Here is a 57,671-nt window from a genome sequence, read left to right on the forward strand (position 1 = left end):
ACCACCAATAAGCCACCAAATAATGCTAACAGTGGTAAACGTTCACCTGCGATACGTCCAAATACACCAGCCCAGACAGGTTCTCCAGCATAGATAATTGCCGCACGTGTTGGATCAACCATTTTTTGTGCCCAGTTCATGACGAATTGAATCAATGCACTCGCGAGACCTAGCCCGACAGCCACTAGAAATAGTGGCCATGAAAAGCTTGGAATCGTATGCTCACCAACGAGAGGCATACTCGCAAAACAGAGTAATGAGGCAACTGTAAGTTGGATGATAGTCACGCGCCTTAAATTTACTTTACCTGCAAAATAGCCAATCAAAATGATTTCCATGGCAATCACAACTGCACAAATCAGTGTAAGAACTTGTCCATAATTTAGGCTAATACTTGAAAATCCATTTCCTGTCAGCAACACCAAACCTGTAAATGCTAATCCTGTTCCAATCCATGTCATCAGTGAAGGGCGTTTCTGAAAAATAGCCCACATCAAAATAGGAACAAGTGGGACATAAAGCGCTGTTAGGAAAGCAGACTCGCTACTTAAAATAGTTTGCAGTCCAATGGTTTGAGTGCCATAGCCAATTGCAATCATCACACCAATCGCTGTCCCAGCAAACGTTTCTTTGAGCGTTAAGCCGCTCAAGGATTTTACTGAAATCAGAAAAATAACCAGTGCTGCGACAGCAAATCGACAGCCGACAAAAAACATCGGCGTACTAAAATTTAGTGCATATTGAATCGCTAAAAATGTTCCACCCCAAATCATCGTGATAAAGATCAGGGCGAATTGAGCCGCTTTGGGCGATTGTGACAAATTCGTCAAAGTAAAAATTCCGAATACAGGATGTGTGCAATATACTGCACATATTGCATTGGTTTTTAATGTTGTGCAATATATTGCACATTGTTTTTTATGATTGAATTGAATGAGCCAATCAGAAGCCATCTTGCAATATGTCGGCGAAAATATACGTTTCTTCCGTGACCAATCGCAGCTCAGTCAACAAGAGTTAGCTGATCGGGCAGGGCTGAGCCGGCGAACCATTGCCTCACTTGAAACGGGACAGGTCAATATTAGTTTAGCGAAACTAGATGCTATCGCGAATGCTTTAGGAGTCGACTTTAAACGTCTGGTCAGTGCGCCTGAGTTTGCAGATTCGGCAGTTGTTAACACGATTGCGTGGCAGGGGGAGCAGCTTGAAAGTCAGGCAGTTTTGCATGCTGCTGTTCCTGCACATGCACAGGTTGAATTGTGGACATGGAGTTTGGCAGAAGGAGAAACATATGTGGCCGAACCTGATCAACAAGGTTGGCAAGAATTAATCTATGTGATCGAGGGTGAGCTCAGTCTGGAATTAGAATCATGTACACAAGTGATTAGTGCTGGATCATCCATTTTATTTGAAAGCTCGACAGATTATCGTTATTGCAATCAAGGCAACGGTACGCTGAAATTTGTTCGTAATGTCATTTATTAGTATTAAAAAAAGAGCCAAATTTTTGAATTTGGCTCTTTCAGATTGATCGTTAATTGATATTAGATCGTTTCAAAATGATGTTTGCTATGCGTACCATATTTATCAATCATGATTGAGCTAGCTTCATTCAAACCACGAACGGTCACATTGGCACCATTTCTTTGAAATTTATTGACCACAGAATCTAGCATGGCAACGGAGGTAACATCCCAGATGTGAGAGTGTGTCAGGTCAATAATCACATCATTAACAGGTTCTTGAAAATCGAAGCTCTGCATGAATTTTTCTGATGAACTAAAGAAAATCTGCCCTTTAAGATCGTAAACGCGGACATCACCTTCAAAATAATGCTCGATATGAATATCATTTTCTAATTTATTAGCAAGGAATAACGCTGAAAGTAACACACCTGTCAGCACACCTAAGGCAAGGTTATGGGTGGCAACTACCACGGCAACGGTCGCGAGCATCACTATATTACTGCTCTTAGGATTGGCTTTAAATGTGGTTAAAGATTTCCATTCAAAGGTACTGATCGAAACCATGATCATCACCGCAACCAATGCCGCCATTGGAATGACTTTTAACCAGTCACTAATAAACACGACCAAAATGAGTAAGAATATACCTGCACAGAAGGTTGAAAGACGTGCACGACCACCTGATTTTACATTGATGATCGATTGACCAATCATGGCACAACCTGCCATCCCTCCCATGAAACCTGACGCGATATTGGCAATGCCTTGACCTTTACATTCTTGGAATTTATCACTGGGTGTATCTGTCATTTCATCAATGATCGTTGCGGTCATCATTGATTCAAGTAAACCCACAGCAGCCAAAGCAATCGAATAAGGCAAAATGATTTGGAGTGTTTCTAGGTTAAGCGGAATATCGGGTAGTAAAAAGATCGGTAAAGTATCTGGTAACGAGCCCATATCACCGACAGTACGAATATCAATTCCGAAATAAATAGCAACGAGCGTGACAGCAATGATGCAGACCAATGGTGAAGGTAAAAAGCTGCCAATTTTAGGAATCAATGGAAATAGATAAATAATCGCTAAACCTAAACCAACCAGTGCATAAACATGCCATGTGACATTGACTAGTTCGGGCAGCTGCGCCATAAAAATCAAAATCGCGAGCGCATTGACGAAACCAATCACCACAGATTTAGAAACAAAGCGCATGAGTTTGGCGAGTTTGAGATAACCTGCCAAAATCTGAATGAAGCCCGTTAAAATCGTTGCAGCCAGTAGATACTGTAAGCCGTGTTCTTTCACTAGCGTGGCCATCACTAGTGCCATCGCGCCAGTTGCCGCCGAAATCATAGCAGGTCGTCCACCGACAAATGAGATTACGACTGCGATACAGAAGGATGCATACAAGCCGACTTTAGGGTCAACACCTGCAATAATAGAGAATGCGATTGCCTCAGGAATGAGTGCTAAACCGACAACCAGCCCTGCCAAAATATCCGCACGGATATTGGAAAACCATTGTTCTCGAACATTGGATAACATAGAAATAGCCTATTTTTTCTTTGAAAATTAAAGGCTAGTGATGTGATATAAAAACACAAGACTACACCACATCACTAGACAGTGATGAGTTACTTACAGATGGGATATGTAAAAACTAAGGTGGCGTAAGTGTCATTATGGGATGGAACTTTGAGATGAGAGTTTGGATAAGGATAACATTTAAGCAGAAAAAGCTCTAGTCATCATTTCAATCACTAGAGCGAATGCAGAGAATTACAATGATTGTTGGTCTAACAATAATTGAGCTTCACGAAGGTTAAGTGTACCTTCGTAGATTGCGCGACCTGTGATCGCACCTAAAATACCTTTTTGACCTTTTAAGTTACGAACATCATCAAGGTTGGTCACACCGCCAGAAGCAATCACGGGAAGACCTGAATAAGCAGCTAGATTTACAGTTTGCTCAACATTTACACCTTGCATCATGCCATCACGCGCAATATCAGTGTAAACAATGCTAGATACGCCAGCATCAGCAAAACGTTTAGCAAGATCAGTTGCTTTTACATCAGTGACATTTGCCCAGCCATCAGTTGCAACCATACCATTGATTGCATCGATACCGACAATGATGTGACCCGCAAAACGTTTACATGCTTCTTCAACAAATTCAGGTTCTTTGACTGCTTTTGTGCCAATAATTACGAATGACACGCCAGCATCTAAATAGTGCTCAATCGTTTCAAGTGAACGGATACCACCGCCAATTTGAATTGGTAACTCAGGCTGAGCACGTGCAATTGCTTCAACGACAGGTTTATGAATCGGCGTACCAGCGAAAGCACCATTTAAGTCAACTAAGTGTAAGCGACGAGCGCCTTCATCAACCCAATGTTGTGCAGTTGCAACAGGATCATCAGAGAAAACAGTATCGTCTTCCATACGGCCTTGCTTTAAACGAACACATTTACCATCTTTCAGGTCAATCGCAGGGATGATTAGCATGCTTTCGCTCCTTGCATCATCATAAATTTAAATTGGCTACATATTATCAAAATATTGATCAATCGCTAAGCCTTGGATACTGAACCTTCAAGTATTCTCACGACTTTTTGTTGTAATTGAGAAGGGAGGAGTTGATGTTGATACAAATATTTAAAAACCATGAGTGCAGCATAGGCATCTGCGGCAGCATAGTTGATCTGTTGAGGACTGAGTTGTTTCACCGACCAATTGGAGGTGCTGACTTTTTTACTTTTGGTTAAATAGCGTTGAAACAGGACAGCAATTGCTGTTTGTATTCCAACTTGGGAAGTATAACCAAAACTTGAGAAGCTTTTTGATAGATTAATATGGGACTTGAGTTCAATGCCTTTAATCCGAAAACTCGCACTATCATTTTTTAAACCAAAGCCAACTTTGAGCTGTTGTTCATTTTCTAAAATCGGTTTTAAGAAGTTGAGAATGTCAGGGTTAACTTGAAACAGATATGCTTTGTCTGAGGTTGCAAGTTGTACGAGGTGTGGTCCAGTCGATTTCTCACCGACTTTGAATGTGGGTTTAGATTCAGTATCGAAGCCAAACACTTGAATGGAGTAGAGTTCATCTTGAATGCTGAGACATTGTGCAAGCGTTTGAATGACTAAAATATTGTGAGTATCTAAATTTTGAAATGCAGGAAAAGTTCTTATTTCTTCTTTGCTTAAAAGTGTTGGCTTTTGCTGCATTTCCATTGGATTCAACTCAAATCTATTAGATGAGCTTAAACGTTTTTCTTGAAATGAAAAAGCCAAGTTAGAAAACTTGGCTTTGAAATAAATATTCTATTTATGCATTTTATTCAGCATATCTATTCATTTGTTCCATTTGGATCTGTTGGCTTTTTTGAATATAGTTTTGATACGCAGGAATAGCAGTTGCTGCGATCGCTAAGATACTGAGTGGGAAAATGACGATATATATCCACCCTAAAACCTTTTCCCAACCTTGAGTAATACGTGGTGAGCCGTAGTTATTTTCAGTTTCATCGCCTTTTGCACAACTTAAATAGATAAAAAAGAATAAATTTATGAGTGGCAATAATGCTAACAATGACAGCCAACCTGTTTGATTTCGATCATGTAGACGACGAATCGAGAAAATGAAACTGAAATAGATCATTGCAATATAAACAATGACAAAGAGTCCACCGAATACATATAACGATGAGCCTGTTGATGAACTGCTAAAAGCAGGGACAAGAAGTGCTGCGATAATACCTAAAATGAATACGAAGACCACGAGTAACATATTCCAGCCTAAATAAGATAGTCGGCCAAAACGTCCACTTGCACTAAAACCCGAATCATTTGTTTGAAGATGAGATGACATGTTATTTTCCTGTTGTCACTGATTTTTAAAATTAATTTTTTAAAAGATAAATTGTTTGGTTTTCATTCAAAGCGTTTGCATAATAAGCAAAAAATAATTGTAAATAAATAGAAATGCGCATGAAAAAAATTAGGCCAATATCAATTGACCTAATTTTGAATATTTAAAACAGCTGAAAACGAATTAAATTTTCCATTCCACAAAGTTTTTCAATAACTGTAAACCTGCTGTGTGGCTTTTCTCAGGATGGAATTGTGTCGCGAACAGATTATCTTTATGAATCGCGGTACAAAAGTTTAAGCCATAATCACAAGTTGCTGCAGTGACTGTCGCATCTTTGGGTTCTACATAGTAGCTATGAACGAAATAGAAACGTGCATCTTGTTCAATGTTGTTCCACATTGGATGGTTTGGATCAAGTTGATGCACTTGGTTCCATCCCATGTGTGGCACTTTTAGGTTTGGAATTGCTGGGAAATGTTTAACAACACCATCAAAAATACCTAATGCTTGTACACCACCATTCTCTTCAGAGCTTTGTAGGAGCGCTTGCATACCCACACAAATGGCTAAAACGGGTTTGTTGAAAGCGGCTTTGCGAACAACTTCATCAATTCCTGCTTCATGCATCCCTTGCATACAGTCACGCATGGCGCCAACACCAGGGAATACAATTTTATCTGCTTTTTCAATGAGTTTTGGGTCGTTGGTCACGTCAACTGTTGCACCCACATGCTCTAAAGCTTTTGCTGCTGAGTGTAAGTTGCCCATGCCATAATCAAGTAAAGCAATACGAGTCATTACAGGCTACCTTTGGTCGAAGCAATCATACCCTCTGCACGAGGATCAACTTCACACGCCATACGTAATGCACGTGCTAAAGCTTTGAAAACACTTTCGATCTGATGGTGGCTATTTTTTCCTTTCAGGTTATCAATATGTAATGTCATCAGTGCATGATTGACAAAACCTTGGAAAAATTCTGAGAATAAATCGACATCAAAGGTTCCGATGCGTGCACGAGTGAATGGAATATCCATAAACAAGCCCGGGCGACCAGACAAATCGACTACAACACGAGAAAGTGCTTCATCGAGAGGTGCATAAAAATGACCATAACGACGTAAGCCTTTTTTATCACCTAAAGCTTGCGCAAAGGCTTGTCCCAAGGTGATTCCACAGTCTTCTACGGTGTGATGATCATCGATTTCGAGATCACCATCGCAATGAATGTCGATATCAAATAGACCATGGCGCTTGATTTGATCAATCATATGGTCTAAAAATGGAACTCCAGTGTTGAGTGTGCCTTGACCAGTACCATCGAGATTGAGACGAACTCGAATTTTTGTTTCGTTGGTATTTCTTACCACTTCACTGATACGTTGCGTCATGGACACGTTCCTCAAAAAACGTCAAAAATGATTGAATTAAAAACCAATAGTTTCGCTGTGACGAAAAAGTGACAGCATCATAGTTTGCTCAGGAGGGTTAATCAATGCCTATTACCGTACATGCTTACAGTTCACTAGAAAATCTAGGGATTCGTACCCAGCTAGAGCGACTTTATGACACCAGCCCAGAGTTTGGTGATGGGCAAGATGCGATGGAGCAACTTGAACAAGATCTACAGCAATATACCACAGTTTATACCGCTGAATTTAACACCAAAATTATAGGTGCAATCTGGGTCACAGGACAAGGCGAAAGCCGTGTTTTGGAATATATAGTTGTGCACCCTGCCAATCGTGGCCGGGGTGTGGCGGAACGCTTAGTTGAAGAGGTTTGCCGTATGGAAGAGGAGCAAGGGGTAAAACAATTCGAACCGGGTTGTGGTGCAATCCATCGCTGTTTATCGCATATTGGTCGAATCTGAAAATATGATTTTCACCTAGACTCTGGAGCAAAATTAAACACTTAATAGAAAAATCCACAAATTTGCTTGACGGATTTTGACAAACATTGTTTAATACGCCCACTTTGGCGCGATAGCTCAGTCGGTAGAGCAACGGATTGAAAATCCGTGTGTCCCCAGTTCGATCCTGGGTCACGCCACCATAGATTTGTATTTTCAATCCCTGATCCCATCAGGGATTTTTTTTACCCAAAATATTTTGCGTGAAAAATGGGCAATTAAATCAAAAGCTCAGGATAATTGTTGACTATTGAGCTGAGATACGGCTTAATACACGCCATTGGCGCGATAGCTCAGTCGGTAGAGCAACGGATTGAAAATCCGTGTGTCCCCAGTTCGATCCTGGGTCACGCCACCATATTCAAAAAGCCTCAAACATCTGTTTGGGGCTTTTTTTATACTTCAAAATAGACCTATTCATTATTGTTACGCTATTGCTCTCGTTAAGTGCCTATTAATAGCTTATGAATAAAAAGAATATGTACTTCAATTTTACTTAGTTATATGAATAAAAGAAAAACAATATACTTTGATATATATTATTTTTAATGCAGATAAATTATGCAAAAGTCTCTCGGGGTTGTTTTACCAATTGTTATTTTATCTACGCTATCTCAGCATAGTTTCGCAACTACAGGCTATTTCATGCATGGCTATGGGGTAAAGGCGCAGGGTAACGCAGGAGCCTCTATAGCGGCATTTAACGATGCTTTAACGATTGCGAGTAACCCATCAGGTCTAGCATGGTTAGACAGTCGCGTGGATGTTGGTGCAACCTTATTTAACCCGAAGCGCTCTAGCGAGATTGTAGGAAATCTAGCGGGTGCGAATGGACAATATAGTGCGAATGGTCGTGAATACTTTGTTTTACCTGAAATTGCGATTAATAAGAAGGTAAATGACAGTGTTGCTCTAGGTCTGGCAGTTTATGGGAATGGCGGGATGAATACTTCATATCGGAATAATCCTTATGCTGCTTTTGGTAATACAGGTGAAGCAGGTGTGGATTTAACACAGATCTTTGTTTCTCCATCTGTAGCTTGGCGGTACAGCGAAAATCAGTCTATCGGTGTTGCAACGAATTTTCTCTACCAGCGTTTTGAAGCGAAAGGCATTTCCGGTTTTGCACCATTTTCTACAGATGGTGAGCATTTAAGTAATCAAGGCAAAGATTCATCGACAGGAATCGGTGTTCGCGTGGGTTGGAGCGCTAAGTTAAATGACGTAGTGACTGTCGGTGCAAATTACTCATCAAAAATTAAAGCAGACAAGTTTGATCAGTATCGTGGCTTATTTGCTCAAGCAGGCAGTTTTGATGTTCCTGAAAGTTATGGTGTAGGGGTTAGTGTAAAAGCCAGCCCTGCACTCACACTGCTAGCGGACGTGCAGCGTATCAACTATTCGGATGTGGATTCTGTCGGCAACGTCTTTAGTTTTGATTCATTAATGGCGGGCAATGCTTTTGGTTCTGAAAAGGGGCAGGGTTTCGGTTGGAAAGATATTAATGTTTATAAAGTGGGTGCAAGTTATCAATTGAATCCACAACTTACTCTACGTGCAGGATATAGCCATAATTATCAGCCTATTTCTGAAAGTCAGACTTTTTTAAATATTTTGGCACCTGGTGTCATTAAAGATCACGTCAGTGTTGGAGCAACATGGAATATTGATCGAGCACAAGAGCTGAGTGTTGCTTATACTTATGGTTTAAAAGAAACCGTTAAAGGGAATCAATCGATTCCAACAGCATTTGGTGGTGGAGAAGCCAATATTGAGATGGATCAGCAAATTTGGGGGCTTTCATATGGTGTGAAGTTTTAACAATAAAAAAGCTGAATCATAAAGATTCAGCTTTTTTCACATCAGAAAATTCTGTGTATTTATGCAGTCTTTGCAAGTGAGTCAGCAACAAGCATTTGACCTGTTTCTTCAAAGTTTGCATGCCATGACAATGCTTCACGTAAAATGTGAGGCGTATGTCCACCACGTTCACAAGCACGCTCAAAGTAGTCATTTAACGCACCTTGATAAAGTGGATGTACACAATTATCAATAATGACACGAGCACGCTCACGAGGCGCTAAACCGCGTAAATCAGCAAGACCGACTTCAGTTACTAAAATATCAACATCATGTTCGTTGTGGTCAACGTGGCTGACCATTGGAACGATTGATGAAATGTCACCACCTTTGGCAATTGATTTAGTCACGAAAATTGCTAAATGCGCATTACGAGCAAAATCACCTGAACCACCAATACCATTCATCATCTTCGTGCCACACACATGCGTTGAGTTCACGTTGCCGTAGATATCAAACTCAAGGGCAGTGTTGATACCGATGATTCCTAAACGACGAACAAGTTCAGGGTGATTGGAAATTTCTTGAGGGCGTAACACCAATTTGTCTTTGTATTTTTCGAGATTTCCGAAAACACGTTCGCCACATTGTGCTGATAACGTAATAGAACTACCAGAGGCAAACTTCATTTTACCTGCATCAATTAATTCAAAAGTACAGTCTTGAAGTACTTCAGAATACATGACTAGATCTTCAAAATTAGAATCTTTTAGACCTGTTAATACGGCATTGGCAATCGAACCAATACCTGCTTGTAAAGGACCTAAGTTTTTCGCCAAACGACCTGCAGCAACTTCTTTTTCAAAGAAAGCAATGAGGTGATTTGCGATACCTTGAGTCTCAGCATCAGGTGCAGTCACAGTCGATGGCGAGTCCGCTGTGTCGTTAAACACGATACCAACGATTTTCGCCGGATCAATTTGAATTGCAGTTGAACCAATACGATCATCAACTTTTGTCAAAGGTACAGGCGTACGTGTTGGACGGTAAGTTGGGATGTAAATATCATGCAAACCTTCGAAGTTTTCACTTAAAGAAGTATTGATTTCTACAATCACTTTTTCAGCGAAGATCGCGAAGCTCGCAGAGTTCCCTACAGATGTTGTTGGAACAATATGACCTTCTTCTGTGATTGCAACAGCCTCAATCACGGCTACATCAGGACGCTTGAGCTGCTGGTTACGCATTTGCTCAACAGTTTCAGACAAATGTTGGTCAATGAACATCACTTCGCCATTGTTAATTGCACGACGTAAAGTGTTGTCAACTTGGAATGGCATACGACGCGCAAGAACACCTGCTTCAGTCAGTTGTTTGTCTAAGTCGTTTCCAAGGCTAGCGCCCGTAATTAACGTGATTTTTAACGGATTTTTTTTAGCTTGTTCAACCAGTGCTTGAGGGACTGCTTTTGCTTCCCCTGCACGAGTAAAGCCACTCATACCAACCGTCATATCATTTTCAATAAAGCGAGCTGCCTGCTCAGCACTCATCACTTTGTCGTGAAGAGATGCAAGGCGAATACGACTTAAAGACATCATCCATTCTCAATATTGCTTTTTCATTAGATATGGATTTTAGCGCTAAAAGTGCAAAAGTGAATTGGACTACTGCTAAGGTCTAATATGTGAAATAGAAGATGATTTTTGACTAGAAATAAGTGGCATTTTTAATGAGCAAAAATCAGTTTAAAAATGCCCTGTAAGTGTTTGTTTAATCTTGCCAATCGTATTGCTCGGGTTTTCTTCAGGCTCTTGAGTTGAGATTGGAAGAGAGATGACCACTTCTAAACCGCCTTGCTCACGATTACGAATATTGATTTGTCCTTGGTGAATATCCACGATGCGTTTTACGATCGCTAAGCCTAAACCGCTTCCTTGGACTGTTCGTGCAGAATTGCCTCGAACAAAGGGTTGCATCAGCTCTTCAACTTGATCAGGTGGAATACCCTCACCATGATCGGCCACAGTAATTAAAATATGTTCATCAACATAACTTGCGGACAGTTCAATTGGTTCAGCACCATAACGCTTGGCATTGTTAATCAAATTGGCAATTAAGCGTTTTAGAGACAAGCTACGTGCAGGAATAATCGGTAATTCTTGCATCTCAAAGCGAATGTCGAGCGGCTTAAACTGGATTACTAATTCTTGTAATAAGGTATTGATATTGGTATCGGTTAATTCCTCATCCGAACCATCCCGCATGTATGAAATGAATTGGTTCAGAATCGCATCCATATCATCGACATCGTATACCAAGCCTTCACGTAGAAACTCATCTGGGAGCATTTCCGCAGTTAATCGAATTCGAGTTAATGGTGTACGTAAATCATGAGAAATCCCTGCCAACATAATTTGGCGATCACGCTCTGTCTGTTCCAATGTATACACCATATGGTTAAACGCTTGGTTCACTTGACGGATTTCTAAAGGACCATGATTGGTATCGAGGTAAGGGGCTTTACCTGTTTTACTATAATTGTTGGCTGCATTCTGTAATCGACGCAGTGGCCGATTCATTTGACGAACCAAAATTAAAATAATAATTGAAGATAAAATGGGTACACCAAATAGCCATGTTGCGATCAACTCAACACTATAGTTAGTGTAAGTTTTTAAGGGTTCTCGAACCCAATTGCCATTCATTTCTGGTGTTTGAATCCAGATACGAGGGATTGGTTTAAATTTGAAATAAACTGTCACATTGTCAGCATTATCAACACCAAGTTCTTTCGCCAATTTTTTTTCGATTTGGTTGGTAAATAACTCTGCTAAAAATTTATCTTCGACTTTTGGAAATTCTTTGGGATCAGTAATGTACTCAATCCCAATCCTATTTTTAAGCCACGTATCAACATCGACTTCTGTGTCACGATGCAAAATACGAATATCAGGATTGTTGACTAGTTCTAATTCAATCGCGAGGTAGCGAGCGTGTTGCTGTAATTCAGGTAAATAAAGTGTTCGCCAAAAGAACCACAAAGACATAAAGAGGCTGAAAAACACCATAAAGAGTACCAAAATCGTGGTACGCATTGCGGCGGAGCGTGGTTTGATTTTATCTAAAAAACGTTCCCACTTTGTTCGTGGTCTTTCAGAATACGAAACAAAATCTGTAAATGCTTGTGGATCAATTGGTTCAAGTTTCAAGGTTTAGATTCCTGATTTTATTCCGCGCCATCTGGAACAAAAACGTAACCTACACCCCAAACAGTTTGGATGTAACGCGCACGGGCAGGGTTATCTTCAATCAGACGACGTAAACGAGAAACTTGAACGTCAATTGAACGCTCCATTGCGCCCCATTCACGGCCACGTGCCAAGTTCATCAGTTTGTCGCGAGTTAATGGCTCACGTGGATGCTGCACAAGCGCTTTTAATACAGCAAATTCGCCCGTCGTAAGTGTAACCACTTGACCTTCACGGGTTAAAGTACGAGTAGAAAGGTCTAACGCCCAAGGACCAAAGCTGACCACTTCAACTTGTTGACTTGGTGCACCGGGTACTTCACGTACTTGGCGACGTAATACGGCACGAATACGCGCTAACAATTCATTTGGATTAAATGGTTTTGGCAAATAGTCATCTGCACCTGCCTCAAGACCCGCTATACGGTCAGAGTCACTACCACGTGCAGTTAGCATAATAATTGGGGTATCAATATTTGATTGACGCAAACGACGACAGATACTTAAACCATCTTCTACAGGGAGCATAAAGTCGAGGACGATCAGCGAGAACAACTCACGTTGTAATAAACGATCCATCTGTGTTGCATCATGAGCAGTTTTTACGACGAAACCTTTATCTTCTAGGAAACGTTGTAAAAGCGTACGCAAACGCACATCGTCATCGACCACTAAAATGCGTTCGACACGATCTGTCTCATGGTGTACGGTTTCCGTCGATTCAGCAGGTACAACTAAACTCATGATGTGCTCCTTTATCGTTTATTGTCATCGTCATTATGCAATGCTTGGGAGTATACGATTCATTGCACAGGTTTGGCTATGTTATAAAGCAACAAATATTGCCAATAAAATCAAGAGATAGATACCAAATATATACAGGTAAAATTATGACAAACAATCTATTTTTCAATATTTAGAGTAAAAAATGTCGATATTTTAGAAACATTCATCAATTTGCAAAAAATACTCGCCAAATATTCAAAAAAACAATGGTGGATTTTATAGCCGTGGACTTTATAATCAGTGCTTTTAGACTTAACCCTTGTGGAATCAATCACGATGACTGACTTAGTTCAGCAGTTGGCAAATGAACTTGCCGTACGTCCAAACCAAGTAGAAGCTGCTATTCGTTTAATTGATGAAGGCGCTAGTGTTCCTTTTATCGCACGTTACCGTAAAGAGGTCACGCAAGGCTTAGACGATACTCAATTACGTCAACTCGATACACGTTTAGCCTATTTACGTGATTTATACGAGCGTCGTGAGAAAGTGATCCAATCTTTAACAGAACAAGATAAATTAAGCGATGACTTACTGGCGCGTGTAAATGCAGCAGAAACTAAAAATGCATTAGAAGAAATTTACGCACCGTATCGTCCGAAACGTACGAGTAAATCATTTAAAGCAAAAGAAGCGGGCTTAGGTCCAATCGCTGAAAAGATAATTGCAGAACAAGTTGATCCAACAGAAGCTTTGGCTGGTTTTAGCCACGAAGATTATCCAGATGTTGAGAGTCAATTGGATGCAATACAACATATTTTGATCGATGATTGGGCACAAAATATTTCCTTAACGACTGAATTAAAACAAACTTTTGCAAAAACTGCTGTTCTAAAAAGTGCAGTTGCTTCTGATGAAAAGAAAGAAGTCGGCAAGAAGTTCCGTGATTATTTCGAATTCTCAGAAAATCTGAATAAAGTTCCTTCTCATCGCTTATTGGCAATGTTACGTGGTCGTCAAGAAAATGTACTTGGTTTAAAAGTAGATGGCGAAGATGAAGCTCCATTGGCTCGTATTGAAGTTGAATATAATCTTGAACAAATTCAACCACAAAGCCGCCAAGATTATTTAAAACAAACTGCAAAATTATTTTGGTTAGGTAAGATTCGTCCTCAGATTGAGCATTCATTGCTGACGGATAAGCGCTTGGCTGCGGAAGCTGAAGCAATGGATGTTTTTGCGGAAAATTTACGTCATTTATTACTTTCTGCACCTGCGGGTGGTCGTACAACCCTTGGTGTTGACCCTGGTATTCGTACTGGCGTGAAACTCGCAGTTGTTAATAATGCGGGTGATGTGTTGGCACATAGCACGATTTATCCATTTGCACCGAAAGAAGATAAAGAGGGTTCGATCGCAGAACTCGCGCGTTTATGCCGAGAGTTCCACGTGGAACTTATTGCGATTGGTAATGGTACTGCGAGTCGTGAAACTGAAGCCGTTGTTGCTGAAATGATGGCTGCGAATACGGATCTGCAATTGACGCGTGTAACTGTCAGCGAAGCAGGCGCATCGGTTTATTCGGCGAGTGAGCTTGCTGCGCAAGAGCTTCCTGATCTTGATGTATCGATTCGTGGTGCAGTTTCGATTGCACGTCGTTTACAAGATCCATTGGCTGAACTCGTTAAAATTGATCCAAAATCAATTGGTGTTGGTCAGTATCAACACGATGTGAACCAGACCGGTCTAGCAAAAACTTTGGATGCAGTGGTTGAAGACTGTGTGAATGCGGTCGGTGTGGATGTGAATACCGCTTCACCTGCGATTTTGGCTTATATTGCTGGTTTAAATAAATCAATCGCACAGCAGATCGTTGAATATCGTAAAGAAAATGGTCGTTTTGATAACCGTCAATCATTGAAGAAAGTGCCACGTTTAGGTGAGCGTACTTTTGAGCAATCGGCAGGTTTCTTACGTGTTCAAGATGGTTCTGAGCCATTAGATGCATCAGCTGTTCACCCTGAAAGTTATGGTCTGGTAGAAAAAATCGTTGCAGCGAAAGCAACTACGGTTAAAGACATTATTGGCAATACCGAGATTATTTGTCAGGTTAAAGCAGATGAGTTTGTTGATGACAAATTTGGTTTACCGACGATTCAAGACGTTTTAGCAGAATTGGAAAAACCAGGTCGTGATCCACGTCCAGAGTTCCGTACTGCGAAGTTCCGTGAAGACATTACTGAAGTTGCGCAATTGACTGAAGGTATGCAGCTTGAAGGTGTTGTGACCAATGTGACGAACTTTGGTGCATTCGTTGACGTGGGTGTACATCAAGATGGTCTTGTGCATATCTCTGAACTTGCAAACGAGTTTGTCTCTGATCCGCATAAAGTAGTAAAACCAGGTCAAATCGTACAAGTACGTGTGATGCAGGTTGATGTGGAACGTAACCGTGTGAACCTCAGTATGCGTGCTGAAGGCGCTGCTCCAGCAAAAGCACCGCGTCAGCAACGTCCACAACAAGATCGTACTGAGCGTAAACCACAAGGTCAACGTCCGCCACGTAAAGACGGTGATTTTAAGCGTCCACAAAATAACAAGCCAAAAACTGAAAAACCGCAAGAGCAAAAAATCGGTGGTTTAGGTGCCTTGTTATTACAAGCAGGGATCAAAGGTTCTAAGTAATTGAATTGAGTTCCTAAAAACCTTCCTTTGGGAAGGTTTTTTTATTCTTTATTGATGTTGAGTGATGAACGTAAAAGCGCTTCTTTGGACAATAAATGCGTTAAATTTTTATCATTGGTTGATGTTTTTAAATGGTTAATATCTAAAATAATCTGTTCTAAAAGCACTTGGTAGTCTGAAGGATTTAGCAGCTTTTCTGCAAGAGCAATCCCTTCCATTTGAACGTGATAATTTAAGCTAATTTTACGCAATAGGTTTAATGCGAAAGGCGGACATAACAATATATCGAGGAAAAACTGGAAAATTTTAGCCCAAGACAGTTGCAGTGATTTCCGTTTTAAAATAACAAAAAGTAATGATGAGATATTAAGAATATAGATCGTAATAATTGTGATTGCTAAAGGTAAATAACTTAATTTGAGTAGTAACAATAGAGGGAGTAAGACCAGTGTTAATAATGATATCAACATATTAGTCCATTGTAGTGGTCTCAATGTTTTGCTAATCAATAGAATAGAGTCGACATCTGTGGACTGATCTGATGGTATGGATTGTTTTATTTTCCAAGCACATTTGAATATCAATTGATGCGTGAAAAACATATTAGGAATAAATAAATACTTACTCAAAAAACTAAATGATTTAGGAACGTGTTGGAATTTAAAGCTTGAGCGAATACCCTTAGTCATATTGAATTCATTAAAAAAATATAGACGAGCAGAGTCATAAAGATAAAATCCATATAACCCGATAATGATCAGTATTTCTAAGGGTAAATGCATTTATGATTTATTTCGCTTGAATAAAGAGCTAATCCATCCACCTAAAGCAACCACACCCACAGCAACAAATTTCCATGCTGCTGCAAAAAAGGCTGCAATTGCTGCCCAGAAGCCTTTCTTAGTTGCTACAACGGCTGCACCACCCGCAATTAAAGCGGCTAAGCCATATTCTGCAACTTTATCACCCTCACGATATTCAGAATATTTCTCACCAAAGTTATATTCGAATCCTTTTAAACTTGATTTAAAGGCATCAATATTTTGAGTTAGTCCTTCTTCATCAGAAACGAGTGTGGCACTGGTTACACCTGTACGACCTAAGATACGAATGGTGTAATTGATTGCTTCTGAATTATTATCATCACGAATTTTCAATGCCCATTCTAAACGTTTAGTTTGATTGTCATAATGTGGCGGCACCGCCCAACCCACTGTGTAAAGTTTTGGAAAACCTAAACGCTCACGTTCTTTATTCGATGGCTCATCTGAGGCTTTAAGCTGTTCTAATAATGCATCTGCATCTATTTTTTCATCATCTTTTACATATCCAGCGGGATCAAAATCAAATGTTGCCCACCATGAATTATCTGGAGCAACAAGAATATTGGTGCTGCCACTGGTAAGATTGCCTGTTAATTCTAGAAATTTATCTGAGTTAACCGGATCTAAAAATCCTTCATCTTTGAGCGTATTTAATGTCGCGACATTGGCAACATTTTCTTTTTTAGGACCTAAATGCCAGTCTAGTTTTGACATTGGGTTTTCTTCAGCTTGTTGAGTTTGCATGTTATTCATAGTTGTTTCTTCTGTTGATGCTGAAGCAAATGAATAACTTGGCGCTGAAGCCACACCTAGCATAGACAGACTTAATGCAATTGCATAACTTAAAGAGGTTAATTTTTTCGGTTGTAACTGATTTAACATGAAATTCTCACAATATTTTAGCTATTCGTTTTATTACAATTTATTGAATAAATTATCAGCGGATTCTAAAATATTTTTATCTAAAATTAAAATAATTTTTTAATCATTTAAAATAAAAGCATTTATTTATATTGGAATGTAATAAATATTATTGTTTAAAAATATATTGATGGTTTAATAAATTTATTGGGAAAAATATAGCAGTATGATGAGCTTGGGGATGAGTTGAATGTACTGGATTTTGAAAAACAGCAATTTTATTCTATAAGTTTCATGCAATCGCGTTAACCTGCAATGATGCATATTAGCCTTAGGAGGTCGTGATGTCGCGTAGACCTCGAGAACAAGTGGATTATTTACACCTTGAAGAACTCGGTGGTTTAGAAATGTTGAAAGCTAGTTACTTTCAACAGGAGTTTTCTCGCCATGTTCATGAAGGTTTTTGTATTGGTGTCATTGAAGAGGGCGCACAACGCTTTTATCGAACGGGTGGCAATCATGTTGCACCACAAGGCGATATTATTTTGGTGAATGCCGATGAAATCCATACAGGATCTTCTGCAGTAGAAACGGGTTGGCGTTATCGAGCGATTTATCCAACGCCAGAAGTTTTCCAAGAACTAACACGAGATATCACCACGATTCATGGGACAGCACCGTGGTTTAGAGAAGCGGTCTTACATGATGAAGGTTTGGCACAACAGTTTCGTTTGCTGTTCGATCTGCTTGAACAGCCGAGTAATACTTTGCTCAAACAAACTTTATTTTTATCAACAATAGCATGGCTTGTTTCTAAATATAGCCAAGTACGTCCAACGGCTGTTGATCTGAGTAATGCGAAGCAACGTATATTAAGGATTAAAGAACTGATGGCAAGTATGCCTGAACAAGAATTTTCTTTGGCTGAACTTGCAGAAATGGCAAATCTCAGTCAGTGGCATTTTCTACGCCAGTTTAAAAAGCATGTTGGACTCTCACCCCATGCATGGTTAATCCAAGCGCGGTTACAGAAATCACAAAAGCTATTGAGGCAAGGACTAAATTTATCAGAGGTCTCGCAACAGTGTGGCTTTTCTGATCAAAGTCATTTTAGTCGTCATTTCCGTCAAACTTTCGGTATTACACCGGGCGGTTATATCGCCTACCTCAAATAAAACTAAAACAGCAATTTTATACAATTCGAATACGTCGAAATTTGGCATAGTCATGATCTGTTCGACGAGTAATTGTGATTTTGATGTTAACTGAAAGCATAGATGACACCCCAATGTCTGAATCCAAGGCATTTCTCAATGGTGTGATCAAAATTCTACCTCTGTGTTTTGCCGTTTTACCTTGGGGATTATTGGCGGGTTCAATGGCGATTCAAGCTGGGCTAACCACGCTGCAAGCAATCGGCATGTCGGCATTAGTTTTTGCAGGCGCAGCGCAATTGATGACGCTAGGTTTAGTGATGGTGGGTACACCTGCGTTGACGATTATTATTTCGGTATTTCTGATTACGACACAGCATTATTTATATGCGTTGTATTTACGAGATGATATTTCTAAGCAGCCTTTGAAGCATCGACTTATGCTTGGATTTTTACTCACAGATGAGTTATTTGCGGTCAGTATCAAAAAACAGCAACACTATATTTATTATTTATTGGGTGCAGGCATTTGTTTTTATCTATGTTGGGTACTATTCAGTATTTGTGGTGTGTTGCTTGCGGCATCCGTACCAAATTTAGATCAATATCATTTAGATTTTTCGATTGTTGCGACATTTATCGCAATCGTAGTTCCGTTTATTAAGAATCTCAATACGCTCGTTGGCGTGATGGTGTCTGTAGTACTTACGATTGTGTTTTTGAGTCTAGGAATTAAAAGTGCGGCAATTTTAGCGGGTGTCATTGGGATGCTGACCGCGACTTGTTTGCAGAATCTTCGGGAGCGTGCGGCATGAATTGGTTTCTTCTGATTATTCTAGCGCTCGTGGTATTTATGAATCGCTATATTTTGCTTGAACCGAATATTCCTTTACGTTTACCGAAGTGGTTTCAACAATCATTGCAATATTCAGCACCTTGTTTACTCACCGCAATTGCGACACCGATTGTCTTTATGGATGAGCAAGGCGTATTTCGTTCGACATTACTAAATCCTTATTTTCTTGCCACAGTCTTAACAATTGGAATTGCTTATACGGTACGACATACCTTAGCGACGATTATTCTCAGTTTGGCATGTTTTTACGCTTTGGTCTTTTGGTTGAATTAAAGAAACTTGGGTCATTAATGGCATGAACCCAAGCTTTAAATTTGCACCTCTTAGCGTGTGGTATAACCACCATTGGCAAAAATAGTTTGTCCTGTGATCCACCATCCATCTGTTACTAAGAAGCGAACCAATGGTTCAATATCTTCAATTTTAGTCAATCCGCCTAATGCAGATGCCGATTTGTGATAAGCCACCGCTTCAGGTGCTTCTTGCCCATAGAAGAACGGTGTATCCATTGGGCCTGGGGCAACAGCAGTGACTGAAATACCACGTTCACCAAACTCTTTAGATGCGGCACGAGTGTAGTGTTCGACTGGCGCTTTTAAACCCTCATAGGTTGAGTATAGTCCTGTGTAGGCCGCCAATAGACTGGTGACGATGGTACAAATTTTTCCATTTGGATTGAGATGTCGGCCTGCTGATTGGATAAAGAAATAGGCAATTTTATTGTTGATGTCATTCATTCCATCAAACTCTTGTTCAGTGGTATCTAAATATGGTTTTTTGAGTACACGTCCGACGGTATTAATCGCGATATCCACACCACCAAACTCTGCTTTAGCTCGTATAAAAAGTTGTTCGATATTTTGAATATTGGATAAATCAGCTTGAACCAAAATCGCTTTGATCCCGAATGCTTGAACTGCTTTTAATGTTTCCTCGGCATCTGCTTGGGTTGCAGTGCTATTGTAATGAATTAATAAGTTTGCACCTTGCTCAGCAAATTTACGTGAAATTAAACCACCTAAATTTTTTGCGCCGCCAGTGATTAGTACGGTTTTGCCTTTGAGATGATGTTGTGACATTTATTTTTCCTCATGATGTTATCTATGAAATGATGCTAAAGGAATTTATTTGTTTGAAATAGTTGTTAGTATTGAACTGATTGTGCAGAAAAGTTGAATAATAAAATGGATAAAATAGACCGTTTAAAAATCTTCTGTTTGGTGGCAGAGAAGCAATCGTTTGCACAAGCCGCGGTGCAATTAGGCTTACCACGTTCCAATGTGACCTATGCGATCCAAGCGCTAGAAAAGGAATATGAAGTGCTGTTGTTTTATCGCACGACTCGTAAGGTGGCTCTCACGCATGAGGGCAGTTTGTTTTATGACGAAGCAATGCGTTTGGTTGCACAATTAAAAGAGCTCAATCGTTTTAAAACGCAGGTACGCAGTCAGGAAGGTAAAATCAGCATTGGGATGCCGAAACGTTTAGCCACCCAAGTTTTGATTCCAAATTTAAAAGCGTTTTATCAACGTTATCCAAAAGTGAAAGTTCTGATTAATGGCAGTGATGATTTTTCCAATTTGATTGAACAACAACTTGATTGTGTTGTTCGAGTCGGGCAGGTACAGGATGAATATTTACTGATCAAGCCGATTTGTCAAACTGAAATTTGGACATTGGCTGCGCCGCAATATTTGACTGAGTTTGGCATTCCTAAAGATTTTGATGAGCTGCAACAGCATTTTGCCGTTGATTATCATGTTGCTAAGCATTATCGAGAGCTGAGCGAATTAGTATTTAAAAATCATCGCGTCAAAATGCCATATCGTTTATTGATTGAAAATACAGAAGCCTATATTCAAGCGGGTTTAGCAGGATTGGGCATTATCCAGATTCCAGCGTTTGATGCGAAAAATTATGTACAACAAGGTCGATTACAGCGCTTATTTGAACACGTTCCTAGCTCTGAATTACCTGTCAATATTTTGCTTACAGACCGTCAATATCGTCCAGAATATTTTCAGGACTTCATTGATTGGCTTAATGATCTGCTGAAAAGTGAGCTTGCTCTCCATTATTAGAATGATCCTTTAATATTTTGACAACTAAAGCGATTTACAGTAAAAACTAAAATTAGAGTAATTACTCTAATTTTATGGGTGATAAAAATGCACATTGGCAGACAAGCATGGATGGCACAGACTTTAGGTGACTTATCCTTAAAAGATCGGATGCGGCTATTGAGTCATAGCCTATTCCCTGTGCTCAAACAAAGTATAAAAATGTATGCTTTAGCAGGTCGAACTCAGTCAAATGCTCGGTTGGGGTTGAGCTTAGACGATCTACTTTTGCCTGATAGCAATGATGTAAAACACGCGATTGAAAAAATGCAATCTTGTAGCTCAATCGCCTTACAAAATCACTGTTTGCGCACATGGCACTACGCAGTAGCCTTTGCCAAGATGCATGATTTAAAACATGATCATGAGTTGTTGGCGGTGTCTTGTTTATTACATGATTTAGGGATGACCGAACAACATTATCAACATAATGATACTTGTCGTTGTTTTGCTGGGCAGGGCGCTTATGCTGCTAAGGATTGGTCCATTGAGCAAGGTTGGCAGATACCGCGTGTTGATCAGTTGTTTGATGCGATTAGTATGCACATGAATCCTTATGTGGCTGTTGATGATGGCGTTGAAGCACATTTACTCCAACAAGCAGCAAGTTGTGATGTGATTGGAAGCCGAGGTTTTGAATTTTCGCCCCAGTTTAGACAACAGTTATTTCAAAAATATCCACGTTTAGACTTTAATCAACACATGATCGAATTTACCCAGCATGAAGCATTTACACGTCCTCAGTCTCGTACAGCAATGGTCGTTCAGAGTGGCTTTAAGCATTTAGTCAATCTCAATCCATATCTGGAAAAAGCAGGACAATAAAAAAACCACCTTTGTCGAGCAAAAGTGGTTTGGATGAGGGCAGAATTTATTTAGTGATCATGTTCTAAATAAGCAGGTTTTTTCGGTAGCGCTAAACTACAGAAGAAACAGATGATGAGCATGATAATCACATAAACGAAGAAGGTATTTTCAATGCCTGCATCTTTAAATAACAAGGCAACGGAAGGTGCTGAACCGCCAAACAAGGCATTACCGACTGCATAAGAGAATCCGACCCCTAAGGCTCTGACATGAGGCGGGAACATCTCTGCTTTGACCAAGCCACTGATAGACGTGTAGAAACTTAGCAGCATCATTAAGAAGATCAGTAACAAGGCAATAATCACTGGTGAATCAACAAAACTGCGCATACCAATGACCATGACAGGATAGATAAAGATTGCGCTCAATAAGCTAAATGACAACATCGACGCACGACGACCAATTCGATCTGACAACATACCAAAGAATGGCTGAGCAATCATAAATACGAATAATGCCGCAGTCATGATAAAGCCAACGGTTTTACCTTCAATCCCGATATTGGTGAGATAAGTTTTAGAGTAGACCGTCACTACGTAAAAAGTCAGTGAACCTGCTGAGGTATAACCAACCACCAAGAGGAAAGTCTTCCAGTGTTGCTTTAACAACGCGACCAAACTACCTGATTCTTCACGTTCAGCATCTTCATGCGATAAGGTCTCTTCTAAGCGGCTTCGAGCAGCTAAAGAGAGTAGTGCTGCAATCCCCCCGATCACGAATGGAATACGCCAGCCACCATCATTCAGTTGCTGTTCCGTCATAAAGCCCAGCAAAATAACGCCTAGCAAGCTGGCAAGTAGCTGACCGCCTGAGAGTGTTACGTATTGGAACGAGGCAAAAAAACCACGTTGCCCTTTCAAACCGAGCTCACTCATGTAGGTTGCGACGGCACCATATTCACCGCCTACGGATAGACCTTGTAACAAACGAACCATGAGCAATAAGAATGGCGCAAGCATGCCGACTTGATCATAAGTTGGTAATGCCGCAAATAGAAATGAACTGAGTGCCATTAAGCAAATAGAGATCACCATAGACTTTTTGCGACCATGACGGTCGGCAATTCGTCCAAATAACCAACTTCCTATCGGACGCATAAAAAAGCTAGCGGCGAATACACCCCACACATAAATCGCTTTGGTGGTTGGCTCCATATCTGGTGCAGTCAGTGCATGAGTAAAATAGGCAGCAAAAACGGCATAAATATAAAAATCGAACCATTCCACTAAATTCCCTGATGCCGCACCCACAATGCCTTTGATGCGACTCGTTCTTTCTTCCTTGCTATATGTCTGACTCATATATGTATGTTCCTTTCTCGACTAAGCAAGATTCGATAACTGAATCTTTGCAGAGTGTTATATACAGCTAAAAAAGCATGAAAATGACACTATTTTGTATGCTTTTTATGACTGTATTTTTATATGATGATAATCAGGACATTTTTGAATAATTATTTAAAAAACATGAGGCTGGGCAGTAGGGTCAATATGGAAAAGTTAATTTTATGAAAAATAGTTAATTTAATTCAGGAATAGGACAATCCTGTCGTAACGGACAAGGCTCTCCTTGAGTAAATCGGCTCAGCATCAGTTTAATTTGATTAAGTTGAGCAATTTTTTCGTCAATCACATCGAGTTTCTCTTGGAAGATGTTGTGTACTTGATCTGCAGGAATTTCTTGTTGCGCCGTCATTGCTAAGATTTGCTTAATTTCATGGAGTGAGAAACCAAGGTTTTTTGCTGTACGAATTAACTGGACTTGCTGAAGTGTTTGTTCTGGATAATCTTTATAACCATTATTGCGGGTGATTGAATGAATCAACTGCATTTTTTCATAAAAGCGAATGGTATCTCGACTGAGGTTAGTTTGTTTTACAAGTTCACCAATCAACATTTCATCACCTTTTTTATTATTTGCTTAAAAAACATCTTGACCATTGAGTGTACTCCATCCTTTAGCCTATTCCTACATTGAATAAAATGAGTCATTCACAATGGAAAATAAAGATTTAAATAAGCAGCAGACACAAATTGCATTTGTTGCAGGTGCTACAGGTTTTATTGGGCGCTTTTTAATTGCTGAGTTATTGCAGCAAGGACATCAGGTTTTTGCATTATTACGTCAAAAAGCTAAACAACAAGCAGAGCTAGAGACATGGCTCATTCAACGAAAAGTTTCTTTAGATAAACTCACTTGCATTCAAGGCGATGTTACCCAACCAGACCTTGCAATATCCAAGTCTGATTGGCTGAAATTGAGTACTGTCAATACGCTTTACAATGGAAGTGCTTTATTTGCATGGAATCTCAGTATGCAACAAGCCCGCGCTGTGAATGTTGAAGGCGCTGTAAATTTACTGCGTTGTATGCAGCAACATTGTCAGTTACGACGTGTTGTTCATGTTTCAGGATTTATGCTGACTTTGGAGCAGCATTTACAGCAAATCGGGATAGATTCAGCATCACCTGAGCAAAGTAACTGGCAGCAGATTTATGCCCGCCAAGGCGCTTATGAAGCTTCGAAAATAGAGGCACATTATGCATGGATTTCACAAGCCAAGCAGTTGAACTTAGATTGGACGATTATTCATCCAGCAACGGTTGTTGGAGATGCAAGTACAGGCGAAATTCCTGCAAACCAACCGATGGCGCATATGGTCGATTTATTAAAACGTAAAAAAATGAGTGCCATTCCTGCGACACCACAACACTATTTACCACTTGTGACCATCGACTATCTTGTGCGAGTGATCAGTCATGCTGCTACTGAGCCAAGCTTAATACAGCGTGAACTCTTGGTTGCACATCAACAGCGATTTGTTCTTGCTGAAATGTTGAATATTATCGCCGCACAGGTGAAACAAAAAGCACCGACGCAATATGTACCATTGTCTGTACTGCGAATGATTTTAAGATGGAAATGGTTGGCGCAAAAATTAGAAATGTCCGCAGAAATGTTGGACTTTATCCGAACAGAACCGCTGAATACTTCACAGCTAATGCAACTCATCCAAAAGTGGGATATTCAAGAAACGGACTTAAGAAAAGCTTTGGAAAAAACCAGTCTTTGGGTTTATCAACAACCATAACCCGATGATAAAAGCGGCAAGTTGTGGATAAGTTTAAACTTATTCACATCGTCGGTTGTCATAGATTGGTGATCTTTTGTTCATGGGATTGTCATTTTTGCTTCTTAGCATGAAGGCTCTTTGGCAATGATGTTTGTAAACAATGAAAAAAACACCGCTCACTTTGGCTTTATTGGCTTCGATGGTTGTATTGACTGCATGTTCTGATGGGGATAATGGTCAAAATGGATTAAGCAGCTTGATTCAACAAACGCCTTTAGCGTTGGGTAATGATGATTGCTGGAGCGCTGGAACACGTATTGAAAGTGGTCTGGATAAAAACAAAAATGGTCAATTGGATGCCAATGAAATCGAGCAAAGTTCGGTACAGTGTGGTGCCAACTTATTTGTACAAGGCATTGCATTACCTTATGAAATTCTAGCGAGCTTTCAGCCCAATGGTACAACCATTGATAGCCCATTTTCCCTTCGTCAAGGTGGCTTTGGTTCTGACGTTGCGGCACATCCCACGAATAAAAAACAGTTTTATGCGATTACCGATCGTGGTCCAAATGCTGACTATGATGATGGTGTTCATGGGGCGGGTAAGATTTTCCCGCTTCCAGATTATGTTCCTAAAATTGGTTTGTTTGAGGCACAAGATGATGGTTCAGTCAAACTGATCAAAACGATTTTATTGAAAGATCGTAATGGAAAAAATATCACGGGCTTACCGAATACTGCTGCTCTCGGTGGCACTGGTGAAACTCCTTACGACATCAATGGTCATGTGATTACTGTTGATTCAAGCAAGCCTTATGATCCTGTGACGAATCCGATCAAGCTGGATGACTATGGTCTTGATAGTGAAGGTTTGGCTGCATTGAAAGATGGCACATTCTGGGTTAGTGATGAATATGGGCCTCATATTGTTCATTATGATGCTAACGGTAAAGAAATTGGCCGTATCAATCCTTTTGCGAAGGATGCCCGTAATACGCTTACCTTGCCGCAAGAGTTTAGTTATCGCCGTGCCAATCGTGGAATGGAAGGTCTAACGATTACACCTGACCAAAAAACATTGGTTGGGATTATGCAATCCACCATGAATCTGCCAACCAAGGCAGTCAATAAATCAACGCTGACCCGTATTGTGACGATCAACCTAGAGACGGGTAAGGTTGCTCAATATCTTTATCGCCAAGAAATTGCAGCAAACTCAAACTCAGCGATTGTCGCGATTAATGATCATGAGTTTTTGGTACTTGAGCGTGATGGTAACTTCCTCAAAGACGATCCGAATATCATGAAACATGTATATCGTATTGATCTGAAGGATGCCACCAATCTAGAAAATGTCGCGGCTCAAGGTGACTTACAGCAAGATCCAAAGTTAGGTTTGACCATCGCAGGCAAAACACTAGAACAGTATGTTTTGACTCAAGGGTGGGAGGGTTTACAAGCCTTAAATATTCAACCTGTCAGCAAAACCCTGGTGTTGGATATGGGCAAACGAGTGAGTTATGCACATGACAAAATGGAAGGCTTATGGTTGATTGATCATCAGCATCTTGGTGTGCTGAATGATGATGACATGGGACTTTGGAGAAATGATAACGGTTTAGAGCAAAAATATTTGGATAATGCGCGTATGCGTGTCGATACACCAACCTTATATGTCGTTGATAAGCTGAATTTGTTCAATCCATAACAAGACTTGAAGCCCAAAAGCAAAAAACTTTTGGGCTTTTTTAATTCACTTTTTTAAGAAGAACCAAGATGAAAATAAATAAACTGACCTTGATGACTTTACTCACTATTGTTGTGTTGCCATCGCTTAGCTACGCTTCACCTAAAGTGACTTCTCGCGAGTACAAATTATTATTAGATCCCAACAATTTTAGTTATGGTAATGAAGCAAGTAATGTAAATAGCTATTTTTCTCAGGCGAAAACAGCCATCGAAAATAAAATAAGCCGTAATGTCACAGGGAATATGAGTCTCGATACGCAACGTGAAGTCCGTTTTTATGATACTCAAGGAAGCTGCCCACTAAATAATATGGGCTATAGTTTTAGAGAGCGTATCGAAAATGGCGCGAAAGAAGTCACTTTGAAATATCGTGGTTATGATCACTACATTACTGATTTTGAAGATATGAGCAGTAGCGTGTCAGGTGCGAAAACCAAGCTTGAAGATGATATTACCCGTAAAGATAATTTGAATTTTCTTGTGGTTGCAAGCAAGTCTACGACAGTTCCAACGTCAAGAACGATCAATGATTTTGAAGACATTAATACTTTATTTACGGGCTTTAAAAACAATTACACCTTTAGCAACAGTCAGAGCTTACAACAGGTTGGTGGTTTAACTATTTATGAACGTAAATATGATGGCGCAACCATTGATTTGGGCGAGTTCGATGCCGATTTGGAAATGAGCTTGTGGTATACCCAGATGCCTTATACAGGATTGAAGCCTGCTGTGGTTGAGGTGTCATTTAAGTACGCAGATGCAAATGCGGATTACACCAAAAAAGTCGTGGCACGGGCAGCTTTAAGCTTTAGTGCTTTAAAGGGTTTAACGCAATATAACGCACCGAGCTCAACAGCCACCAAAACCCAGTTTGTATATCAATACCAACCAAGTTTCTGTAATTAAATAATAAAAAACCTCCCATTAAGGGAGGTTTTTTATGTCATTCAAGATTACCAGTGTTCGCCTGGGAACAAACGGGCATAAGCACGTTGCACAAGATTAAGTTTTTCTTGTTTACCGATTGAAGCTGTTGAGCTAGGGAACAAGTTAAAACCAATCGACATTAAAATGTTGTTAATGTCAGGTGCAACCGCGTAAGTAATCGATGCAAGACGACCAAGGTTTGTCGCGATTTTCTTCGGACGTTTTACGATTGCATAAGCAATCAAATCAGCCGCTTCTTCTGGAGAAAGCGTTGGTACATATTTATAAATCTTAGTTGGTGCGATCATTGGTGTGCGCACTAAAGGCATATAAATCGAAGTAATTGCAATTTTGTGCGAATGAACTTCTGCCGATAAGCAACGGCTAAATGCATCAAGCGCAGCTTTCGATGCGACATAAGCCGAGAAGCGGGTTGCATTTGCCAATACACCAATAGAACTGATGTTAATGATTTGACCATCTTTGCGTTGCATCATGTGCGGTAATACATTGAGAACTAAACGAACTGCACCGAAGTAATTCAACTGCATGGTACGTTCAAAATCATGGAAACGATCAATCGATTCATGCACCGCACGACGAATAGAGCGACCTGCATTGTTGACCAAAATATCAATATGATCTACTGCTGCAAGAATCTCTTTAGAAACCGCATCAATCGAATCCATGTCATTTAGATCACATGGGAAAACAGATGCTTTACCGCCTTCTGCTTCGATCTCTGCTTTAACTTCGTCTAATTTTTCCTTGGTACGAGCAAGTAGTAAGACATGTGCGCCAGCTTGAGCAAGATACTTTGAAACCGTTAGACCAATGCCACTAGATGCACCTGTGACAATGATTGTTTTACCGTCGACTTTTTGCTGAAAAAGTTTTTTGAGTTTTCCGTTCATGTAAGTTACCTACATTAATCAAGCTGTTGTTTGCAATGTCTTCTTATTGCGATTAAACATTGCACTTTATTTTGTATGTATATTAACCGATATTTTTTGTTTGTCCAGTGTAAATATTTGAAAAATAATAATTTTTTTAGAGTAAAAACTCTAAAACAAAGTATTGTAATAGTTGAAAAAGCAATAATATTTTTTGAGATTTGAACAAAAAATAAGCCTCACTCAGGAGGCTTATTGATTTCATTAAAATTAAACTTGAGCAAGGGCTTGTTCGAGGTCAGCAATCAGGTCATCAACATGCTCAATCCCAATAGACAAGCGCACGAGGTCTTCACTGACACCTGCTGATTTGAGCTCTTCTTCGTTCAATTGACGATGTGTTGTTGTTGCTGGATGACATGCCAAGCTTTTTGCATCACCAATATTTACTAGACGTGTAAATAGCTGTAATGCATCAATAAAGCGTGTGCCACCTTCGCGGCCATCCTGTACACCGAAAGAAAGGATGGCAGAAGGTTTACCTTTCACATATTTTTGAGCCAGATTATGCTGTGGATGGTCTTTTAATCCTGCGTAATTTACCCATTTTACTTTTGGATGTTGTTTTAAATATTCTGCAACTTTAATGGCATTTTCAGTATGGCGTTCCATGCGTAGATTCAGTGTTTCCAATCCCTGTAAAATGAGGAATACACTGAGTGGGCTAATTGCAGCCCCTGTATTGCGTAAAGGAACGACACGCGCACGCGCGATAAACGCAGCTTCACCCAGTACTTCGACATAGTTCACGCCGTGATAACTTGGATCAGGTGTATTTAAGGCTGTAAAGCGTTCTGGATATTTACCCCAAGGAAATTTACCGCTATCTACAATGATGCCGCCAATGCTATTGCCATGACCACCAATATATTTGGTGAGTGAGTGAATTACGATATCTGCACCAAACTCAAACGGCTTGAGCAGAGCAGGTGTTGCAACCGTATTATCTACAATCACAGGTACGCCATATTCATGTGCAATCTGAGCAATTGCTTCTAGGTCGATGATGTTGCCGAGCGGATTACCAATCGATTCAACGAACACCAATTTGGTTTTTTCATCAATAATTGAACGTAACGCTTCAGGGTTTTGATAATCAAAAAAACGAACTTCAACGCCTTGCTTTGGCAAGGTGTGCGCAAATAAATTATAGGTGCCGCCATATAGCGTGGAAACCGATGCAATGTTGTCGCCAGCTTCAGCAATGGTTTGAATTGCATAAGTGATGGCAGCCATACCTGATGCTAAAGCCAATGCACCAATTCCACCCTCCAGTGCTGCAATACGTTGTTCGAGTACCGCAGTGGTTGGATTCATAATCCGTGTATAGATATTGCCTTGTACTTTTAGATCAAATAAATCCGCACCATGTTGTGTATTATCAAAGGCATAAGATGTGGTTTGATAAATCGGCACAGCAACAGCTTTTGTAGTTGCCTCTGGTGAATATCCCGCATGAATGGCTAAAGTTTCATCTTTATAGGTCATAATTACATCATCTACGTGAGTTAAATAATAAGCGAGTGTAGCTTAAAAGCTATCCAAAATGGTGCATAAATGATGTGATTTTTAGCAGTTTTATTCATATCAATCTCAATAAAATTGCATTTATCCAGAGAGATACTGTGATTGGGTTGATCGTGTAATGTCTTGAAAAAGAAAATCCTTTTAAAGCAAACAAACAAATCTCAACTTAACTTCAAGTTAAAGGGCTTTTCAGCGTATAATACGTCCGATTATTTTTCGCTTATTCTGATTAGCGATGTATTGGTTTTTCAATTGAGGAGTCCTGCGTGGCCCAATATATTTATACGATGAACCGAGTGTCTAAAATGGTTCCGCCAAAGCGCGAAATCCTGAAAGACATCTCTTTATCATTTTTCCCAGGTGCAAAAATTGGTGTACTTGGTTTAAACGGTGCAGGTAAGTCAACCCTACTCCGTATTATGGCTGGCGTAGATAAAGATTTCTCAGGTGAAGCTCGTGCACAACCAGGAATCAAAATCGGCTATCTAGAACAAGAACCGCCTTTAGATCCAACCAAAGACGTTCGTGGTAACGTTGAAGATGGTGTACGTGAAGCACTTGATGCTTTAGAACGTCTTGATCAGGTTTTTGCTGAATATGCTGAACCAGATGCTGATTTTGATGCACTTGCGAAAGAGCAAGAAAAATTAGAATCCATCATCCATGCATGGGATGCACACAACCTCAATAACCAACTTGAAATTGCTGCTGATGCATTGAACCTTCCTGCTTGGGATGCTGATGTATCATTACTTTCAGGTGGTGAGCGTCGTCGTGTTGCATTATGCCGTTTATTACTTTCTAAGCCAGATATGTTGCTTCTCGACGAACCGACGAACCATTTAGATGCTGAATCAGTATCTTGGTTAGAGCGTTTCTTGAAAGACTTCCCAGGTACGATTGTTGCGATTACGCATGACCGTTATTTCTTGGATAACGTTGCTGAGTGGATTCTTGAACTTGACCGTGGACATGGTATTCCTTACCAAGGTAACTATTCTTCTTGGTTAGAACAAAAGAATGCGCGTTTAGAGCAAGAACAGAAACAAGAAGAATCTTTTGCTAAAGCATTGAAAAAAGAACTTGAATGGGTTCGTTCAAATGCTAAAGGTCAGCAAAAGAAAAACAAAGCGCGTATGGAACGTTTTGAAGAGCTTAACTCTAAAGAATTCCAACAGCGTAATGAAACGTCTGAAATCTATATTCCACCTGGCCCACGTTTGGGTAACAAAGTTGTGGAAGTGGAAGGTATCAGCAAATCATTTGATGGCCGCTTACTGTATGAAAACCTAACTTTCACTGTACCTCCTACAGCGATTGTGGGTATCGTAGGTCCAAACGGTGCGGGTAAAACGACTTTATTCCGTATGATGACGGGCGAGCAGCAACCTGATACAGGTACTGTGACTTTAGGTGAGTCAGTTAAAGTGGCTTACGTGGGTCAGATTCGTGACACCTTGGATAATAACAAAACGGTTTGGGAAGAAGTTTCTGGCGGTTTAGATATCCTAAAAATTGGTGATTACGAAATCGCGTCACGTGCTTACATCGGTCGTTTTAACTTCAAAGGCCAAGATCAGCAAAAACGCGTCGGTGAATTGTCTGGTGGTGAACGTAACCGTTTACAACTTGCGAAAATCTTACAGATGGGCGCAAACGTAATCTTACTGGATGAGCCATCGAACGACTTGGATATCGAAACTTTACGTGCGCTTGAGGATGCAATTCTTGTATTCCCAGGTACAGTGATGGTGGTGTCGCATGACCGTTGGTTCCTTGACCGTATTGCAACGCACATCTTGTCGTTTGAGAACGAACAGCCAGAATTCTACACAGGTAACTATGCAGAATACGAAGCTTATCGTCAGTCTCGTTTAGGCGAAGATGCAACGCAAAAACGCTCTAAATATAAAAAGATTACAGGTTAATTTTCTGTAACTTTAAAACCAGCCTTAGGGCTGGTTTTTTTATTTGTATCCTATTTAACGATTTTAAAAGTGATCAATAATAATAGTGATTAGAGCTATGAAAGAAAATTATTTAAAGGCCGTGGGTTTATACTTATATTTTTAATTTATAAAGATTAATATCAGCGCTCAATCTATTAAATGGTAAATATACCTTTTGGAAAATCATGAAAAAAATTAAACTTTTCTCAATTGCGATAAGTGTAGCTGTTGCTACGCAACTTACAGGGTGTCTCTCAGTAAAATCATATGTTGATCCTGCTTATAAAACGATTGGTTATTCAAATATTGAAAGACCAAACCAGCCAACTCCAGTCACGGTGGTGACTGAATTTCAACGAAATGGTGTTGTGATTCCAAAAGCTGGTAAAGAGCTACAATCAATCGTTGATCGTAGTTTAAGGGCTACAGGGGTATTCTCGCCATCAGCACAGTCGAATGCTGCGAACCAAGCAAAATTGCATGTCACTGCAAATAACGTAGCTGATTTAGGTGAAGCAGCGGGCAAAGGTGCATTAACAGGTTTAACTTTTGGTGCGGTAGGGAATGCCGTCACTGATAAATATGAATTTAAATTTAAATATATTGATGCTCAGGGCAAAGAAACTTCTCAGCGCTATCCACATATGATTTTATCGACTGTTGGAAATAAAAAAGCGCCAGTTGAAAATGTACAACCGATGACGATTAATGAAGCATTTAATAAAGTTGTCGATGATGTTGTGATTCGTTTTACTTATGATTTGCAAAAACAGCAATAACTATCTAGCTGAGTAAAAAGGCTTTCTCGAAAAGTCTTTTTACTCTTTTAAAAAGTTATGACTTAAATAACATGCATAAACCAGAGTCATCATTTAAAAAGAATTTAATTTAACAAATGATTAACTTTATTAAAACAAACTTATTAGTGAGTGTAATTTTATTACATTAATCTTGCCTGCTATAGTACTGTTAAGCAATTTACGGTTATGGTGTTCTGTTGCGACGTTCTGCTGTATTGATGACAGTCTTATTGAGTTTGTTCATGTTTCAAAGTATTTGGAACGTGGCAGCTGCTTATTGCGGTCATGAAAATACAAGCAAGCAACTGATAGCGACGGTGAATCATTTCGGACATCACTCATTACAAGAGACACAAGAGCAATCGAATCTTAAACAAGATCTCGCCGATGATACAACTTTACTGAGTTCACAAGATCATCATGATCATTTGCCTTCTTGTTTTCATATCGTTGTTTTGGCAGCAGAGCAGAAGTTGAATCAACCGATTTTGTATGAGCATGAATTAAAACAACAATATGACTGGTCTAATTTTTATCAGTCTCCATATTTAACGGGATTAAACCCACCGCCTGTTTTAACCCTGCTATCGGTGGGGTAGCTGAAAAATAACCCACCAGAAATAAATTTATTTCAAAGGGTTATTCCATGCATAAGAATTTCTTAAAAATGCGCGATGTTTATGTGCCTATTGCTATATTTAAAAAATGGCATCGGCAGATTAGCGCTGATCTAGATTTCGATCCTGTCCCGATTGAGGGTAAATAAAATGAATATTTTATTTGCGCCTCGCGTAAGAACAATGAGTTCCAGAATCATCGGCTTAGCTTTGGCTGTTATTGTCGCGATGAGCTTTAGTGAATGGCATTTCCAAGCCCCATTTGTAGAACACATTCTATGGTTCTTTGGGTGGCTCTTTGTTGGTTTGGGGATAATGGGAAGAATCTGGTGCAGTATTTACATTTCTGGCTATAAGAATAGCCGATTAGTCACTCAAGGGCCGTATTCACTCTGTCGAAATCCACTTTATCTATTTAGTTATTTAGGTGGTCTCGGCATCATGTTTCTAACGGAGACTTTCTTCTTCCCAGTGATATTTTCTCTGTATTTCTTGTGCTATTACCATTATGTGATACGCCAAGAAGAAAAATTTTTGAGTAAAAAATATGGGAGCGAATATTTAGATTATTGCAATCAAATACCGCGTTTTATTCCCAGTCTCAAGAATTATAAAGAGCCTGAATATTATCAAGTTTCGCCCAAACATTTTCGTATTTTCTTAGTACAAGTGGTCTGGTTTCTCTGGATCGCGGCTTTCGTTCAGCTATTTGAAGAGCTGAGGCTATTTGGTGTTATTCCATCTGTATTTAGTTTGTTTTAAGGAATAGCAGTTTTGAGATTTGAGTCTGTGCTTGAAATCAACTTTGAATTTCAAGGCATGACTGAATTCATAAATATATTTCGCTTTGTTCATTTTATTTGGGTACTTAACCCAAAATTTTCATTGAACAGAGCTTCTCTTAGATAAGGTGAAGATTATGTTTAGTCAATTAAATGCAAAAGTATTGTTGGTTGTTTTACTTCTTTCTGCGACTGTCGCAAAGGCCGATGGTGGTTTGATTTTCTTAGAAAAAAATCTTAATGCTCAGAAAGAAACAAAGGCTCAAGTGGAGAAAAAGAGTCATCATACGACTGCTCAGCATAAGTGTTAATGACGGCTAGTAGGTTTGGAAACCAGTAACTTCTGTTGCTGGTTTCTATCTGATGATGTACCTATGTTTTGTACGCTGACTGAATAAGCCTTACGCTATGAAGTCATATTATTTTTTATTGCTTAGTCGAACAATGTAATTTTATTACATCAAGTTTAGTTGCTATAGTGCCACGTGAGCAATTTTTGTCTAAAGAGAAATTTTTGCGCCGTTTTAGTATTTTTATCACCGTCTTACTCAGTTTGTTCATATTCCAAAGTTTGTGGAATGTGGCGGCGGCGTATTGCGGCCATGAAAATAACAACGCAAAAACTTCAGTATTGACCCATTTTGGTCATCATGTTCCTGAAAATCAGCAGGTTGATACGCAATCTACTTTGGTTAATGACCAAGATGCTGATTTACCTATGCCTCTAAGCTTGCAAGATCATCATGATCATTTACCTTCATGTTTCCATGTGGTGATGACTGAGGCTCAGCAACAGCTTGATGACCCTATTTTAACAACACATGAATTAGAACAAAAATATTACTGGTCTAACTCTTACCAGTCTCCTCATTTATTTGAACTGAATCCACCGCCTGTATTGACCCCGCTATAGGTGGGGTAGCCGAAAAATAGCCCACCGCAATTTCATTTTCTTTGCGGGGCTTTATATGTCTTTACGTTTAAATCAGCGTACCAATTTATCTCAGAATCGTGCGCTAAAAAAATCCTCCCATTTTTTATCGATAAAATGGTCGATGTTATCGATTGCTTTAACCACGGCAGTGTTTGGGCAATCCGTTTCTGCTGAGTCTCTATTGACGGCTAATCAGCCCACAGTGAGAGAGATCCAAGATCGTTCTAGTTTTGAACAGATTTTAGAGCAGATTCGCACTTACCAAGCCAATCAATCTAGCTGGCAGACTCAGCAAAATATGGCGAGTGCCCAACTCAAACAGAGTGGGTTATGGGCAAATCCAAGTATTTCGATCGAACAGACAGGATTGCAAAGCAATCAGGATCAAGAGTTAGCAATCGGGATTTCTCAGCCGCTTGATTTGTTTGGGCAGCGTAAAGCTGCGCAGAAAGTGGCGAAGTTATCTGCAAATCAAGTTGATTTAGAGCAGCAGCGTTATAACGCAGAATTGGCTTTGATTGTGCAATATGCATGGTCACAAGTTGCGTTATGGCAACTAGAAAAATCTCTAATAGCTGAGCAGTTACAAGTCAGTCAGCAAAACCTCGAAGCAACTGAAAAGCGTTATCAAGCAGGAAGTATTGCGCAGGTCGATGTAGAGCGAGTTCGAATCGCACATTTGGAAAATCAGCGTATTTATCAACAAGCTGATTTACAACTTCAAGTGGCTCAACAGCAGTTGGCTAGTTTTTGGGGAAGTGATTCAAATCAGTACCGCATTTCACCCAGTGTGAATGAACTATGGTCTCGTGCAACACAGGTGAAAGTCGATCAAGAACAAATTGAAAATCTATTTGAACGAGGTTTGCAGCTTGAGACTCAGCGACAACAAGCCAGTATTGAACAGCTTAAGGCAAAATCACGTCCTCAGCCGACAATGACGCTCGGGGTTAATCGCACACGTTCAGTTGATCAAAATACTGAAAATCAGCTGCGTTTAGGTGTGGAAATTCCCTTAAATATTTTTAATAAACAGAAATATGGAATTCAAATTGCTGAGGCAAAACAAACGCTCATTCAACAGCAGCAACGTTTCTACCGTCAGCAAAATCAGATGGATATCGAGATTCGTCTCGCTGAGTTAAACGGTTTACAAGCACAATTTCAACAGCTGAATAACCAACAAATTCCATTAGCAACTCAAGTGCAGCAAAAAACCTTGCAAGGTTTTCGCTTGGGTAAGTTTGCTGTGACAGATGTACAGCAGGCAACAGTTCAACTGCAAGATGTTCGCCTGCGTAAGGTTCAATTATTGAAACAAGCATGGCAACTCAGTGTAGAAGTACAAAGTGCACGTATGGGGCTTCCTGTAGAACAAATCACAGCTAAAGATGCATTGATGCAACTCAATCAACGTGTATGGCAACAAAGTAATGCATTTCCAAACCAACTAGGAGAATAACGAAATGAGTATCAGATTAAAAAAGCGTTCTCAGTGGGTTTGGATTGCGATGATTGTCGTGGTCACGGGTGTATTAGCATCATTGCTGCTTTTGAACAACAAAGCAAAAACGACGGGTGATGCTGAGCAAGGTGAACAGGCCCATGCACATCAGGAAAATGAAAAAGCTGGTGCTGAAGAAGGTGATGAGGATGATCATGCGGATGAAGAAGAAAAACTTGCACTGACTTCGGAGCAAATGCAGCAGCAAAATGTCAAACTGGCAAAAGTCTCAGTCGGTGAAGTGAATGAGAGCCAAACTTTTCCAGCAAAGCTAGTGGTGAATACAGACCGTCAAGCGCATGTATCACCGAGCTTGGCAGGTCGTGTTGAGTCTGTTTATGTGGAACTGGGGCAAGAGGTGAAACGTGGTCAGGCTTTGGCAAATTTACTAGTACCAGACTTGGTAGACCAACAGGCGAATCTACAAATTGCGCAAACCAATTTAGAGTTGGCGAAGCAAGATTATGATCGTGAGCGGAGTCTTTGGTCTCAAGGTATTTCAGCAAAGCAGGATTATCAACGTGCTTACAATGCCTATCGACAAGCACAGATTCAAGTCCAAGCTGCTAGATCTCGTTTATCTGCATTTGGTGCTGGTTCGGGTTCAAGTGGGCGCTATACCTTAACCGCACCAATTAATGGGGTGATCAGTAATAAAGACATCGTGATTGGTGAAAATGTTCAGCTTGCAGATCAGTTATTTACCATTGATCAACTCGATCAACTTTGGTTGGAATTTGTTCTACCAACGATGGCAAATATTGGGGTACAGCCGAATCAACAAATTCGTTTTAAATCTCTGCAAACAGGGAATACATTTAATGCACAAGTTCAAAGTTTAACAACAGAAGCTGATGCACAAACAGGTCGTTTACAAGTACGTGCCAAAGTGTTGTCGAATGCAGCTGAACTTCGACCAAACTTAATGGTCAATGTTGAATTACAAGCGACATCTAAACAGTCCGTCATTCGTGTAAGTGCAACTGCAATCCAACAAGTTGAAGGCAAAGATGTCGTTTTTGTTGCCAAAGCAAATCAACAAAAAGGTTTTGATTTTGAAGCTGTACCTGTACAAATTGGGCAGCGTACCCAAGATGGACAATGGGTTGAAATCAAGCAAGGTTTAACTTCTGGGCAGTCTTATGTCGCAGAAGGAAGCTTCTTGCTGAAATCTGAACTTGAGAAAGGAGAGGCTGAACATGGGCACTAACTCCTCTCAACTTCCGAAACCGGAAGGGCTGTTTGATCGCATTATCCAGTTCGCGATTAGCAATGCGATCTGGGTCATGCTGTTTGTTATGACTTGGATTGCAGTCGGTGTTTGGAGTTATCAAAAACTCCCTATTGATGCAGTTCCAGACATTACCAATACGCAAGTCCAAATTAACACTCAGGCCAATGGCTATACCGCTTTGGAGGTTGAGCAACGGATTACCTATCCGATTGAAACTGCAATGGCGGGGATTCCAAATCTGGAACAAACTCGTTCGATTTCACGTTATGGTTTGTCACAAGTCACGATTATTTTCAAAGACGGTACGGACATCTATTGGGCGAGACAAATGATCAATCAGCGCTTGCAAGAGGCTGATGGACAATTGCCAAATTCGGTTGATCCACTCATGTCACCGATTTCAACGGGGCTTGGTGAGATTTATCAATGGGTGATTAAAGCCAAACCTGACGCTAAAAAAGAAGATGGTACGCCTTATACGGCAATGGATTTACGAGAAATCCAAGATTGGATTGTGCGTCCTCAATTGCAACGTGTAAAAGGCGTGGCAGAGATCAATAGTATTGGTGGCTACAATAAAACTTACATTGTTTCTCCTGATTTAAAACGCTTACAACAGCTTCAGATTTCCCTTGCTGAGTTCCAAACGGCTTTACAGGAAAACAATGAAAACCGTGGTGCAGGTTTTATCGAAGAAAATGGGCAACAGTTAACAGTACGTGTGCCGGGTATGCTGAGTACAGTTGAAGATATTCAAAATGTGACTGTGAGCGTTAAAAATGGTTTACCGATCCGTGTCTCAGATATAGCCACAGTCGCAATTGGACATGATTTAAGGACAGGCGCTGCAACTTACAATGGTGAGGAAACCGTGTTGGGGATTGCCATGATGATGCTCGGTGAAAATAGCCGTAGCGTTGCTCAGGCAGTCGATGCAAAGATACAGGAAATTCAGCCGACTTTGCCGAAAGGTGTTGAGATTGAAACGGTTTATGATCGTACTGACCTAGTCAATAAAGCGATTAAAACTGTTCAGAAAAACCTTGTTGAAGGTGCGATTCTTGTTATCGTCATTCTGTTTGTTTTTCTTGGAAATTTCCGTGCTGCCTTAATTACAGCCTGTGTGATTCCGCTTTCCATGTTATTTACCCTGACAGGAATGACCGAACAAAATATTAGTGCCAACTTAATGAGTTTAGGGGCGCTAGATTTCGGGATTATTGTGGATGGGGCAGTCGTTATTGTAGAAAACTGTATTCGACGCTTGGCTGAAGCACAACATCATGCAGGGCGGTTACTGACACGTCAGGAACGATTTAAAGAAGTTTTTCTTGCAGCGAAACAAGCTCGTCGTCCATTGATTTTCGGGCAAGCGATTATCATGGTCGTCTATTTGCCAATTTTTGCTCTCTCTGGTGTAGAGGCAAAAATGTTCCACCCAATGGCGGCGACCGTTGTGATGGCATTGCTTGGCGCAATGATTTTATCTGTGACCTTTGTTCCCGCTGCTGTGGCTTTATTCATCACAGGTGAAGTGAAGGAAAAAGAATCGCGTTGGATGCAGGCATTAAAAACAAAATATCAACGCATTTTGGATTGGGCTTATCAATTTAGAATGGTGGTGGTGACTTTGGCGGCGAGTATTTTAGTGCTTACAGGGGTGTTAACCACGCAAATTGGTAGTGAATTTGCACCTCAACTGAGTGAAGGCGATTTTGCTTTGCAACAAATGCGTTCACCAAGTACGGGCTTAGAGCAGTCCTTGCGTATGCAGGAGAATACGGAAAAGTTAATTCTCAAGAATTTCCCTGAAGTGAAGGCTATCTTTGCTAGAACAGGGACGGCTGAGGTAGCAACCGATGTGATGCCGCCGAACATTTCTGATGCTGTGATCTTACTTAAGCCGCGTGGTGAATGGTCAAATCCGAAAGAAACTATTGATGAATTACGGACACGAATGCAGGCATTTTTGGAGACGATTCCTGGCAATAACAGTGAATTTTCACAACCAATTGAACTTCGTTTTAATGAATTGATTTCAGGTGTACGAAGTGATGTCGGAATCAAAATCTTTGGTGATGATATGAATGTGCTCAATACACAGGCGCAGGCTATTGCACAGAAGGTTCAAAAAATCTCAGGTGCAACTGCGGTAAAAGTTGAACAAACCAGTGGTTTACCTGTGTTGAATGTCGATATTAATCACGCTTTAGCGGCGCAATATGGCTTATCGGTTAAAGGCATTCAAGATGTGGTTGCAGCGAGTGTCGGTGGTCAAAATGTAGGGCAGATCTTACAGGGCGATCGTCGTTTTGATTTTGAAATTCGTTTGCCAGATGATCAGCGCACAGCACAAAACTTAGCTCAACTGCCGATTCAATTACCAAATGGTGGTTTAATTCAGCTGCAAGATGTTGCCAAAGTTGAAACCATTTCAGGTATGAATCAAGTCGGTCGTGAAAATGGTAAACGTCGTGTCATTGTGACGACCAATGTGGAGGGGCGTGATCTAGGATCATTTGTTCAAGAGTTACAAGCCACATTGAAGCAACAGCCTTTACCAGCAGGTTACTGGTTGGAGTATGGCGGTCAGTTTGAAAACTTAGCTTCTGCGGCAGCACGTATGCAGATTGTGATTCCACTGGCTTTGATCACGATCTTTATTTTATTGATGGCGGTATTTCATAACTTTAAAGAGAGTCTACTGGTCTTTAGTGGTGTGCCATTTGCGTTATCTGGTGGTTTAGTTGCGTTATGGTTGCGTGACATTCCATTATCAATGTCTGCAGGTGTTGGGTTTATTGCACTTTCAGGTGTTGCTGTGCTGAATGGTTTGGTGATGCTGAGCTTTATTAAAGAACTTCGAGAGCAATTTGATCTGCATGTTGCAACATGGCAGGGAGCGATTCTACGGTTACGTCCAGTTTTAATGACGGCATTCGTGGCTTCTTTGGGATTTATTCCAATGGCGATCGCAACAGGTACGGGTGCAGAAGTGCAGCGTCCGTTAGCAACTGTGGTGATTGGAGGAATCATTTCCTCTACATTGCTGACCTTGTTGATCTTACCTGTCGTATATCGTTGGATGAATGAAGCTAAAACTAAGTTAGATCGTCATCATATTGAAGCTTAGCATTCGTACGCGCTAGCTAGGCGGTATGGATGCTGCTGATAGCGCTATTGATCAATTCAGCTTTGTTTTAAAAAGAGTCTTAGACTAGGTCAGAGCTGACCTAGTCTAAGCAAGAATTCTACCCTCGACTTTATGGCGTGAAAATGGATCGCTGAAAGCAAAGGGTAGCTGTACATATAGCATTTGATTTAATTCTCAATTAGAGGCAGTGTAAGCAAGAAAAGAAATACACTTTCTTGCACAATTATAAGGAGTCCAACATGAGTGGACATCAAGGGCATGATCATAGTCATGCAGTTGTCACCGAAGGCAACGCCAAAAAGCTGACAATCGCTTTAGTTTTGACCTCAACTTTTTTAATTGTTGAGGTGGTTGCTGGTTTAATCACGCAAAGTTTGGCATTACTTTCTGATGCGGCACATATGTTTACCGATGCTGCTGCATTAGCGATCGCCTTAGTTGCGATTAAAATTGCAAAACGCCCAGCCGATGATAAACGTACATTTGGCTATCAGCGTTTTGAAATTTTGGCAGCATTATTTAATGCGGCGATGTTGTTTTTTGTCGCGATTTACATTCTCTACGAAGCGTATCAGCGTTTTACTCAACCACCAGAGATTCAAAGTGTTGGTATGTTGATTGTGGCATCGTTAGGGCTGGTGGTTAATCTAATCTCGATGAAGATTTTAATGTCGAGCGCTGCAGAAAGCCTAAATATGAAAGGCGCTTATTTGGAAGTTCTGAGCGATGCGCTCGGTTCTGTCGGTGTGATCATTGGTGCGATTGTGATTTATTATACCAACTGGTATTGGGTCGATACGATTATTGCGGTTGCCATTGGTTTCTGGGTATTGCCGAGAACGTGGATATTACTCAGACAGAGCATTAATATTTTATTGGAAGGTGTACCCGAAGAAGTTGATATTGAAAAATTGCGAAGTGATTTACTCTCGTTGGATGGTGTCGAAAGCATTCACCAATTAAAAGTTTGGGCAATTACATCGAAAAATATTCATTTAACCGTCCATCTTTTCGCACCGAATGCTGATCGTAATCAGTTACATCGTGCGGCGATAGAAATGCTATCACATGAGCATGGCATTGCTGAGGTGACCTTGCAGATTGAAGATGATGCAGAAATGAATTGTCAGCATAGCCATCAACATGATGACACTGTTGAGCCAGAACACTCACATCAGCATTAAGTTGATGTGAGCAGATTGAAAGTGAAATGTCGTATTAGTTTTGCCATTCATGATTGCAGTCACGGCATTTCCAATGCTTTTGTGCTTGCATAAAAGCTTGCATGGAAATTTTAAAATCAGGTAAATCACGCCAGAAAAGAACACCTGCAATCACACAGACAGCAAAGACGACCACAGTCGAAATTTGCAGTGTCTGACCTGCACCATTACCGAAAATCCACATCCCGATACTGATCACAACCAAGATCAATAGAATAAAAATCGCAGGCACCAAAAGAACCAAGCTTTTTGGAACGTTGGGACGAGGGCTATTTGTACCCTGACTGACAGGCATTATTTTGACGCTTTGACATTTAGGGCAACGGTATTGCATAAAGGTTTCCTATTGTGTTTTGGCTATTTTAGCGAAAATTATGCAAAAGCAAAAATTATGAGTTATTCAAATACATAAATTTACTTATTTTGAACTTTGATCTGTAAGCCCATCTCTGGATTTTGAATCAAAAAAGCATTTATACAGCTCGTCTAAAGCTAGTCGCTATGCTGCTGTGACTCATGCTAATTTGATTTTAGGATTTTTGAATGGTGTGAAAGGAAACGCATGTTAAGCACTAAAATTTTAAAATTGCGTTTGTCTCGGATTGAAAAGGGGAAAGAGCATTTATCAACGCAAGATAAATTGATGTTGGTGAGTATGGATAGTCCTGACTTGAGTGCGAATTTTATTTTAAGACTATTCAAAATGACCTTGCCAAAACAGTGGAAGTTTCAACATGAAACTGAGGAAGATATTTTTTATAACACCCAGCTTATTCAACTGATTGAAGATGAGTTTATTCCAGCTTATGAGTTTCATGCACGGAAACATGCTTGGTATGAGCAGTGTTTAATGTATAGGTTGAACTTCATCACACCAGAACCCACACAACAGCAAATTAATGTTTTTTTGCGTCATTTAGATCAGTGTTTAGATCAACTACCTAAAATTGAATTACTTCACTATTTCTTGCAAAAATATCCGACCGCCCAACATGCGATTGCTCTTGCAAAGGCCTATGCAGGTGCTCAGCAATATAATCAAGCTATCCAACAATACGAATGGGCGCAGAGACAGTCTACGCAGCCCAATGAAGTCGCTTTTTACGGCTATATCGAATGTTTGCTTAGTCGTCGCCAAGGTGAATACAAAGCGCATGTGAGTGATGTGGAATATGCGCTTGATTTATTGTGCAGATATGAAAAGCCTATCGATCAGAAGAGCTATAAAAAATTATTAGATCGTGCAATCACCGCATTATTACCGCAACAACTGCTGCAAACGCGAGCCATTGAAACCAATGTATTCTCCGATGTTGGTCGAGGGTTAAACTCACTGGGGAAATCATTAGGTGGAATTTTTGGTGCGAGAGATTTCTATATTCCTTATAGCAAAGAACTTATTGCGAGTGCGCCTCAACTATTACATGATCATGATGTGTTTGAGAGCCTTAGCCAATCTCAAGCGATGCGGTCTGCATTGCAGCGACTATTAAGCTCGAGTGAAATTGACAGCTCTGAACAATTACTTAAATTCCTGTGGATTTCAATCCAGCAAGATCCAGATATTTTAAACTCATTGCAGCCTCCTATTGATTCAGCACATCTCATTCAATCACTTTCTAAAATTGAGCCGATAGAACAGCAAGCTCTGGATTTGGGACAATTACAATTGATCTTGGAGCAAGGTCTAAGTGCTTATCTTGGCGACGGTCGTTTAAATAAACAGCATCCTGAACGACATCATTTATATGAATGTCGGGATGAAATTGTCCAGCAGATGATCGATTTTGCGGTATGGTTTTATCGAGACATTGTTAAAATTTATCTTGAGCAACAGAACTTACAGTTACAACAGGTGAAAAAGCTTTTGATTGGGCAGTTACCAGAAATTGCGCTCTCCAGCGGATTATTTGCTTATCAATTTGAACATTACCAACGTGTGCAAGCTTTATTTGATTGGATGAAACCGAAGCTAGAAAAAGGTAATGATTTTGAAAAAATGCAGGCTGCATGGGTCGCTTTAAGAGAGGCGAGATATTTTGATGATGATTCTCTTATAACGCGTGTTCAATCGATACAGCAGAAATTTGAAGAATATAAAGTCATGCGTGACCAACAGATTTTTCTACACGAACAGGCCGAGCAAGAGAAACTTGAAAAGTAATATTTTATGAACAAAATAAGAGCAATTTAGTGTTTAAATAATTTGAAGCTTTGCAACAAAAAGACGCAAACGGCGATGCGTTGCATGCTAATCTACATAAAAACATCTAATAAGTTCAGAAAGCAGATCGCAGCTCATAAGAAGTGAGCCAGTAAGAAAGGGAAGAGGGAGAGCATCTTGAATCGACAAGATGATAAAAAGGCAATGTTCGATATTATGCCTGCAGATGAAGACGCAACGGATAAACCATCTTTATCACGTCGACTAATCTATAAAACGTTACAGCACGCACAAGATGCTGTTGAATTTGCAAGTGATACCTCTCGCAATATTGCAGGTGTTGCTGATGCAGCATTGGGTGCACTGGATCAAGTGACTCACCATACCAAACGTGGCGTTGAAGGGGTGAGAAATTCTGTGCGAGATATGGTCTCAGAAACCAGTGAGGCTGCACGACAAGTTGCACTTGCAATGGCAAGAGCATCGCTTGGGAAAGGCTCTCTGACCTTATATTTACCTGAAATGCTGCTCAATAATCAGATTCGTAAGCGTATGGATCGCTCCGAGATTGATGATATCAAAATTGAATGTGGCAATGATCGCTTTCACATTGAACTTGATGGACATTATCGCCGTTTCCTCTATCGACTCTCTTTAGAATTTAATGTGCTTGAATGCCGTATTGGTCAGGAAAAATATTTACGTTTGCGGCAAGTTGATGAACACCTAGATTTGCAAATTCGTCATGGTGGGACACTGACCAATTGGGCGACGCGTAGAGTTGGAAATGTCAGCTTTGAAGTGATTAATTCATTACCGATACCTTTTCTTATCAATCACCTTATTCGTGATGTGCCGGGAATTCAAAAAGAAGGTCATCGTTTGTGGTATATCGACCTCGAAGAAGCGGGTTTTATTGATTTTATTAACAACCGTTCTTGGATGGTAGATAAATTATTAAACCTCACCGATTTTAGTATTCTGCCGGGTTTGAATATCCTGCAAGAAAGTCGTGAGCTAGTACAGCAATTGGTTGATCAATTTGAAATTCGTGGTTTACGCGTGCAATCTGGCCGCTTAGAAGTTCAAGTTGGAATTGGAAACGAATAATAAAAAAGCCACTGTCAATGCAGTGGCTTTTTTGAATTTGGCGTCCCTACGGGGATTCGAACCCCGGTTACCGCCGTGAAAGGGCGATGTCCTAGGCCTCTAGACGATAGGGACTTATATGAGGCATACATCTGAATATTGGCGTCCCTACGGGGATTCGAACCCCGGTTACCGCCGTGAAAGGGCGATGTCCTAGGCCTCTAGACGATAGGGACGTTTCAGAGGTGGGCGTATATTAGGTTGAATTAGATAGGGTGTCAAACACTTTTCTAAAGAAAATCTAAAAAAAGTGAATAAGTGTTTAAAAATACCGCATATCGTGGAATAAATAATCAAAAATAAAGATTTAGGTGTGAAAGCTAGATTTTTATCATGATTGTTACAGATATAAAAAATGCAGCCAGAGCTGCATTTTTTTGAATGTCGAGATTATGTGCGATCACGATAGAAAACATAGTGACTTAAATAACACGCAGCAATAAACAATAAACATCCAATAAAACCTGCTTGCATTTCAGGATCAGCTGCCATACTTAAACCTGTAATAAAACAGAAGATGAAGCCTAGAATTGGAACAATAGGATATAGCGGTGCAGCAAATTTTAAATCTTTTGCTGAGTGCCCAGCTTTATACCATTGGCGACGGAAATTGAATTGGCTCCAGCAAATGCTCATCCATACAATCACCATCGTGAAAGCAGCGACACCTAATAAGTTTTTGAAAATCGTTTCAGGTGCAAAATGTTCTGACAATAAGCCAGGGATCGCGCCGAACATGGTCACAACCAACGCAATAATCGGTGTTCCACTCTTTGAAAGTTTAGAGAAAACACTTGGTAACTGGCGCTGATCTGACAATGACCACATCATACGTGAAGCGGCATAAAGCCCAGAGTTGGCTGCTGAAAGCAATGCAGTGATGATTACGAAACGGATAATGTCATCGGCATAAGGAATACCAATGTAATTGAATACTGTAACAAAAGGGCTGCTACTCACGCCTTCACCGCCCAGACCTGCGATTTGGAAAGGAAGTAATGCGCTGATGACGATAATGGTACCAACAAAGAAAATCAATAAGCGCCAAATCGCTGCGTTAATTGCTTTAGGTACATTCACCGCAGGGTCTTTGGTTTCACCAGCAGCAACACCGATTAATTCAGTTCCTGAAAAGGCAAAGTTCACAATCAGCATGGTGGTAAAGATCGGGACTAAGCCCTGAGGGAACCAGCCATGAGCGGTTAAATTATGGAACAACGGTGCTGACTCTGAGCCATGGAATGGAATCAAACCAAAAATTGCGAGTAAACCGAGAATAATAAAGGCAATGACGGTTACAACTTTGACCAGTGCTAACCAAAACTCTGACTCCGCAAACATGCGCGTCGATGTTAGGTTGAGTCCTAAAATGGTGACAGCAAAAATAATAGTCCAAATCCACATCGAAATATGGGGAAACCATTCTTGCATGAGCAATGCTGCGGCAGTGAATTCAGTACCAAGAGTTGCGGTCCATGTTAGCCAATAGACCCAAGAAATCATGTAGCCAGTGCCTGGACCAATGTATTTTTGCGCGTATGCACCAAAAGATCCTGCTACAGGCATATGTACAGCAAGTTCACCTAAACATAGCATGACCATGTAAGCAATTAGACCACCTAAGATATAGGCAATAATTGCACCGACAGGGCCGGTTTGAGCGATAACTTCGCCAGAACCTAAAAATAAACCCGTACCAATTGCACCACCTAAGGAAAGCATAACAAGGTGTCGTGTGCTCATTGCACGTTTTAATGTTTTGGATTCTGGATTCGCATTTGAGTTGGAAGATTGCATACGACAATTTGTCCAAGCATAGAGAAGCGGCTATTTTATGGAAAATTCGAAAATGTGCAATCTGAATGAGTGAATGATTAGTTGAAAAAGATCATTTTATAATTTTTATATAGAAAATGGCGTCCCTACGGGGATTCGAACCCCGGTTACCGCCGTGAAAGGGCGATGTCCTAGGCCTCTAGACGATAGGGACAGATGAGGCAACACAAAATGTCTGGTGGAGCCAAGCAGGATCGAACTGCTGACCTCTACAATGCCATTGTAGCGCTCTACCAACTGAGCTATGGCCCCAGTTTGTGTGAGCGCAATATTAGGGGGATTGCGCTCACACGTCAATGATTAAACTGAATTAAGTCTCACTATTTGCATCATTTTTCGGCAATTTTAGCGATTCATTTAACTTTTCCCAAACTTTCAGTTCTTTCTTGCTTGGACTACCAACAATTTCAAGTGCATTGCGTAAGCGAGCGAAAGTTAAATCAGGACCAATGGTCACCATTGCTTGCATTACAGGCGTTGAACTGGTTGAGCCTGCAATCGCAATAAAGAATGCTGGCATAAAGTCGCGTAATTTAATTTCCATTTGTGCAGCCAAATCCATCAATGTTTGACTTACGGTGTCATTGTTCCACGTAAACTGGCTTTCTAAACGCCAGATCGCAAATTGTAGGCTTTGACGAACCTGTTCTTCGGTCAACTTCTTGCTTTCGAACTGAGCTTTGCTGATTTGTGGCATGTGGTTAAAGTAGAAACCAGCCCAATTCACAGCTTCAGAAAGTAAGTTGATACGGGGTTGAATTGCAGCAGCAATATCTTCTAATGTTTGACGATCACTTTTCCATGCCAATAAACGATCAAGCAATTTTCCTGGAGTCAGGCCTTTGATCCATTGACCGTTGAGCCAGTTTAGTTTCTCGACATCAAAGATTGGACCACCCAATGATACGCGTTGCACATCAAAGTTCTCAATCATGTCTTGTAGCGTGAAGATTTCACGCTCATCAGGCATTGACCAGCCCATGCGACCTAAATAGTTAAGCAATGCTTCTGGTAAAACACCGATGTCACGATAGTAATTGATTGAAGTTGGGTTCTTACGTTTAGAGAGTTTTGATTTATCTGGATTACGTAATAATGGCATATGGCAAAGCGTTGGCATTTCCCAACCAAAATATTGGTAAAGCAACTGATGTTTTGGTGCCGATGGTAACCATTCTTCGCCACGGAGTACGTGCGTGATTTCCATCAAGTGATCATCTACAACGTTTGCAAGGTGATAGGTTGGTAAACCATCTGTTTTTAACAGAACTTGCATGTCAACTTGTGCCCACGGAATTTCAACTTCACCACGGAGTAGGTCATTGATTTTACAAATCCCTTCTGCCGGTACTTTCATACGGATGACATGCGGTTCACCTGCTGCAAGGCGTTGTTGCACTTCTTCAGTAGAAAGCTTCAATCCACGACCATCATATTTTGGTGTTTCACCACGCGCTTGCTGTTCAGCACGCATTTGATCTAGCTCTTCAGCAGTGGCAAAACAATAGAAAGCGTGACCTTTTTCAACAAGTTCTAATGCATATTGTTTATAAATATCCATACGCTCAGATTGGCGGTATGGTGCATGAGGGCCACCGACATCAGGACCTTCTGACCAGTTGAGGCCTAACCAACGTAGTGAATCTAAGATCATTTTCTCAGATTCAGGGGTAGAGCGAAGTTGGTCCGTATCTTCAATACGTAAAATAAATTCTCCGCCATGCTGTTTTGCAAAACATAAGTTAAATAACGCGATATAAGCAGTACCTACATGTGGAAAACCTGTAGGAGAGGGAGCAATACGAGTACGGACTTTCATAAGAGATCGGATTTAAAATTAGAAATTGAAACTATTATAACGAAAAAGCCTAGTCACGGAATGACTAGGCACATTTAAACATGCGAGGGGTTACATATTTAAAGTATTAAGAATTATGCGGTTGGAAAATCGTTTGAACAAAGCGTGAGAAACGCTCATGTTGGCTAGCAAAGAAATTTTGGCTTGGCGTTGCGCGAATCGTATTGAGCATTTTGATCTCATCATTGGTTGATGGAATCATCGCTGTATTACGTTTCTGTTGATCAAGTGCTTTAACAATAAGAGAAGAAGATTTGTCTACTGATTTTATGTTATTACTTTCTTTGATTGCAGCAGCATGACCCATCTGTACAGAGCAGACTAAAAATACGCTTAAGCATAGAGTTTTTTTCAATTTTAATGCTCGCATTGCTAACATCCCCTTCATGATTTCGAGTCTACAAGACTAACTAAACAAATATAGTATTGCTTTAATGATACGATTCAAACATAAATCTTAATAAAAAAGTAGAACTACGTCACACTTTTTACAAAAAAGATAAACTTCCAGTAAATTTCTACTTAATATTTATAACTGTGTGGCTAGTTTGTGTGCAAGTCAAATTTAGCAAGCAAATATGTAGAAAACATGGAGACCGAAGATTTAAGGAACATTATCTACTTTTGTACTTTCATTTTACTGTTATCTATATGAAAAGTTCGTATATCTAGAATTAAGCATAATAAATATTATATTGATATAAGTTATTGATTGTAAAATATTTTATCTAAAATATAGTGATGTGAATATTTATGAGTTAGGGGCTGTATAAATGAGAAAGATATTCGCGATCGCATTGCTTAGCTTTGGTTTAAATGGTGCAGCACAGGCGGCAACCACATTTTTGAATGTATCTTATGATCCAACACGTGAATTTTACCAAGAATACAATCAAGCTTTTGAACAATATTGGAAATCTAGAACAGGTCAAGAGGTTGATTTTAAACAATCACATGGCGGTTCAGGAAAGCAAGCGCGATCCGTTATTGATGGTCTACAAGCTGATGTAGTTACTTTAGCTTTGGCAAACGATATTGATGAAATCGTAAATGTGGGTTTAATTCGCAAAGACTGGCAAAAACAGTTTAAAGATAATTCAGCCCCATATACCTCAACTGTTGTTTTCCTTGTTCGGAAAGGTAATCCTAAAAATATTCGAGACTGGAACGATTTAACCAAAGCGGGTGTGGAAATTATTACACCCAATCCCAAAACAGGCGGTGCACCGCGATGGATTTATTTATCTGCTTGGGGATATGCGCTTAAACAACCAAATGGTAATGATGCAAAAGCACGTGAATTGGTCAAAAAACTTTATCAAAATGTCAAAGTTCTAGATTCAGGTGCGCGAGGCTCGTTGACTACCTTTGCTGAGCGCGGTATCGGTGATGTATTGTTGTCTTGGGAAAATGAAGCACTACTAGCTACCAAAGGCTTAGGTCAAGACAAGTTTGAGATCGTTTATCCTTCAATTTCTATTTTGGCTGAACCTTCTGTTGCTATCGTTGATAAGACGGTAGATAAAAATGGTCATCGTAATCTGGCTCGTGGATATTTAAACTTTTTATATTCACCTTTGGGTCAAGAGTTGGCGGCTAAACATTATTTCCGTCCACGTAATCCCCAAGTCGCTGCAAAGTACGCTAAGCAATTTCCAAAAATCAAACTTTTTAATATTAATGATGTGTTTGGTGGCTGGGCAAAAGCGCAAAAAACACACTTTGTAAATGGTGCGATCTTTGATCAAATTTATGCCGAAAAACCATAAATGTTGAGTGTGTGCCTTTGAGGAAAATGATTAAAAAAGCAAATACAGCGCGTATTTGCTTTTTTATTGAGTGAAAAATTGAAAGAAAACGGTTTTATCTATGAAAAGTTAAGAATTCTCTACAAAAAGTCGTTTGGTGATGGCATAAAACAAGGTGATAATGTGCAGTTACATTTTTAGCTGTTGATTGCATTGTTATGTCGCATATTTCTGTCTTACTTCATGAAACCGTTGATGGCGTACTGGCAGGCCGTGACACAGGTATTTTTATTGATGCGACCTTTGGTCGTGGTGGTCATACTCAATTATTGCTTTCAAAATTAGATGCCAATGCGCGTGTTTATGCTTTTGATAAAGATCCACAAGCACTTGAAGTTGCAGCACAATTAGAACAAGAAGATTCACGTTTTAAAATTATTCATGCAAGTTTTGCAGATATTCAAGCTGAACTCAGCAATATTGGTATTACTGAAGTTGATGGCATCATGGCTGACTTGGGAGTGTCATCTCCGCAACTAGATCAAGCTGAGCGCGGTTTTAGCTTCATGCATGACGGTCCGTTGGATATGCGCATGGATAACTCGCAAGGTTTGACAGCGGCCGAATGGTTGCTTGAAATAGAAGAAGAAAAATTAGCAAACATTATCTATCAGTATGGTGAAGAGCGTTATAGCCGCCGTATTGCTAGAGCCATAAAACAAGCTGGTGAAATTACAACAACAGCACAGCTCGCTGAGATTGTTAAAGTTGCTCACCCTAAATGGGAAAAGCATAAACATCCTGCGACACGTACATTCCAAGCGATCCGTATTGCGATTAACAAAGAACTAGATGATATTGAGGTATTTTTACCGCAAGCTGTAGAATTATTAAAACCAAAAGGGCAATTGGCCGTGATTAGCTTTCATTCTTTAGAAGATCGTTTAATCAAACAATTTATTCAAAAAGAATCGAGCTTGGCTGAAGACGCAGGTTGGGGAATGCCTCAAGCGCAGGTTGATACTCGACGATTGAAAAAAGTTTCTCGTATTCGTGCGAGTGAAGCAGAAGTAAAGGCAAATCCTCGCTCGCGTAGTGCATGGCTTCGTGTTGCAGAGCGCTTAGAGCAAAAAGGCAAATAATGAACAACAAGAATGATGACGAAGTCGTATCCAACAGCAAAAAGGGACTGAAAAAAGTTATTGTTTATGCTGTACTCGTTGCATCGGTGTTTATCAGTGCGATGATGGTGGTATTTCAGGTGTTTGAATATCGTCATGATTATCGAGATTTGAGTTCCTATATGCGTGAGAGAGATGATTTAAACGCAGAATGGGGACGTTTGCTGATTGAACAACAGACTTTTGGTGCGACTGCCCAAATTGGTTCGCGTGCGGTAACACAATTACGAATGTTTTCACCACCAGCTACGCAAACTGTAGTGATTTCTTTACCTATGACTTCAGAGCAAGATAAATAAGGCATGCTGTATGGCAGATAAGCGAAGCAAACCAATACGAAAAAAACAGCAATCCATTTCGGAAAAACCAACCCTTGCTCTCGATATGTGGCGATTTTATTTGCTCTGGGGTGTTGTGCTCCTTTGCTTTGTGGTGTTGGTTGCGCGTGCCTTTTATGTGCAAGTTGTGAATAAGGATTTTTTACAGAATAAAGCGAATGCCAATATTCTTCGTACAGAGCGCTTAGAGGCAATGCGTGGCGTGATTAGTGACCGTCATGGTGTGCCTTTGGCAATCAGTACACCGATCATGAAGATTGTGATTGACCCAAGAGATTATTGGGAAGCGAAAAAGCAATTTGATGAGATCACTGAAGAGCTAAAAAAAGATCCAACAAATCGTAAATTGAAACGTCAGTTGCCTGATAAAAATTTAAATTTAGATGAGTTGGCAGATGCCGTTGGTATTGATCGCCAGTCACTTCGAAAGCAAATGAATGATCGTCAACGCTCGCGCTATTTGGTACTGCAAAAAGAAGTGCCGCCGCAGCAAGCTGATTTAATTACTAAGCGTAATTTCCAAGGTGTATACGCAGAAAAAAGTTATAAGCGTTATTATCCACAACCTCAACCAAACGCTCAAATCATTGGTCTAACCAACAGTGAAGGACGCGGAATTGAAGGTTTGGAAATGCAGTTGAATAAACAATTGTCAGGTGTGGATGGCGAGCAAAAAATCATTCGTGACAAGAAAGGCAACCGTTTAAAAGTTTCTGAAGTGATCAAGGAAGTTGAATCTGGGGAAAATATTACCCTGAGTATCGACTCGCGTTTACAATACATCATGTATCGTGAACTCACAGCTGCAGGCGTGGCGAATAATGCTCGTTCTGCAACTGCAATTGCCGTGGATGTAAAGACGGGTGAAATTCTGGCGATGACCAGTTGGCCGTCTTACAATCCAAATGATAAAAATGGCCTCAGCAATAAAGATGCGATGCGTAACCGTGGCGCAATTGATATGTTTGAGCCGGGTTCGACGATGAAACCATTTACTATTGCAGCGGCATTAGAAAGTGGAAAATACACACCAAACACTATCGTTAATACTGCACCGGGTTCAATGAAGTTGGGTTGGCATACAATTCGTGATACGCATAACTATGGTGCTTTAACTGTTACAGGCGTCATTGTTAAATCTTCAAACGTTGGTTCAGCAAAGATTGCACTATCTTTGCCAAAAGATACCATTCCTTCTTTCTTTAGACGCGTTGGTTTTGGTCATCGTTCGGATGTGAAATTTCCGGGTGAGAGTGCGGGTTTGCTCTATCCAGCGGATAAGATCAATCCATCTCAGCTCGGGACGATGGCGTATGGTTATGGTTTGAATGCCACGATCCTTCAGGTTGCGCAAGGTTATGCGATGCTGGCCAATCATGGCGTTGAGATGCCACTGAGTCTGCGTAAGCTAGATAAAGCACCTGAAGGAACACAAGTTTTATCACCTAAAATCGCTGATGAAGTATTGTTGATGCTTGAACAAGTGACGATGCCGGGGGGGACGGCCAAACAAGCCGTGATTCCAGGTTATCGTGTTGGTGGTAAAACAGGTACAGCGCATAAGCTACGCGCAGACCGAAAAGGTTATTCAAATACTGAATATCGTGCACTTTTTGCTGGGGTAGCCCCTGTCAGTGATCCTCGTTTAGCGATGATCGTCGTCGTTGAAAATCCACAAGGTCGCTACTATGGTGGTCTTGTTGCAGCGCCTGTATTTGCAAGAATTATGCAAGAGTCGTTGCGCTTGTTAAATGTGCCTTTAGATAAGCCACTAGATACTTCTATTAAACCCAACCCGTAGGTAAATTATGTCGATTAGTTTTCAACAGATACATCCGATCAGCATAGATGCGGCTTGGTATACACAGCCTTTCAAAGGTTTCTGTCTAGATAGCCGTAAGGTTGAAGCAGGGCACATTTTTATCGCATTGAATAGTTTTAGTCAGCCTGAGAAAACACTTCAATTTGCGCAAAATGCTTTGGATGCTGGTGCGTTAATTGTCATTAGCGAAGCAGCTTTAGGGATTGAGAAAGAGTGGGTTTGTCCTGAAGTCCGGAATCTAATGGGGGAGTGGCAGAAGCAATATTTGCAGTCGACTGATTCTACACAGCCCTTGCGTGGTATTGCAGTCACAGGGACGAATGGTAAGACGACAATTTCTCGTTTAATTGCTGAATTAATTACTTCACAACACCACGGTTGTGCTGTGATGGGAACGACTGGTAATGGGATTTTACCGAATTTAACACCATCAACCCATACGACACTTGATGCATTACAACTGCAAAGTGCACTACATGATTATGCAAAACAAGGTGCGAGTTTTGTTGCGTTAGAAGCCAGTTCACATGGGCTGGAACAAGGTCGCTTAAATGGTTGTGATCTGGAAATTGCGGTTTATAGTAATTTAAGCCGTGATCATTTAGATTATCACGGTACATTAGAGGCTTATGCAGAAGCGAAAGCGCGATTATTTAAATTTAAAACACTCAAAGCTGTTGTGATCAACTTGGATGATGCGCATGCAAATATAATGTTGGATGCCGCTCAAAACAATCCGTCACAACCGAAGATCCTCACCTATTCTTTAACGCAGGCTTCTGCAGATTATCATATTGCTGATTTGCAATATCGTTTGAGTGGGGCGAGTTTTAGTTTAATTGCGCCAACAGGTTCTTATGCCGTACAAAGTCCATTATTGGGACATTTTAATGTCGAAAACTTATTGGCGAGTTTGATTGCAGCGGAGTGTGCTGGTTTTGCTTTGGATAAGTTGGTTCAATTTGTTCCGCAATTGCAAGGCGCGCCAGGACGTATGCAAGTCATCCAAGATGCAGAACGATTGTTTGTTGTTGATTATGCTCATACTCCAGATGCCTTGATTCAAGTATTAACCACATTAAAACGTCATGTAAATGGGCAGCTTTGGGCGGTCTTTGGCTGTGGTGGAGATCGAGATCGCGGTAAACGTCCGTTGATGACTCGGGCGGCTTTAGATCATGCTAATCCTGTGATTTTGACCTCGGATAATCCGCGCACGGAAAATCCAGAGCAAATTTTTGCGGATATGAAGCAAGGCATTCATTTTGCGCAACATACCATGCATGAGATTCATGATCGTCGTGAAGCGATTAAGTTTGTTGTTGCTCAAGCACAGTCTGGTGATATTGTGGTGATCGCTGGGAAGGGGCATGAAAACTATCAGGAAATTGATGGGGTTCGTCATTGGTTTGATGATGTGGTTGAGGTGCAATCAGCAATTGCAGCACAGCCACATGCAGTAGATTCAGCTTATCCTGTACAATAGGATTAAAAGGTAATAACAAGTATGCATACATCAACGACGAGTACCGTTCCATTAGAACCATGGACAGCTGAACAATTACAACAAGCAACTCAAGGTGAATGGCATAACGCCAGAATCCCAAAAGGTGAAGTGAAACGTATTCTGACAGATTCACGTCATGCCGAAGCTGGAGATGTCTTTCTTGCTTTAAAAGGTGAGCGATTTGATGCACACAATTTTGTGGATCAAGTGGTTGCACAAGGCTGTCAAATTGCCATTGTAGAGCGTCCAGTCGATGCAGAAATTGCACAGCTCATCGTTAAAGATACACGATTAGCGCTTGGACATTTGGGCGCATATCGTCGTCAACAGAATCAGCAGTTGAAAGTGATTGCACTCACAGGTAGTAGTGGTAAAACCACGACCAAAGAAATGTTGGGCAGTATTTTATCTCGTTTGGCACCGACACTGATCACGCGTGGCAATCTAAATAATGATTTAGGTGTGCCAATGATGTTACTTGAGTTACGTCAAGACCATCAATTTGCTGTGATGGAGTTAGGTGCTAGTCATCAAGGTGAAATTGATTACACCTCAAATCTAGTTCAACCACATGTGGCTGGTATTTTAAATATTGGTACAGCGCATCTGGGTGAATTTGGTGGTCGAGAAGGGATCTGTCGTGCTAAATCAGAAATCTATGCGCATATTTTGGATCATGGAACTGCGATTGTTCCTGCATATGATGATTTTAGCGCAACCATTCATCTCAATGCGCAAGGACATCAAATCTTAAGTTTTGGCGAAGGCGGTGATGTCTTTGCGACCGATATTCAACTTCATCCTCAATCGGCACAATTTAATTTGCATACGCCACAAGGTGTTCGTGCAGTGAACTTACCTTTTGCAGGTATGCATAATGTGCAAAACGCAGCTGCTGCCGCAGCATTTGCAATCGCGATCGGGGTTGAGCTTGATCAGATTGTAGAGGGCTTAGAGCAAGCGCAGGGCGCCAAAGGTCGTTTGAACTTTATCCAACATCAAAATCATCTTTTCATTGATGATACTTATAATGCGAACCCAACATCAATGCGTGCGGCTGCACAAGTATTATTGCAGCAACAAGGTTTGAAAGTCATGGTGATGGGTGATATTGGTGAACTCGGTGAAAGTAGCTGGCAAGAGCATCATGATCTTGGTCGAGATTTAGTGCGTCAACCATTAGATCATTTGGTTGTTGTTGGTGAGTTTGCTACAGCTGCACAACAAGGTGCGACAGATTCT

Annotated in this window: 51 protein-coding genes and 6 tRNA genes (2 of these 57 only partly in view); 32 read left to right on the top strand and 25 right to left on the bottom strand. The window is 40.5% G+C overall.

Annotated elements, in window-relative coordinates:
- Positions 1–830 carry the 5' portion of a DMT family transporter gene (locus ACF8D3_RS01075; protein WP_392469639.1) on the bottom strand. Its footprint begins 58 nt before the window's first position, so 830 of the gene's 888 nt are visible here — the first part of the coding sequence; its start codon is at positions 828–830; its stop codon lies beyond the left edge, outside the window.
- A 103-nt stretch (positions 831–933) separates the two neighbouring features.
- Here ACF8D3_RS01075 and ACF8D3_RS01080 point away from each other — a divergent pair, with 103 nt between their 5' ends.
- On the top strand, positions 934–1,485 hold the full coding sequence (locus ACF8D3_RS01080; protein WP_392469640.1) for a helix-turn-helix domain-containing protein: 552 nt from the start codon (positions 934–936) through the stop codon (positions 1,483–1,485).
- A gap of 59 nt (positions 1,486–1,544) precedes the next feature.
- Here the strand turns inward: ACF8D3_RS01080 and ACF8D3_RS01085 are convergent, their stop codons facing one another.
- The 6 genes from ACF8D3_RS01085 to hisB form a co-directional block, all read right to left on the bottom strand.
- On the bottom strand, positions 1,545–3,014 hold the full coding sequence (locus ACF8D3_RS01085) for a SulP family inorganic anion transporter (protein ID WP_061393024.1): 1,470 nt from the start codon (positions 3,012–3,014) through the stop codon (positions 1,545–1,547).
- Positions 3,015–3,248: 234 nt separating this feature from the next.
- On the bottom strand, positions 3,249–3,980 hold the full coding sequence (gene hisA, locus ACF8D3_RS01090; protein ID WP_007480330.1) for a 1-(5-phosphoribosyl)-5-[(5-phosphoribosylamino)methylideneamino]imidazole-4-carboxamide isomerase: 732 nt from the start codon (positions 3,978–3,980) through the stop codon (positions 3,249–3,251).
- 65 nt (positions 3,981–4,045) lie between these two features.
- Entirely contained in the window at positions 4,046–4,708 is a 663-nt protein-coding gene (locus ACF8D3_RS01095; RefSeq protein WP_392469643.1) for a 3'-5' exonuclease domain-containing protein 2, read from the bottom strand.
- A gap of 103 nt (positions 4,709–4,811) precedes the next feature.
- The gene (locus ACF8D3_RS01100; RefSeq protein WP_392469645.1) at positions 4,812–5,345 is read right to left on the bottom strand and encodes a DUF805 domain-containing protein; all 534 of its coding nucleotides are present in this window, start codon (positions 5,343–5,345) and stop codon (positions 4,812–4,814) included.
- Between the two features lie 183 nt (positions 5,346–5,528).
- A complete protein-coding gene (gene hisH / locus ACF8D3_RS01105) occupies positions 5,529–6,146 on the bottom strand; it encodes an imidazole glycerol phosphate synthase subunit HisH (RefSeq protein WP_392469647.1) in 618 nt (205 codons plus the stop codon).
- The gene (gene hisB / locus ACF8D3_RS01110; protein WP_004877928.1) at positions 6,146–6,739 is read right to left on the bottom strand and encodes an imidazoleglycerol-phosphate dehydratase HisB; all 594 of its coding nucleotides are present in this window, start codon (positions 6,737–6,739) and stop codon (positions 6,146–6,148) included. Before hisB ends, hisH begins: the two co-directional genes overlap by 1 nt.
- Positions 6,740–6,843: 104 nt before the next feature.
- Here hisB and ACF8D3_RS01115 point away from each other — a divergent pair, with 104 nt between their 5' ends.
- The 4 genes from ACF8D3_RS01115 to ACF8D3_RS01130 all read left to right on the top strand — a co-directional run bounded on the left by ACF8D3_RS01115 (position 6,844) and on the right by ACF8D3_RS01130 (position 9,081).
- Entirely contained in the window at positions 6,844–7,221 is a 378-nt protein-coding gene (locus ACF8D3_RS01115) for a GNAT family N-acetyltransferase (protein WP_004877925.1), read from the top strand.
- A gap of 106 nt (positions 7,222–7,327) precedes the next feature.
- A tRNA-Phe gene (locus ACF8D3_RS01120) sits at positions 7,328–7,403 on the top strand.
- A gap of 139 nt (positions 7,404–7,542) precedes the next feature.
- Positions 7,543–7,618 (top strand) — tRNA-Phe (locus ACF8D3_RS01125).
- 203 nt (positions 7,619–7,821) lie between these two features.
- Positions 7,822–9,081, top strand: coding sequence for an OmpP1/FadL family transporter (locus ACF8D3_RS01130; RefSeq protein ID WP_392469649.1), 1,260 nt, complete (start codon positions 7,822–7,824; stop codon positions 9,079–9,081).
- A 59-nt stretch (positions 9,082–9,140) separates the two neighbouring features.
- Here ACF8D3_RS01130 and ACF8D3_RS01135 read toward each other — a convergent pair whose 3' ends face one another.
- From ACF8D3_RS01135 to ompR, 3 genes are all read right to left on the bottom strand, one after another.
- Positions 9,141–10,655 carry an acetyl-CoA hydrolase/transferase family protein gene (locus ACF8D3_RS01135; protein WP_061393169.1) on the bottom strand — a complete coding sequence of 505 codons (1,515 nt, stop codon included), beginning with the start codon at positions 10,653–10,655 and terminating at the stop codon, positions 9,141–9,143.
- Positions 10,656–10,805: 150 nt separating this feature from the next.
- Positions 10,806–12,269: an ATP-binding protein gene (locus ACF8D3_RS01140; RefSeq protein WP_004877919.1), complete on the bottom strand. Its 1,464-nt coding sequence runs from the start codon at positions 12,267–12,269 to the stop codon at positions 10,806–10,808.
- A gap of 17 nt (positions 12,270–12,286) precedes the next feature.
- A complete protein-coding gene (ompR, locus tag ACF8D3_RS01145) occupies positions 12,287–13,051 on the bottom strand; it encodes a two-component system response regulator OmpR (protein WP_004678831.1) in 765 nt (254 codons plus the stop codon).
- Between the two features lie 318 nt (positions 13,052–13,369).
- Here ompR and ACF8D3_RS01150 point away from each other — a divergent pair, with 318 nt between their 5' ends.
- Positions 13,370–15,715 (top strand): Tex family protein, encoded by a 2,346-nt coding sequence (locus tag ACF8D3_RS01150; RefSeq protein WP_392469652.1) that lies wholly within the window; start codon positions 13,370–13,372, stop codon positions 15,713–15,715.
- 41 nt (positions 15,716–15,756) lie between these two features.
- Here the strand turns inward: ACF8D3_RS01150 and ACF8D3_RS01155 are convergent, their stop codons facing one another.
- Both ACF8D3_RS01155 and ACF8D3_RS01160 read right to left on the bottom strand, forming a co-directional pair.
- Positions 15,757–16,185 carry a hypothetical protein gene (locus ACF8D3_RS01155; protein WP_392469655.1) on the bottom strand — a complete coding sequence of 143 codons (429 nt, stop codon included), beginning with the start codon at positions 16,183–16,185 and terminating at the stop codon, positions 15,757–15,759.
- 312 nt (positions 16,186–16,497) lie between these two features.
- Positions 16,498–17,421, bottom strand: a complete 924-nt coding sequence (locus ACF8D3_RS01160) for a DUF2167 domain-containing protein (RefSeq protein WP_392469657.1) — start codon at positions 17,419–17,421, stop codon at positions 16,498–16,500.
- Positions 17,422–17,744: 323 nt separating this feature from the next.
- Here ACF8D3_RS01160 and ACF8D3_RS01165 point away from each other — a divergent pair, with 323 nt between their 5' ends.
- The 3 genes from ACF8D3_RS01165 to ACF8D3_RS01175 all read left to right on the top strand — a co-directional run bounded on the left by ACF8D3_RS01165 (position 17,745) and on the right by ACF8D3_RS01175 (position 19,683).
- Positions 17,745–18,575 (top strand): AraC family ligand binding domain-containing protein, encoded by an 831-nt coding sequence (locus ACF8D3_RS01165; RefSeq protein WP_392469659.1) that lies wholly within the window; start codon positions 17,745–17,747, stop codon positions 18,573–18,575.
- Positions 18,576–18,658: 83 nt separating this feature from the next.
- Entirely contained in the window at positions 18,659–19,369 is a 711-nt protein-coding gene (locus ACF8D3_RS01170; protein WP_312104693.1) for an AzlC family ABC transporter permease, read from the top strand.
- Positions 19,366–19,683: an AzlD domain-containing protein gene (locus ACF8D3_RS01175; RefSeq protein ID WP_007480296.1), complete on the top strand. Its 318-nt coding sequence runs from the start codon at positions 19,366–19,368 to the stop codon at positions 19,681–19,683. The genes ACF8D3_RS01170 and ACF8D3_RS01175 overlap by 4 nt, the downstream gene beginning before the upstream one ends.
- A 50-nt stretch (positions 19,684–19,733) precedes the next feature.
- On the opposite strand, the gene ACF8D3_RS01180 is transcribed toward ACF8D3_RS01175, so the two are convergent.
- Entirely contained in the window at positions 19,734–20,489 is a 756-nt protein-coding gene (locus ACF8D3_RS01180) for an SDR family oxidoreductase (RefSeq protein ID WP_007480294.1), read from the bottom strand.
- 105 nt (positions 20,490–20,594) lie between these two features.
- On the opposite strand from ACF8D3_RS01180, the gene ACF8D3_RS01185 reads away from it, so the two are divergent.
- Positions 20,595–21,491 (top strand): LysR family transcriptional regulator, encoded by an 897-nt coding sequence (locus ACF8D3_RS01185; RefSeq protein ID WP_392469662.1) that lies wholly within the window; start codon positions 20,595–20,597, stop codon positions 21,489–21,491.
- A gap of 87 nt (positions 21,492–21,578) precedes the next feature.
- Positions 21,579–22,355: an HD domain-containing protein gene (locus tag ACF8D3_RS01190; protein WP_019385543.1), complete on the top strand. Its 777-nt coding sequence runs from the start codon at positions 21,579–21,581 to the stop codon at positions 22,353–22,355.
- Positions 22,356–22,405: 50 nt separating this feature from the next.
- Here the strand turns inward: ACF8D3_RS01190 and ACF8D3_RS01195 are convergent, their stop codons facing one another.
- Complete coding sequence (locus tag ACF8D3_RS01195; RefSeq protein ID WP_004877905.1) at positions 22,406–23,698, bottom strand: MFS transporter; 1,293 nt, start codon at positions 23,696–23,698, stop codon at positions 22,406–22,408.
- A 217-nt stretch (positions 23,699–23,915) separates the two neighbouring features.
- Entirely contained in the window at positions 23,916–24,293 is a 378-nt protein-coding gene (locus tag ACF8D3_RS01200) for a MerR family DNA-binding protein (protein WP_023013868.1), read from the bottom strand.
- Positions 24,294–24,393: 100 nt separating this feature from the next.
- Between ACF8D3_RS01200 and ACF8D3_RS01205 the strand changes: the two genes are divergently transcribed.
- The 3 genes from ACF8D3_RS01205 (at position 24,394) to ACF8D3_RS01215 (ending at position 28,128) form a co-directional block, all read left to right on the top strand.
- Positions 24,394–25,488 (top strand): SDR family oxidoreductase, encoded by a 1,095-nt coding sequence (locus tag ACF8D3_RS01205; protein WP_392469664.1) that lies wholly within the window; start codon positions 24,394–24,396, stop codon positions 25,486–25,488.
- Between the two features lie 142 nt (positions 25,489–25,630).
- Positions 25,631–27,178 carry an esterase-like activity of phytase family protein gene (locus tag ACF8D3_RS01210; RefSeq protein ID WP_392469666.1) on the top strand — a complete coding sequence of 516 codons (1,548 nt, stop codon included), beginning with the start codon at positions 25,631–25,633 and terminating at the stop codon, positions 27,176–27,178.
- A gap of 68 nt (positions 27,179–27,246) precedes the next feature.
- Positions 27,247–28,128: a hypothetical protein gene (locus tag ACF8D3_RS01215; RefSeq protein WP_004877897.1), complete on the top strand. Its 882-nt coding sequence runs from the start codon at positions 27,247–27,249 to the stop codon at positions 28,126–28,128.
- 47 nt (positions 28,129–28,175) lie between these two features.
- Here ACF8D3_RS01215 and ACF8D3_RS01220 read toward each other — a convergent pair whose 3' ends face one another.
- Together ACF8D3_RS01220 and ACF8D3_RS01225 are read right to left on the bottom strand one after the other, a co-directional pair.
- Positions 28,176–29,063 carry an SDR family NAD(P)-dependent oxidoreductase gene (locus tag ACF8D3_RS01220; protein ID WP_004877895.1) on the bottom strand — a complete coding sequence of 296 codons (888 nt, stop codon included), beginning with the start codon at positions 29,061–29,063 and terminating at the stop codon, positions 28,176–28,178.
- 249 nt (positions 29,064–29,312) lie between these two features.
- Positions 29,313–30,590 (bottom strand): O-acetylhomoserine aminocarboxypropyltransferase/cysteine synthase family protein, encoded by a 1,278-nt coding sequence (locus tag ACF8D3_RS01225; RefSeq protein ID WP_004877893.1) that lies wholly within the window; start codon positions 30,588–30,590, stop codon positions 29,313–29,315.
- Between the two features lie 305 nt (positions 30,591–30,895).
- Here ACF8D3_RS01225 and ettA point away from each other — a divergent pair, with 305 nt between their 5' ends.
- From ettA to ACF8D3_RS01275, 10 genes are all read left to right on the top strand, one after another.
- A complete protein-coding gene (gene ettA / locus ACF8D3_RS01230) occupies positions 30,896–32,557 on the top strand; it encodes an energy-dependent translational throttle protein EttA (protein WP_007480773.1) in 1,662 nt (553 codons plus the stop codon).
- Positions 32,558–32,763: 206 nt separating this feature from the next.
- Positions 32,764–33,357, top strand: a complete 594-nt coding sequence (locus ACF8D3_RS01235) for a hypothetical protein (RefSeq protein WP_392469669.1) — start codon at positions 32,764–32,766, stop codon at positions 33,355–33,357.
- A gap of 263 nt (positions 33,358–33,620) precedes the next feature.
- On the top strand, positions 33,621–33,977 hold the full coding sequence (locus tag ACF8D3_RS01240) for a cation efflux protein, CzcI-like (RefSeq protein ID WP_392469671.1): 357 nt from the start codon (positions 33,621–33,623) through the stop codon (positions 33,975–33,977).
- A gap of 168 nt (positions 33,978–34,145) precedes the next feature.
- Positions 34,146–34,757: an isoprenylcysteine carboxylmethyltransferase family protein gene (locus tag ACF8D3_RS01245; protein ID WP_004877881.1), complete on the top strand. Its 612-nt coding sequence runs from the start codon at positions 34,146–34,148 to the stop codon at positions 34,755–34,757.
- A gap of 157 nt (positions 34,758–34,914) precedes the next feature.
- On the top strand, positions 34,915–35,088 hold the full coding sequence (locus ACF8D3_RS01250; RefSeq protein WP_004877880.1) for a hypothetical protein: 174 nt from the start codon (positions 34,915–34,917) through the stop codon (positions 35,086–35,088).
- Between the two features lie 203 nt (positions 35,089–35,291).
- A complete protein-coding gene (locus ACF8D3_RS01255; RefSeq protein ID WP_392469848.1) occupies positions 35,292–35,690 on the top strand; it encodes a cation efflux protein, CzcI-like in 399 nt (132 codons plus the stop codon).
- A 55-nt stretch (positions 35,691–35,745) separates the two neighbouring features.
- Entirely contained in the window at positions 35,746–37,173 is a 1,428-nt protein-coding gene (locus ACF8D3_RS01260; protein ID WP_392469674.1) for a TolC family protein, read from the top strand.
- A 4-nt stretch (positions 37,174–37,177) separates the two neighbouring features.
- A complete protein-coding gene (locus ACF8D3_RS01265; protein WP_392469676.1) occupies positions 37,178–38,425 on the top strand; it encodes an efflux RND transporter periplasmic adaptor subunit in 1,248 nt (415 codons plus the stop codon).
- Positions 38,415–41,582, top strand: coding sequence for an efflux RND transporter permease subunit (locus ACF8D3_RS01270; protein WP_392469679.1), 3,168 nt, complete (start codon positions 38,415–38,417; stop codon positions 41,580–41,582). Before ACF8D3_RS01265 ends, ACF8D3_RS01270 begins: the two co-directional genes overlap by 11 nt.
- Before the next feature lie 260 nt (positions 41,583–41,842).
- Positions 41,843–42,787 carry a cation diffusion facilitator family transporter gene (locus ACF8D3_RS01275; RefSeq protein ID WP_392469681.1) on the top strand — a complete coding sequence of 315 codons (945 nt, stop codon included), beginning with the start codon at positions 41,843–41,845 and terminating at the stop codon, positions 42,785–42,787.
- 34 nt (positions 42,788–42,821) lie between these two features.
- On the opposite strand, the gene ACF8D3_RS01280 is transcribed toward ACF8D3_RS01275, so the two are convergent.
- On the bottom strand, positions 42,822–43,160 hold the full coding sequence (locus ACF8D3_RS01280) for a membrane protein (RefSeq protein ID WP_007480757.1): 339 nt from the start codon (positions 43,158–43,160) through the stop codon (positions 42,822–42,824).
- Positions 43,161–43,388: 228 nt separating this feature from the next.
- Between ACF8D3_RS01280 and ACF8D3_RS01285 the strand changes: the two genes are divergently transcribed.
- Together ACF8D3_RS01285 and ACF8D3_RS01290 are read left to right on the top strand one after the other, a co-directional pair.
- The gene (locus ACF8D3_RS01285; RefSeq protein WP_392469682.1) at positions 43,389–44,990 is read left to right on the top strand and encodes a hypothetical protein; all 1,602 of its coding nucleotides are present in this window, start codon (positions 43,389–43,391) and stop codon (positions 44,988–44,990) included.
- Between the two features lie 177 nt (positions 44,991–45,167).
- The gene (locus ACF8D3_RS01290) at positions 45,168–46,100 is read left to right on the top strand and encodes a hypothetical protein (RefSeq protein WP_004877860.1); all 933 of its coding nucleotides are present in this window, start codon (positions 45,168–45,170) and stop codon (positions 46,098–46,100) included.
- A gap of 38 nt (positions 46,101–46,138) precedes the next feature.
- On the opposite strand, the gene ACF8D3_RS01295 is transcribed toward ACF8D3_RS01290, so the two are convergent.
- The 7 genes from ACF8D3_RS01295 to ACF8D3_RS01325 all read right to left on the bottom strand — a co-directional run bounded on the left by ACF8D3_RS01295 (position 46,139) and on the right by ACF8D3_RS01325 (position 50,140).
- Positions 46,139–46,214 (bottom strand) — tRNA-Glu (locus ACF8D3_RS01295).
- 25 nt (positions 46,215–46,239) lie between these two features.
- Positions 46,240–46,315: transfer RNA gene (locus tag ACF8D3_RS01300), tRNA-Glu, on the bottom strand.
- 214 nt (positions 46,316–46,529) lie between these two features.
- Complete coding sequence (locus ACF8D3_RS01305) at positions 46,530–47,936, bottom strand: amino acid permease (protein ID WP_019385529.1); 1,407 nt, start codon at positions 47,934–47,936, stop codon at positions 46,530–46,532.
- A 117-nt stretch (positions 47,937–48,053) separates the two neighbouring features.
- Positions 48,054–48,129 (bottom strand) — tRNA-Glu (locus ACF8D3_RS01310).
- Between the two features lie 22 nt (positions 48,130–48,151).
- Positions 48,152–48,227: transfer RNA gene (locus ACF8D3_RS01315), tRNA-Ala, on the bottom strand.
- A gap of 58 nt (positions 48,228–48,285) precedes the next feature.
- Positions 48,286–49,794: a glutamate--tRNA ligase gene (gene gltX, locus ACF8D3_RS01320; RefSeq protein WP_392469685.1), complete on the bottom strand. Its 1,509-nt coding sequence runs from the start codon at positions 49,792–49,794 to the stop codon at positions 48,286–48,288.
- A 106-nt stretch (positions 49,795–49,900) separates the two neighbouring features.
- The gene (locus ACF8D3_RS01325; RefSeq protein ID WP_372595724.1) at positions 49,901–50,140 is read right to left on the bottom strand and encodes a DUF4179 domain-containing protein; all 240 of its coding nucleotides are present in this window, start codon (positions 50,138–50,140) and stop codon (positions 49,901–49,903) included.
- A 466-nt stretch (positions 50,141–50,606) separates the two neighbouring features.
- Between ACF8D3_RS01325 and ACF8D3_RS01330 the strand changes: the two genes are divergently transcribed.
- The 6 genes from ACF8D3_RS01330 to murF form a co-directional block, all read left to right on the top strand.
- Entirely contained in the window at positions 50,607–51,602 is a 996-nt protein-coding gene (locus ACF8D3_RS01330; RefSeq protein WP_392469687.1) for a sulfate ABC transporter substrate-binding protein, read from the top strand.
- Positions 51,603–51,799: 197 nt separating this feature from the next.
- On the top strand, positions 51,800–52,723 hold the full coding sequence (gene rsmH / locus ACF8D3_RS01335; RefSeq protein WP_061397274.1) for a 16S rRNA (cytosine(1402)-N(4))-methyltransferase RsmH: 924 nt from the start codon (positions 51,800–51,802) through the stop codon (positions 52,721–52,723).
- Positions 52,723–53,061 carry a cell division protein FtsL gene (locus ACF8D3_RS01340; protein ID WP_004877852.1) on the top strand — a complete coding sequence of 113 codons (339 nt, stop codon included), beginning with the start codon at positions 52,723–52,725 and terminating at the stop codon, positions 53,059–53,061. The genes rsmH and ACF8D3_RS01340 overlap by 1 nt, the downstream gene beginning before the upstream one ends.
- A gap of 10 nt (positions 53,062–53,071) precedes the next feature.
- On the top strand, positions 53,072–54,901 hold the full coding sequence (gene ftsI, locus ACF8D3_RS01345; RefSeq protein ID WP_004877850.1) for a penicillin-binding protein PBP3: 1,830 nt from the start codon (positions 53,072–53,074) through the stop codon (positions 54,899–54,901).
- Positions 54,902–54,908: 7 nt separating this feature from the next.
- Positions 54,909–56,408 carry a UDP-N-acetylmuramoyl-L-alanyl-D-glutamate--2,6-diaminopimelate ligase gene (locus ACF8D3_RS01350; protein ID WP_392469690.1) on the top strand — a complete coding sequence of 500 codons (1,500 nt, stop codon included), beginning with the start codon at positions 54,909–54,911 and terminating at the stop codon, positions 56,406–56,408.
- Positions 56,409–56,429: 21 nt separating this feature from the next.
- Positions 56,430–57,671, top strand: partial view of a UDP-N-acetylmuramoyl-tripeptide--D-alanyl-D-alanine ligase gene (murF, locus tag ACF8D3_RS01355; RefSeq protein ID WP_392469691.1) — the 5' portion only. 156 nt of this gene lie beyond the right edge of the window; 1,242 of the gene's 1,398 nt are visible here — the first part of the coding sequence; it begins with the start codon at positions 56,430–56,432; its stop codon lies beyond the right edge, outside the window.

This window comes from Acinetobacter sp. YQ_14 (genome assembly GCF_043102985.1).
Classification (GTDB): Bacteria; Pseudomonadota; Gammaproteobacteria; order Pseudomonadales; family Moraxellaceae; genus Acinetobacter; species Acinetobacter venetianus.

What these genes read in the sequence shown, in the direction of transcription:
- ACF8D3_RS01095 (WP_392469643.1), bottom strand. Translation starts at nt 4,708, where the DNA reads ATGGAAATGCAGCAAAAGCCAACACTTTTAAGCAAAGAAGAAATAAGA.
- ACF8D3_RS01115 (WP_004877925.1), top strand. Translation starts at nt 6,844, where the DNA reads ATGCCTATTACCGTACATGCTTACAGTTCACTAGAAAATCTAGGGATT.
- ACF8D3_RS01305 (WP_019385529.1), bottom strand. Translation starts at nt 47,936, where the DNA reads ATGCAATCTTCCAACTCAAATGCGAATCCAGAATCCAAAACATTAAAA.
- ACF8D3_RS01225 (WP_004877893.1), bottom strand. Translation starts at nt 30,590, where the DNA reads ATGACCTATAAAGATGAAACTTTAGCCATTCATGCGGGATATTCACCA.
- ACF8D3_RS01175 (WP_007480296.1), top strand. Translation starts at nt 19,366, where the DNA reads ATGAATTGGTTTCTTCTGATTATTCTAGCGCTCGTGGTATTTATGAAT.
- hisA (WP_007480330.1), bottom strand. Translation starts at nt 3,980, where the DNA reads ATGCTAATCATCCCTGCGATTGACCTGAAAGATGGTAAATGTGTTCGT.
- ACF8D3_RS01135 (WP_061393169.1), bottom strand. Translation starts at nt 10,655, where the DNA reads ATGTCTTTAAGTCGTATTCGCCTTGCATCTCTTCACGACAAAGTGATG.
- ACF8D3_RS01080 (WP_392469640.1), top strand. Translation starts at nt 934, where the DNA reads ATGAGCCAATCAGAAGCCATCTTGCAATATGTCGGCGAAAATATACGT.
- ACF8D3_RS01265 (WP_392469676.1), top strand. Translation starts at nt 37,178, where the DNA reads ATGAGTATCAGATTAAAAAAGCGTTCTCAGTGGGTTTGGATTGCGATG.
- ACF8D3_RS01195 (WP_004877905.1), bottom strand. Translation starts at nt 23,698, where the DNA reads ATGAGTCAGACATATAGCAAGGAAGAAAGAACGAGTCGCATCAAAGGC.
- ACF8D3_RS01240 (WP_392469671.1), top strand. Translation starts at nt 33,621, where the DNA reads ATGTTTCAAAGTATTTGGAACGTGGCAGCTGCTTATTGCGGTCATGAA.
- ACF8D3_RS01285 (WP_392469682.1), top strand. Translation starts at nt 43,389, where the DNA reads ATGTTAAGCACTAAAATTTTAAAATTGCGTTTGTCTCGGATTGAAAAG.
- ACF8D3_RS01180 (WP_007480294.1), bottom strand. Translation starts at nt 20,489, where the DNA reads ATGTCACAACATCATCTCAAAGGCAAAACCGTACTAATCACTGGCGGC.
- ACF8D3_RS01270 (WP_392469679.1), top strand. Translation starts at nt 38,415, where the DNA reads ATGGGCACTAACTCCTCTCAACTTCCGAAACCGGAAGGGCTGTTTGAT.
- ACF8D3_RS01165 (WP_392469659.1), top strand. Translation starts at nt 17,745, where the DNA reads ATGTCGCGTAGACCTCGAGAACAAGTGGATTATTTACACCTTGAAGAA.
- ACF8D3_RS01220 (WP_004877895.1), bottom strand. Translation starts at nt 29,063, where the DNA reads ATGAACGGAAAACTCAAAAAACTTTTTCAGCAAAAAGTCGACGGTAAA.
- ACF8D3_RS01205 (WP_392469664.1), top strand. Translation starts at nt 24,394, where the DNA reads ATGGAAAATAAAGATTTAAATAAGCAGCAGACACAAATTGCATTTGTT.
- ACF8D3_RS01325 (WP_372595724.1), bottom strand. Translation starts at nt 50,140, where the DNA reads ATGGGTCATGCTGCTGCAATCAAAGAAAGTAATAACATAAAATCAGTA.
- ACF8D3_RS01245 (WP_004877881.1), top strand. Translation starts at nt 34,146, where the DNA reads ATGAATATTTTATTTGCGCCTCGCGTAAGAACAATGAGTTCCAGAATC.
- ACF8D3_RS01150 (WP_392469652.1), top strand. Translation starts at nt 13,370, where the DNA reads ATGACTGACTTAGTTCAGCAGTTGGCAAATGAACTTGCCGTACGTCCA.
- ompR (WP_004678831.1), bottom strand. Translation starts at nt 13,051, where the DNA reads ATGAGTTTAGTTGTACCTGCTGAATCGACGGAAACCGTACACCATGAG.
- hisB (WP_004877928.1), bottom strand. Translation starts at nt 6,739, where the DNA reads ATGACGCAACGTATCAGTGAAGTGGTAAGAAATACCAACGAAACAAAA.
- ACF8D3_RS01260 (WP_392469674.1), top strand. Translation starts at nt 35,746, where the DNA reads ATGTCTTTACGTTTAAATCAGCGTACCAATTTATCTCAGAATCGTGCG.
- ACF8D3_RS01200 (WP_023013868.1), bottom strand. Translation starts at nt 24,293, where the DNA reads ATGTTGATTGGTGAACTTGTAAAACAAACTAACCTCAGTCGAGATACC.
- hisH (WP_392469647.1), bottom strand. Translation starts at nt 6,146, where the DNA reads ATGACTCGTATTGCTTTACTTGATTATGGCATGGGCAACTTACACTCA.
- ACF8D3_RS01250 (WP_004877880.1), top strand. Translation starts at nt 34,915, where the DNA reads ATGTTTAGTCAATTAAATGCAAAAGTATTGTTGGTTGTTTTACTTCTT.
- ACF8D3_RS01100 (WP_392469645.1), bottom strand. Translation starts at nt 5,345, where the DNA reads ATGTCATCTCATCTTCAAACAAATGATTCGGGTTTTAGTGCAAGTGGA.
- ftsI (WP_004877850.1), top strand. Translation starts at nt 53,072, where the DNA reads ATGGCAGATAAGCGAAGCAAACCAATACGAAAAAAACAGCAATCCATT.
- ACF8D3_RS01170 (WP_312104693.1), top strand. Translation starts at nt 18,659, where the DNA reads ATGTTAACTGAAAGCATAGATGACACCCCAATGTCTGAATCCAAGGCA.
- ACF8D3_RS01085 (WP_061393024.1), bottom strand. Translation starts at nt 3,014, where the DNA reads ATGTTATCCAATGTTCGAGAACAATGGTTTTCCAATATCCGTGCGGAT.
- gltX (WP_392469685.1), bottom strand. Translation starts at nt 49,794, where the DNA reads ATGAAAGTCCGTACTCGTATTGCTCCCTCTCCTACAGGTTTTCCACAT.
- ACF8D3_RS01340 (WP_004877852.1), top strand. Translation starts at nt 52,723, where the DNA reads ATGAACAACAAGAATGATGACGAAGTCGTATCCAACAGCAAAAAGGGA.
- ACF8D3_RS01235 (WP_392469669.1), top strand. Translation starts at nt 32,764, where the DNA reads ATGAAAAAAATTAAACTTTTCTCAATTGCGATAAGTGTAGCTGTTGCT.
- ACF8D3_RS01155 (WP_392469655.1), bottom strand. Translation starts at nt 16,185, where the DNA reads ATGTTGATATCATTATTAACACTGGTCTTACTCCCTCTATTGTTACTA.
- ACF8D3_RS01280 (WP_007480757.1), bottom strand. Translation starts at nt 43,160, where the DNA reads ATGCAATACCGTTGCCCTAAATGTCAAAGCGTCAAAATAATGCCTGTC.
- ACF8D3_RS01210 (WP_392469666.1), top strand. Translation starts at nt 25,631, where the DNA reads ATGAAAAAAACACCGCTCACTTTGGCTTTATTGGCTTCGATGGTTGTA.
- ACF8D3_RS01350 (WP_392469690.1), top strand. Translation starts at nt 54,909, where the DNA reads ATGTCGATTAGTTTTCAACAGATACATCCGATCAGCATAGATGCGGCT.
- ACF8D3_RS01215 (WP_004877897.1), top strand. Translation starts at nt 27,247, where the DNA reads ATGAAAATAAATAAACTGACCTTGATGACTTTACTCACTATTGTTGTG.
- ACF8D3_RS01190 (WP_019385543.1), top strand. Translation starts at nt 21,579, where the DNA reads ATGCACATTGGCAGACAAGCATGGATGGCACAGACTTTAGGTGACTTA.
- rsmH (WP_061397274.1), top strand. Translation starts at nt 51,800, where the DNA reads ATGTCGCATATTTCTGTCTTACTTCATGAAACCGTTGATGGCGTACTG.
- ACF8D3_RS01185 (WP_392469662.1), top strand. Translation starts at nt 20,595, where the DNA reads ATGGATAAAATAGACCGTTTAAAAATCTTCTGTTTGGTGGCAGAGAAG.
- ACF8D3_RS01130 (WP_392469649.1), top strand. Translation starts at nt 7,822, where the DNA reads ATGCAAAAGTCTCTCGGGGTTGTTTTACCAATTGTTATTTTATCTACG.
- ACF8D3_RS01160 (WP_392469657.1), bottom strand. Translation starts at nt 17,421, where the DNA reads ATGTTAAATCAGTTACAACCGAAAAAATTAACCTCTTTAAGTTATGCA.
- ACF8D3_RS01330 (WP_392469687.1), top strand. Translation starts at nt 50,607, where the DNA reads ATGAGAAAGATATTCGCGATCGCATTGCTTAGCTTTGGTTTAAATGGT.
- ACF8D3_RS01275 (WP_392469681.1), top strand. Translation starts at nt 41,843, where the DNA reads ATGAGTGGACATCAAGGGCATGATCATAGTCATGCAGTTGTCACCGAA.